Raw genomic sequence first — 57,671 nt, forward strand, 5'->3', positions numbered from 1 at the left:
ATGGAATTTGCCGCACTCATTGATGAATCATAATTTATCTCTTTCGTGAAATTTAAATCCCGAGCACTTGCTAAATTGGGCGCATAGGCAAAATTTTGCCATACATTGCCAACCTCGGAATTTGATACGGAATTTTCCGCGTCGCTAGCCGAGCCGCAAACGTTCGCGGCGTTCGTGGCTGCAAATCTTTCACCGCTATTAGAATTCGTCGCGCGGCTATCGCGATTTATCGAGCCGCTAAAATTTTCCGCTATTCGCACCGCGGCATCGATAGAATTTCCTCTGCAGACGCCGCTTTTATCCTCGCGTTCTGCACTGCGGATAGGATTTTTCGCCGCGCCAAATTTCTCGGGCATGCGCACCGCAGAGTCGATAGAGCTTTTTATCTCGTCAAAAATCCCCGCTTCGCTTGCCGCGCCCGCCTTTTTTAGCGCGAATTTATAGCTCTGCTCGCAGCCCTGGATGTATAGGTTTTCTAGCCGCATGCCCGCCTCGCCGTCGAAACTTACGGCTCGTAGGTCGCAAATGACCGCCGCAAATGCGTCGAATAGCCGCCCTAGCGAGCTTGAGCGGACGGCACGCGGTGCGATTTTTTCTAAATTTGTCGTCTCGCTCGCGCTAAATTTTGCCAAAAACTCGCGCGCAGCGTCCTTTGCATTAAATTTAAATATGAGCGCAAGCGCAAGCTTGTAGATGTTTTTGATCGCATTCTCGCCGCCGATAAGCGCGATCTCATCAAATTTTGCGATGCGACGGTAGCCGCGCGGATCAAAGATCATCACCTCGCCACCCCAGATCGTGCCGTCCGTGCCGTAGCCGGTGCCGTCGAAGCAAAAGCCTAGGTATTTTTTGCCGCTGCCTAACAGCTCATTTTGCGCCAGATTCGACACCAGATGCGCGAAATGGTGCTGGTAGCGGATCACGGGGTATCCGCGCTGTTCGAAAAATCGCGTGTGCGAAAACTGCGGGTGCAGATCTGCGATGACGGCGTCGAATTTCAGCTCGTAGGCGCGCACAAACATATCCAAAAGCGCGAAAAATCGCTCATTCGTGGCGACATTTTTAAGATCGCCGATGTAGGGCGAGATGAAAATTTGCCCGTCTTTGTAGATTGCAAACTGATTTTTAAGCTCCGCTCCGAGCGCCAGGAAAGTGCCTTTTAGCCGGAATTTGCTAGGGAAAATTTTTGGATTCATTCCGCGAGATGTTCGCAAAAATAGCGCGCGATTTAGAGCGTCCGCTTCGGCGGAAAAATTTGTGTAGCTCGCCAGATTTGCGGTACTGGTACTTGCCGGTTTTGCGGCATTTGCGAAATTTACGAGGCTTGTCGGATTTGCAACGTTTTTTAAATTTGCGAGACCTGCGGCGCGGGTGAATTTCGTTCCGCAAACAAGTTTCGCTTCGGCGGCGGAATTTGCATCGTTTTGGTTTTTTTGAGGCGCCGAATTTGTGCCGCCGCAGCCAGTTTTGGAAGTAAAATTTACGACGTCGCAACTTGTATCCGTATCGGAAGGTCTTTGCGAGTTCTCGAAATTTCGCCTATCTGCAAAATTTTCCTTAAAATTTTGCGGCGCGATAAGGGTTTGTATGGTTGCGGAATTCTGCGTTAGAATGGAATTTTGCGCAGAGTTTTCCGTCTGAGTGCAGATCGGAAGCGACTCGGAAATTGTGTTCGAATTGCAAGCCATTTTTGAATCAGGCGCCAAAGTTCGCGCTTCAAATAGCGGTAAAAAGGCGATACTATCGTCACTCGGCGTTAAAATTTCGCGGTCGTTATCCAGGTAAAACGAGATGACGCTGTCCAGCTTCGCGCGCAACTCCTCGCTGCTAACAATAATGGGCTCGCCGCTAATGTTGGCGCTTGTGGCGACGATCGGGCGATCAAAGTATTCAAAAAGCAGCAGATGCACGCCGGTGTTGGCTAGGAAAATGCCGATTTTATTAAGGTTCGGCGCCACGCTTGGAGCGATAAAAATCGCACCCGCCTTAAAAATCGCCGAAAAGCTCGCAGGTAAACGCACGAAATTGCCCCTGTTAGCGGAACATGCGCCATGCGCCTCCGCCACACACGCCTGCGCAGAGCATGAACCTTGCAAATTTATCGTCTGTTGCGGACTCGGCTCGCACGCCGCACGCTGCAAGTCCACTCTATACTCAGCATGTTGCAAACCCTGAATATTCGCCGAATTTTGCGAAATAGACTTGTCCGTCGCAAGCCGAGAATCAAGCCCATTCGCCGTGCATTGCAAGTCTTGGCTATCTGCCGCGGACTGTAAATTTAATTTGTTAATTGCTTGCTGCAGCTTTAGCTCGCCTTCTGCTTGCAGCGAGTTCAAATTTTTAGCCGCGTACTGCGAACCAGACCCATTCGATGCGCGTCCTAGCTCGTTTTCTGCGCTCCGCAAGTCGCCTGTAGCCGCGTCGCAGGCGAAACTGCGGCGCGCCGTTTTGCTAAAAATTTGCGCACTATGCAACCTGCCCTGCTCCATGCAAACTCCAACATTTTGCGTGCTAAAATTTTGCGCCGCCAAATTGCGTAAATTTTGTAGTGCAAAACCCTGCTCTTGCGCCGAATTCTCTAGCTCGCCAGCAAATTTCGGCGATATAGAATTTTGGTCTTGCACCTTTAAATTTTGCGCGCTGAAATCCGCCGCAAAGCCCGCCTCTGTGCGCCAAACAAATTCACGCTTTTTTAAAATCACGATCGGCTTGACGTTGCAATCTATCAGCGCCTCCTCTTCTGCGCTTAGGCTCGCTGTGCGCCCTGCCTGCGCTGCGTCGCGACACATGATCGCAAAAGGCTTGCTTGGGCGTTTTTTGAGCGTTCGCAGCATGCGTACTGCGCGCTCGTTCGTCGCATCGCAGACGATGTGAAAGCCGCCCATACCTTTGATCGCGCCGATCTGTCCGTGCCGCAAAAGCTCCGCCGTGCGCGCTATCGCATCCTCGCCGCTAGATAAAATTTCGCCGTCCGCGCCGCATAAAAACAGCTGCGGGCCGCAGTGCGGGCAGGAGATCGGCTCGGCGTGATAGCGGCGCGTGAGCGGGTCCGTGTATTCGCCACGGCAGAACTCGCACATCTCAAACGCCCTCATCGTGGTGTTTGCGCGGTCATACGGCAGTGCGGCGATGATGCTAAGGCGCGGGCCGCAATCCGTGCAGTTGATAAAAGGGTAGTGAAAGCGCGGATTTTGCGGGTCGTAAAACTCCTTTTTGCACTGATCGCAGATCGCAAAATCGGGCAGGATCGGGTTAAATTTACGCCCCTTCTTGGATTGCGTGATCTTAAAATCAGTAAAATTCTGCGTAAAATATTGCGTATTTAGATCGGTGCGGATGATCCTATCGATTCGGCAAAGCGGCGGCGCTTCGCTGCGAAGTCGCTGCTTGAAAATTTCTAAAATTTCTTCTTCGCGCGGATCTTGCTCGGCGCTTTGCGGATTGCGTTTAAAGCCCTGCAAATCCCACTTCGCATCTTGCAAGTCGCGCTTAGTATTTTGCAAGCCTTGCGACGATTCATTCTGCGACATACCGCGCTGCTGCGACGAATTTTGCACGACGAAATTTTGATCCGACGAAGCTGGCAAAATGGAGCCCTGCTCGTTTAGATCGGTCTCGAATAAGTTCGGTAAAAATTTCTCGCTCGCTGCGGTTTGCAAATCATCCGTCAAATCATGCGGCAAGCTCGGCGTACTCTGCGGCGAAAAGAAACTCTCGTTTAAATTTGAACTTGCAAAATTTAGTGATGAGTTCGCGGCCTCGTTAGAATTCGACTCGGCAGAATTTAAAGACCGAGCAGCTGATGACGATACTTTCTGCGCTTGAATTTCGTTAGAATTTGGCTCATCTAAATTTAAAGGGGCGGAATTTTTATCAATCGAGCCTTTTTGCGGCTCGGAAAGGTCTGCGCAAACGATGATTTTAACGCCCTCGCCGTCGTTATAAACCTCGCCTTTTAGCCCCAAATCCACGGCGAGTTTGTAGACGAAGGGGCGAAACCCGACCCCCTGCACTGCTCCGAAAACCTCAAATTTAGCCGCTTTCATGTATGTGCTTTCATAAATTACGCGCCGCCGCAGCTGTTTTGCAAGCAAGTTGCGCTCGCTGCAAGCGGACAAAACGTACCGAGCGCCTCAAAATATGCTCTAAATTTAATAAAATTTGTTCCTTCACGCCCGCGCCCTTTGCCGCTTTTTTTGAAATTTCGCAAGGTCTCGTTTGCGCTAAGCTTAGTCCGTATGACGCGGCTATCGGCGCCGCAATGTCCGCGCAACTCGCCGTTTTGCGGATAAGACTTAGTAGTTTTGCCGAAAATTCGCATATACACCCAATCTAGCGAGCTTGAAGCGCGAAGCTGTCGCTAAAGCTCGCGTCAAAATTTTTGCAAAGCCTAAGCATCAAATCCGCAAATTTGCGCCCGCTAAACATCGCTCCGCCGAAGATCAAAACGTCAAAGTCCTCTTTGCGCTCATCCGCCAGATCGCTTAAAAAATAGCCTAAACTATCGAAAAATCCGAACGCAAACAGCTTTTCATTGGCGCCTGCGAGCGCATAGCTCATCGCTGAGCGCAAAATTTTATCCGCTTGCACGCAGCCGCGCTCGTCCGTGCAAAAATCGAGTCGCACCCCTTTGCCGCCCGCAAAATCTTCCGCAGCCGCGATCAAAAACGCCGCATCGCGCCCCCAGATAAGCTGCGCGGCGACGCTAAAGATGCTGTGAAATCCCGCGTTTGCGCTTTTCAAAATTTCATCGATTTTTGCGGCGTTTACGCTAAATTTGGCGCTGAAATTTTCAAACAACTTCGCGCCCGTTTCGTCCGCGCAAATTTGCGCCTTAAGCTCGTCGAAGCTGCGCGGCAGATTAAATTTAAGCAGAATTTTTTTAGAGCTTTCGCCATAAATTGCGATCTCGTCGTCCGCGCCCACTCCCAAAAAGCAGCGCAAAACCCGTTTTTTAGGATCATCTAAAAGCCCCTTCTCGCGGCACGTAAGCGCAAAAAGAGCGGAGTTTTTGTCGTTTGAGTTTTTCAGATAAGAGCTCGCGCTGCCGCTTAAAAAATCCTCGTTTTGCACGATCAAAAAGCCGTTTTGCAGCGGCGCGACCTTAAAAATTTTATCTTTTTGCGCCGCGCTTTCGCATTTTGCGCTTAAAAAATAGATCCCGTCACTTGCCAAAGCGCGCCCCAGCGCAAACACGAATATGTCACCCGCAAGCTTTACGTCAAAAAATTTAGGCGCGTCCTCGTGGTTTTTTCTAAAAATCGCATTGGTTTTTAGGCTTATGAGCGGCTTTTCGAAGGCTGCGAGCGCGATTTTGCTCTTTTCGTCGCTCACAAAAATCCCATCCAGCGCGCCCACTCCTGCAGCTATCAGAAAATCGGCGCTAAAATCCACGTCCGCCTTGAGCGTGAAAGTTGCGCCACCGCGCTTAATCTGCACCTGCTGAGCATGAAATAAGTTTATGCGGCAAAACTCTAGTAAGCGGGCAAAATTCTCCCTGCTTACCGCTTCAAATTTGCCGTCATGAAGCACGCTAGCGCCGCTTATTATTGCGAATTCGTTTTGAGACGGCTCGGCGTGAGCGAGGTATTCCTTCATCACTCGCGGGGTAAAATTATTAAATTTAGCCGCGCTATGGGCATTTGAAATTTCATCCTCTAAAAATTTACTTATATCGCCCGAGGAGGTATCTTCAAACGTGCCGTTAAATTTCAGCGTTTTCGCTTCGGCGCCGCCCTCGTCCACCACGCGCACGGAGGATTTTGCCAAAAATATGGAGTTTGGAATCAGAGGCATCGCCTCGTCGCTAAATTTTAAAATTTCATCCTCGCCGCCGCGCACGAAAAGGCTTATTAAGCTCGCCTCTTTTTTTAGGCAAAACTCAAGTGCGCTTTTGCGAGCATAAAACAGCAAGAAGTGCGCTATTAGCGCGTTTTCATTAAGGTAGTTAAACTCATATGCTACTATCATCTCGCCCCCTTTTTGCAAATCGATCCGCGATATCTTGGGCGCTAAGATCGGCGATTTTTTCATGCGCGAAGCCAAGATCCGATAGGTACTGCAGCGCCGTTTTTTCCATAGTTTTTGAAGATTTTAATATCGCGGAGCTTAGCTTAAAGCTCGCTTCCTCGATGCGCCGCGGCACGACCGCTAGAATTTTAACGTGAGGCAGATCGCCGCAAAGATCCATCATCTGCAGGGTTTGAAGCATTTCGACCTCGTGTGCCGAGCCGCTCCAGCTGATCTGCTTAGGCATCGCGTCGTAGTCGAAAAAATACACCTCGCCGCCCTTTGCGCCGTCCGCGTCTATGCAATCTACGAGCAAAATTTCATCAAATTCCGCTATCGTAGGCATAAGAAAGCTAGCCAGAGTCCCGCCGTCGATAAATCGGATCTGATCCGCGCTACTGCTCGGCGCGGCTGAATTTACGGCGATGAAGTCCGAATTGATAGAGCTTTGCGCTGCGGAATTTATGACGGAATTCTGCGAAGTAAAATTTGAAGCGGAATTCTGCTTGGCGGAATTTTGAGCGGCGAAATTTCGATCTAAATTTACCGTCTTGGAATTTCGGAGAGAATTTACTACTGTGGCATTCTGCTCGGAGATAAAATTTTCATCCGCAGAATTTTGCGAGGGGTCGCGCTCTATGGAATTTTGCGAGGTAGAATTTTGTATCGCAGATACTTGGGCGGAATTTTGCATAAAATTCTGCGCCGTTAAATTCTCGCCCGCCTTAGAATTTCGTGCGGCGGTTTTAGGATAAAATTTATAGTTCTGCGCGAGCGCGCGGACGAAGTGCACGCCTATGCCCTCGTCCGCGTAGATGACATTGCCAATACCCAGTACCAGCACCCTCAAGCGTGCTCTTCCTTTTTAAATTTATAGCCGCTTACGATCGCATCCATCGCGCCGTCTCTGCCCTTGACGGCGTTAAAGACCGCCATATAGACGTGGATCGGTACGAAGATTATGATGATATTCATGCAAAGATGATGTATCATTCGCACTTCGCTTAGACCGCCCATCGCAGCTTCCAGCGGGCGTAAGAGCCCGTATAGCGCGCCGCCCAACCCCTCGTGATAGACGTGAACGTATAGAATCATTCCGGTTAGGCAGATTACGAATAGCACTAGATAAAAGCCCAGATAGGAGATGAACTGTAGCGGGTTATAAACGCCGCGAAGATGCGGGTGCTCGCCCAAAAAGATATAGTATTTGATCTGAGCGATCCAGACGCGCGGGCTAAAAAAATCTTTGATGCTTAAAAGCTCTTTTCTGCTCTTTTTATCGAAGAAGAAAAGGTAGGTTTTAAAGATCGCCGCACCGATCATCGCAAAGCCGAAGATCAGATGCACGAATCTAAATTTAGCCTGCATGAAAAGCACCGGCTCGGGATTTACCTCGGGCGCGGTGAAAACAAAGGCGATGTAATATCCGGTGATCACCAAAAGCGTAATGCAAAGCGCGCGCAGCCAGTGTGTGAGCCTAAGACCGATTGAGAACTCGTATTCCGCAAATCTTTTTTTCATGATTTATCCTTTGCTGGGATCTACCCTATAGCAGCCAAGCTCCGCTCCTTTGACGTCCATTACGTGCACGGCGCAGGCGATGCAAGGATCGTAAGAGTGGATGCGGCGGATGATCTCTAGCGGCTTGGAAAGATCGGCAAGTTTAAGCCCGATCAAGCAGGATTCGTAAGCGCCCATAGCGCCGTCTTTATCCTTCGGAGTGGCGTTCCAAGTAGAAGGTACGACCGCCTGCCAGTTTTTGATGACGCCCTTTTCGATCCTGCACCAGTGGCTAAGCGCGCCGCGCGGCACGTGGCCGATATAGCGACCTTTGTACTCTTTTGAGTTATCGATTACATATTTTGCGCAGGTTTCGGTATCGCCGCTTTTGATGTTTGCGATCAAATTTTCTAGCGCAATCAGTCCGTTGTCGGCTACGACTTTAGCCTCAATCATACGGCACGCCGTTCGTCCAAGCGTCGAAAATACCGCCTCAAGCGGCAAGCCGGCGTCTTTTAGGAATTGATCCACGACCTTTACTACGCGCTCGTTTTTCTTTGCGTAATTTACCACGATATTTGCAAGCGGTCCTACTTGAAGCGGCTTGCCGTCGTAGCGCGGAGCTTTGATCCAGGTGTATTTGCCCTGGGTATCGAGCACCTTTGTATGTGCTTCTTTGCCGTGCGCGTCGATACTCTGTCCGTCCTTAAGGCCCGTATAATTCGGCTCTTGCTCGCCGTCGTAAGGATGAAGCGCCGCATCGTTTTTATACCACGCATGCGTTGCCTCCTCGGTGATCTTGTTCTCATCGAGCTCCAAAACCTTGCTAATATCGCCGTCAAGGATCATGCCGCTTTGAAATAGCCATTCGTTCTTTGAAAGCTGAAATTCTTGGTGAGTCCATAAATTTGCCACGCCGATATCGTTTAGCACGCTAGGCTCGTTACCGTAAGCCTTCGCAGCCATTACGAGATCAGGATAGTAGGCGCGATTTACGAAGTCCGCGACCTCTTTAAATTTAGACATATATTCGCCCAGTCTTGCAGGGCTTAGGATATCCATTACGCAGGTTACGCCGCCTACGGTGAGGCTTTGCGGATGAGGCTGTTTCGCACCGAATATCGCCATCATCTGAGCCGCCGTGCGCTGAATGCGCAAACACTCAAGATAGTGCGAAAGAGCGATTAAATTTTGCTCCGGGCTAAGCTTATATGTTGGGTGGCCGAAGTAGGCGTTGGCAAAAGGCCCCAAAGCGCCTTTCTTAACAAAAGCACCCACGCGATCTTGCACCTCTTTTAGTTTATCCGCACCGCACGCATAAGGGGTATCGCAGTATTTAAACGCCTCCTCACTCGCCTTTTTAGGATCGGCGCTAAGAGCGCTTACTACATCTACGAAATCAAGCCCGTGGAGTTGATAAAAATGCACCGGATGATCGTGCAAAAATAGCGCGTTAGCCATCAGCGTGCGCGTCAGCAAGGCATTTAACGGCGGAGTGATACCGAGGGCGTTTTCTACCGCGACGATACCCGCTTTGTAATGCGAGAAGGTGCAGACGCCGCAAATTCTTTGCATAAAAAATCCCGCGTCGCGCGGATCTCTGTTTTTTACTATAGTCTCAAGCCCGCGCCATAGCGTCGAGCTACTATAAGCCTCGCGGACGACGTTTTCATCATCCACTACGACCTCTATTCTTAAATGTCCCTCTATTCTGGTTATCGGATCTATTACGATTCTTTGCGACATGATTATTCCCCTTTATCTTTCTTAAATGACGCAATCGCTGCGTGTGCCGCTACCGCAACACCCGTGATTGCTAAAATTCCGACACCTATCTTATCTGCGGTAGCATCAGCGCCGAGCCCGCCGAAAACACTTTCATAAAGGCGATCCGCCAAAGGCTCCTCAAAAGGTCCCATATGATCCCAGAAATCAGGCTCCGAGCAGCCTATGCAGCCGTGACCAGCCTGTACCGGCCAGCTAGTGTGGGAGTTGAAGCGCTCGCGCGAGCAGTTATTAAACGTATAAGGGCCCTTGCAGCCTACTTTATAAAGGCAATATCCGTCCTTTGCGCCCGCATCGCCGAAGCTTTCTACAAACTCGCCCGCGTCGAAATGCCCGCGACGCTCGCATAGATCGTGGATGCGCAGCCCGTAAGCCCATTTCGGTCGGTTGTAAACGTCAAGGCTTGGAAGCGTGCCGAAAAGGATGAAATTTAGCACATTGCCGACGATATTTTTTTCGCTAGGCGGACAGCCCGGGATGTTGATGACGGGTTTGTTTATGATTTTGTCCAAACCTACGGCGCCGGTCGGATTCGGAGCCGCGGCTTGGATACCGCCGAAGCTCGAACAGGTGCCGATCGCAAATATTGCCGCAGCGCCTTCGGCAGCGTGCTTGCAGTGCTGAGCTCCGCTCTTGCCCTCAGGACCCACGGTTAGGAAAAATTCATTCTCGCCGCTTGGAATTCCACCCTCTACCATCAAGATATAGCGCCCCTTGTATTTTTCGATCGCGCCCTCTAAATTTTCCTCGGCTTGCCAGCCTGCGGCAGCCATTATCGTTTCGTGGTATTCGAGGCTGATGTAATCAAATATAAGGCTGTCGATCGTAGGCGTATCGGTGCGAAGTAAGCTCTCGCTACAGCCCGTGCACTCCGCCATATGAAGCCAGATCACCGGCAAGCGATCCGCAAGCTCCGCAGCTCGCGCCACGCTCGGCGCAAATGCGGCTGGAAGCCCTAGCATCGCGGTCATCGCTCCGCTCCATTTCATAAAATCGCGGCGCGAAAAACCCTTGCTCTTAAGCCTTTCTTGTATGCTTTCCTTCGCTTTTATTCGCGGCAAACGCTCAACGGCATCAAGTCTAGCCGAAATTTGAGCCAAATCAACCATATCTTCCTCCTGAATTTTAGGATATTTTGGAAAGCATTCTATCAAAATTTAGAATTTATGCACCTTAAATTTCGTTAGATTTAATTAAAATTTTATATTTATTCATCGTCTAGTAGGTTTTAAATTTAAAAATAAAAGGCGGATTAAAATTTGCTCGGCGGGCGAAACGTTAAATTACAGCGGAGAAAGCATTAAATTTTTATGAAGCATTAAATTTTATGAAGCGTTAAAATTTACGAGACGCTGAAATTTTATCAAGAATTTTATAGTAGCGAAAAATATTTTAGGATAAAGCAGGCGTAGGTTGGATGATTTTGTGCGATACTAGCAGGCGCACTGTTTGTGTGCCGCAGCGAAGTATTTTTGCAAAATCACCCGTTAAATCTTTAGAAAATTTCCAAAGATCAGCTTACCAATCTCGTTGCATCTTGGATATTGATGTTTAGTCCAAGCTGCTCGTTGCTTAGCCCAAGTGCAAGCCCCACAAGCTGGGATAGGTGGATGATCGGCTTTCTTGCCTTGGAGTTCATCGCTTCTTGGTATCGCTCCTGATAGATATCAAGCTGCATCTGACATAGCGGACAAGGAGTAACTACGACGTCCGCTCCATGCTCGGCAGCGTCATTTACGATCTCGCTTGACATTTTAGATACTGATTTTACCGCAGGATAGCTAGCGTGAAAGCCGCAGCAATCAAGGCGTTTTTCAAAAGGCACTATCTGAGCGTCAAGTGCGCCAACTACCGCTTCAAAGCTTTTCGGATTGGTTGAGCTTTCTTTTTTAAGCTCGCGCTCCGGTCTTAATGAGTGGCAGCCGTAAAATAGCGCTACTTTTAAATTTGAAAGCGGTCTAACAACCTTGGCTTTTAGCGTGTCTAAATTCTGATATAGCACCCAAAGCAAGCTCGTTATCTCGGTGCTTCCCTGATACTGCATACCGCCCTCTTTTAAAAAGGTATTGATATAGCTTTTAGTACCCTTATCTAAAGTAAGTTTAGCCTTGGTTAGAGTTAGCATACAGGTAGAGCAGGTAGTTAGCAGAGGCATATTCATACCCTCGGCTAGCGCGATGTTTCTGGCATTGGCTACTAGGCTTGCCATGGGATCGACGCATTGAGCTTGACTAGCCCCACAGCAGCTCCAGCCTTTTATCTCGTGAAGTTTAATACCCAGCACCGGAGCGATCGCTTCAAGTGAAATTTTAGATTCCTTTGCGGCTTGACTTAAAACGCAACCCGGGAAAAATGCAAATTCGTTATTCATCCTCTCCTCCTTATTCTATCTCGCCGCTAGCTTGAGCTTTGCGTGCGGCCTCTATCATCTTAACGAGCCCTGCATGACCCTCGATCTCCTCGCCTCCGAATACGTGCAAAGGATTCATCTTACCCGCAGCCATTAAATTTGCCGCTACGTCCATCTTGCCCATATTGGCAAATACGCCTTCGCTTCTTAGAGCAAGCTTGATCTCGTTTAGCCTTCCGCTTCCCTCTACGATATCTAGCAGGAACGCCTCTGCGTGAGCTGGACCACTTCCTGCGGTAAGTCCTTTTTTCATCGCTAAGGCGCGAAGTGCGGTAATATCGCTTTGAGCGCTTATGCCTTTAGGGCAGCGATCGGCGCACTCTTGGCAGTGTACGCATAGCCATAATCCGTTTAGAACCGCAGGCTTTAGATGAGGCATAGCGTCCTTGCTTCTTGAATCAAACGCGGCGCGGTTAGCGTGCGTGAAAACAAAGGGCTGCATATAATCGCTCGCATCCGCTTCTAGCTTATTGCATTCGCTAGCGCAACATCCGCAAAGAATACAATCCCACTGCTTTTTAATTCGCTCCATCTGCTCAGGGCTTTGCTTACAGCCCTTCTCGGCGCTAAATTCTTTCTTAGGAGTAATAGTAGGTTTAATCTTTCTTAAATTTTCGATACTAGGCTCCCAATCCACTACTAGATCCGAGATTACTCGAAAATTATTTAAAGGAGAGATCGTAAAGCTATCGGGATTTTCATATTCCGCAAGCAAAGCCTCCATCTTGGTATCGCAGGCAAGATATGAGTGTCCGTTTACCCTTACGGCACAGGCTCCGCATATCGCCATACGACACGCTGCGGTAAAATTTAAAGTGATGTCTAAATTTTGCTTTATAAACTGCAAAACTCCAAGCAGGGTCTTTCCTTTGATCTGCTCCAAACTTAATTCGTAGGCTTGCTTATAATTTTTGCTTCCGTCGAAGCGGTCTATGATAAATTTCATTGAGGTTTCCTTCCGTCAAGAGAGAATTCCGTAACGACGACCTCTTTGTAGCCCAAGCTTAGCTCGCCCGCGTCGTTCATCGTCACGATACTGTGCTTTAAGAAATTTTTATCGTCGCGCTTCGGATAATCCTCTCTGGTATGCGCGCCGCGGCTTTCAAGCCTCTTTTGTGCAGCCAAACACGCACAACGCGCAAGCAGAATCAAATTTCCAAGCTCGATGTAGTCGGTAAATGCGGTATTCATAACAGGATTTACATCCGCGACGCGTAGCTCGTCGTAGCGCGCTCTGATACCCTCTAAATTTTGCGAAAGCAGATCGAGCTTTTCGCCGGTTCTAAAGATACCCATATTGTCCCAAAGCTGCGCGCCTAGCTCTTCGCGCAACTCATACATCTCGTTTGCCTTGCCCGAGCCGTTTGCGATCTGCTTAAATTTAGCCTGCCATTTTTGCGCTAGCTCGCTCGCTCTTTTACCCGAGCCGAATCCCTCCTGCTTCGCGGCATAATCCGCTGCGCCGAGCCCTGCGAGCTTGCCCGTTACGACTGCGTCGGTTAAAGAATTTCCGCCCAAGCGGTTTGCGCCGTGAATCGAGATACAAGACGCTTCGCCCGCGGTGTAAAGTCCCGAAATTTTAGTGCTCATATCGTCAAATTTAGACACTTCGATGCCGCCCATCGAGTAGTGTGCGGTAGGACGAATCGGAATCGGCTGTTCGATAAGATCGATACCCTCAAACAAAATGGCGGTGTGTCTGATCTTAGGAAGGGCTTTTAAAATTTTATCTTTTCCGAGGTGTCTTACGTCAAGTAGCACGTATGCGCCTAGCCCCTCACCGTATCCCCTACCCTCGCGAATCTCGGTTTCGATCGCGCGAGCTACGACATCGCGCGGCGCAAGCTCCATCTTTTCGTGGTAGTTTTTCATAAAGCGCTCGCCTTTGTTATTGAGCAGATATCCGCCCTCGCCGCGCGCAGCTTCGGTAATGAGCGCGCCGCCGCTTTTGATACCGGTCGGATGAAACTGCACCATCTCCGGATCGCTAAATCCAAGACCCGCGCGCAGTGCTGCTGCGATACCGTCGCCGGTAGCGATATAAGGCACCGAGGTGCGGTTGTAAAACATCCTCGTATATCCGCCCGTTGCGATTACCAAGGCTTTGCAAAGCACTGGATAAAAATCGCCGGTTTGGATATTTCTAAGCACGACGCCCTCGCATCTGCCGTCAGGTGCGCTGATCTCAAGAAGCTCGTGATCGATTAAAAATTTCACGCCGTTGCTGACCGCATCGTCAAAACAGGCGTGCATCAAGATATGGCCCGTCTTATCGGCGGAGTAGTTGCATCGTTTTTTAGACGCGCCGCCCATAAAGCGCTGCGCTACGCCGCCTGGGACGCCGCTTTCTTTGCCATCCACGCCGCCGCTAGCGTTTCTGGAAAACAGCGTGCCGATGTAATCCATCTCGGCAATCGTAGGGCCCGCAAGCTCGCAAAATTTAATCGCGGCGTCCTGATCTACGAGATATGCGCCGCCCTTTACGGTGTCGTAGGCGTGGAGTTTATACGAATCGCCGCCACTGAAGCTCGTAACGCCGTTGATACCGCCTTCCGCCATACAGGTGGCGTTGCGCGAAGGCATCATCTTCGTAGCTACTACGACGCTGAGATTTGGATTACTCTTTCTTACCGCTACGGCTGCACGCAAACCCGCGCCTCCAGAGCCTATAACGAGCACATCCACACTAGGAAGGCCGCCTTCGTTGCCGCCGTCTGCGCTTTTACTTTTGTCGGTATCCACGCAGCCACTAAGGCTAAGTGCGCCGACGCTGATACAGGCGGATTTTAAGAAATCGCGTCTGTTGAAATTTGATTCGCTCATTTTCCTCTCCATTTGAGAAATTCTTAGCTTAAGTTTAAAGTTCTAAACTAAAAGCGTAATTTTAGTTTCATTTTTAACATAAGTCAAATATTATTTAGTGTATCATTTCATAAGAATTAAATTATCAATTGGAGAGGCTAAATGAATTTGCATCGCATGGAGCTAGTATTAAAAGTAGCAGAATTCCGTAGCTTTACTAAGGCTGCCGAGGCACTTAAAATCCCGCAACCGTCGCTATCACAGAGCATTTTATCACTGGAACGTGAGCTTGGAGCGCAGCTTTTTAACCGCACGAGTAATCCTATTTCGCTTACGCGCGCGGGAAAAATTTATGCTAGTAAAGCCAAAGTCATTTTTGATGCCATAAACGACCTAAAAAACGATATCTCTGAAATAAGCGGCGTAAAAAATGATAAAATTCGCATCGGTTTTTCGCAAAACGGCTATAATCTACTGCCGTCGCTACTGCCGATGTTTTGCAAAAAATTTAAGGATTCGGATCTACAAATCACGCAGTTTTCTTCTGCGCTTAGCATTCGTGAAATGCTACTTCAAGGTGATCTTGATGTCGGTATGCTGATACTGCCCATCGATATGAGCGGGCTTGACGGGGTTAAAATTCTAACGCAAAAAACCTATGTCGCTCTAAGCTCCACCCATCTGCTCTCGCTTGAGTTTAAAAACGAATCTGTTCCCAAAATTGACATTTCGCGCTTAAAAGAGGAAAGATTCATCCTGCCTAATCAAAGCCTAAGAAGCGCCGAGCAGATAGATGCATTTTTTGCTGCTGCGGGATTTGCGCCGAAAGTGCTGTGCCGCACGGAGACCTTTGATATCGCCAATGCTATCGTCGCAAGCGGCGCAGGAGTGTGCTTTAGCATACCGCAGATGATAAAAGAGGATAAGGCGAGCAGGATAAAGCTCTTTGATGTAGGCGCGCGTGAGCTCGATAATACGCTGATAATTGCCTACAAAAAAGGCAAACGTCTAAACCATCTAGCGCAGGCATTTATCAAAACTGCACGTAAAATTTCTAATGAAATTTAAAATTCATAGCTCGCAACGATAAATGAGAGATTGAGCTTTTGCAGCACTTTGCCTCTTTGTTGGCTTTTGCATAAAAATTTTTAGAGTAGATTTCGCCCGAGCTTAGGTAAAATTTTAAACTAAGCTTAAATTAGAATTTTGCCAATAAAATTTTTTATTGCTAAAATTTCACTCACAATTTACGACGGAATTTAGTGCGAAATTCTAATTTTTCACTCCATTTAAAATATCCAAATCCTTGTTATACACCTTGGTATCTACTTCAAAAATTCCAAGCAGCGTGTGAAAAAGATTATCGTGCGAAAAAGCATTATCCTTATGTGATTTAAGCGCGCTTAGATCATATCTTTCGCGCATTTTTCCCTCACCTAGCCAAACGATCGCACCGATATGCTTTTGCGCCTCGGGAGCGAAAAGATAGGGCATGCCGTGCAGATAAACGCCGCCCTCGCCGAGACTCTCGCCGTGATCGCTCATATAGATTATCGCCGTTTCGCGCGTCTTAGAATACGGTTTTAAAAAATCTATAACCTTGCTTAAAAAATAATCCGTGTATAAAATCGCGTTATCGTAGGCATTTGAAATTTCTTGCTGCGAGCAGTTCTCAAGCTCGTTATCGCGGCAAACGGGGCTAAATTTTTCAAATTCTTTCTTATAGCGCTTGAAATACGCAGGCCCGTGATTGCCCATCTGATGCAGCACGATTAATACGTCTTTGCCCGCGTTTTCGGCGACAAATTTATCAAGCCCCGCAAGCATCCCCTCGTCCCTGCACTCTACGTCGCAGATCGGATTATTTTGCGGAATTTTAAAATCCTGATATTTTACGCGCAGCGCCACACCTTTGGAATCGGAATTGTTATCGCGCCACAAAATTGCCATATCATCAGCGCAGTTTAGTATGTCTAATACGTTTTGCTCCTCCGCAGCCTTTTCGACGCTAAATTCCTCGCGATTTAGCAGCGAAAACATGCACGGCACGCTTTGCGCCGTCGAAGTGCCGCAAGAATGGGTATTGCTTAGGCTTACGACGCCCTGCTCTTTGGCTAGTAGCGGATTAGTATCTCGCTCGTAGCCGTTTAGCGAAAATCTATCCGCTCTCGCCGCTTCGCCCACGACTACGACGACGAGCTTTTTTGAGCTTGTGGAATTTTCATCGATATGCGCGTCCGTAGCGATTTGCATCAGAGGCTGCGAGCCTTGCTTTTTGGATTTTGCGACAAATTTAACGCCGCTGTAGATCCAATATCCGGGATTTGCGTAGCTGCGTAAAATTTTATGCTCTCTGAAAAATGACGCGTAGTATTTGCTAAATCCAAAAAGCAGCGCCGCGATGATTATTATGCAAATGCCCGCTGTTTTGAGCTTAGCTAAAATTTCAAATTTAAGCGGACGATAGCTAACGCGCGCGCGAGCAATCAGCACGCAGGGTAAGACGCCCAGCACCAGCACGTAAATCGCTAGTCTTGGGCTAAAAAGATCCGCTGACTCGGCAAAGTTCGTCTGGGCTGCGTTACGGATCATCTCCGAATCGATTACGACGTTATAGCTATCCATGAAATACGCCGTAAACGACGAAATAAAAAAGCAGATCATCAAAATCGGCTTGGTCGTATAACGCGAGCTAAAAATTGTAAAAAATAGCGTCAAAAAAGCAATCAAAGCCACCGCGTCGCAGACAAGATAGATAAAATTTAGTCCCGAGATTCCGTAGGCGTTTATGATATTTTTAAAAAACGAGAAGTTAAAAAATGCCACAAAAGCAAGCGAGCTTAGAAAAATAAGCTTCTGCTGCGACGGATTTTTAAAAAAGCTAGGCACGAAGCGTTCCTTGAGATAAAATTTCAAGTTGAAATTTTACGGCGTTTTGGTAAATGCTCGGAAATTCCGCGCTTCGTATCTCACAAATCGCAGCAAAATTTTTGTGAAATTTTAAAATTCTGCGCGTATTCATCTTAGCTTCATCTTGGAATTTTAAAATTGCGCCATCCAAAATAAAATTTGGAAATAAAATTAAAAGGATTAAAGATGAAAAATCTTAAAGCTTTAGGCGCGCTCGCCGCTACATTCGCCCTTGTAGGCGCATTAAACGCAGGAAACTTTAGCGAAAAAGATGCTAAAGTTTCATTCGATCAAGCGATAGGGATCGCACAGCAAAACTTTGGTGACGCGACTATAAAAAGTGTAGAAATCGACGATGAGCACGGAAGGCTCGTCTATGAGATAGAGTCGTATAAAGAAGGTAGCGAAAACGAGATCAAAATCGACGCTCAAAGCGGCGAAATTTTAAAGACTCAAACGCAAAAGAAGCTAAAGCCTAGTAAAATTGATTATTCGCAGGTCAAAATCAGTGCCGCAGACGCTCGCGCCAAAGCACTTAGCGCAAACGTCGGCTGGGATTTTCGCGAGGTTGATTTAGAAAGTAACGGCGGTAAGCCTGCATACGAAGTCAAACTGCGCCAAGGCATGAGCAAAAAAGAGGTGCTAATCGACGCCGCTACGGGCGAGCAGATCTTGCAGCGTCAAAAATAAGCAAAGGCGTGAGATGAAAAATCAAAGCTTAAAGGGTGGAGCAGATAACTTCGCCCAAACTAGTGAGGCTTTGGACGCTAGGGATTTTAGCATAAACGAAAACGCTGACTATGGCGCCCAAAATGCAGACGCAGCTAAAAATTTAGATGAAAATGCGCAGGATTTTTCGGCAAATTTAGCAAGCGAAACAAGCGAGCGGAATCTCGCGCCCTGCGAGCAAAATTCTAAAGATTTTTCTAGCATGGAATGTTGCGAAAATCAAAAAATTTCTGCGGATGCGAAAGATTATAAGGACGAGCGGAATTCTTTGCAGACGCAAGACTTATCAAGTGTACGAAATTTCACTAGCGAGCAAAATTTCGCCGATACACAAAATTTTTCTGATACAAGTAATTTCGCAAGCGCGCGAGATTCTGCCAGCGCAGCAAGCTGCGCGGAGGTTTGTAATTCTTGCAAGCCAGTGCTTTGCAGCCACTGCAAACGCGAAATCGCTAAGCAAAATTTCAAGCTTGGCTGCGTAGGATTTGGGCTTTTTGCGCTAAATATCGCAGCAGGCGCACTAAATTTTTTAGGGCGGTTAGGAAGCGTAGCGGATAAAAAGGCAAGCGAGATTAGAGCTAGGCAAAAGGCGCCTGCGAATTAGCGCAGCTCCCAACGCTACTGAAATTTAGTGGTGCATAAAGCGAGCAGGTTTACACATCCAAGGCGCCTCAAAATTTATACGTTTTTGGCTAAAATGGCGGATTAGAATTAGCAAAATTTTAAAGGAGCACTTTGAAAATTTTACTTGTCGAGGATGAAAAAGATCTAAATCAAATCATCGCAAAATGTCTGAAAAAGGACGGCTACAGCGTAGATTGCGCCTTTTGCGGCAAGGAAGCGCTAGAGTTTTTGGATGTCGCGAAATATGACGCTATCGTGCTTGATGCGATGATGCCCGTGATGGACGGCTTTGAATTTTTGAAGGCGGCGCGGGCGCGCGGACTGGGAACGCCGGTTTTATTTTTAACTGCGCGGGACGCCAAAGGAGATATCATCGCAGGGCTTGATCTGGGCGCAGACGATTATATGGTTAAGCCCTTTGATTTTCGTGAGCTTTTGGCGCGACTTCGCGCAATTATCAGGCGTAAAAACGCTACTGCGGATAACGAAATTATCATAGGGCAAGTGCGCCTAAATCTAAGCAAAAAATCGGTCGTCTGCGCGGGCGAGGTAGTGGAGCTAACGGGTAAGGAATATAGAATTTTAGAGCTTTTGATGCTAAATCGCGGTGCGATTTTGAGTCGAGAACAAATCGGCGAGAGCATTTGGGATTTTAGCGACGAAACAAGCTCAAATGTTATCGATGTTTTAATCAAAAATATCCGCAAAAAGCTAGGCGAGCATGGCGATATAATAGAAACGAAGCGAGGGCTTGGCTATGTCGTGGCAAAATAGCAAGATTTGGATTAAAATTTCGGCGATTGCGAAGCAGATTTTTGCCGCTACGGCGCTTTTCATATTAAAATTCGTGCGAAATTTTAAACAGAATTTTACGCATAATTTTGCGTGTTTAAAGAAAAGCTGCAAGAAAAATCCCACGCAAAATATCGAGTTAAACCGGGTTCTAAATTCTACTCAAAGCCAGGCGTCAAATTTTAAACGGAATTCCACGCAAAATCCGGCATCAAATTCCGCGCCGAATTTTGCTGCTACAAGCGCAACGCCTGATCTAGCGCAAAATTCTAATAGCGTTCTCGCGCAAAGTCAAGAACAAAATTTCGCGTCTAAAATCTCGATAAGAAATTTTACTCAAGCCTTAGTCCTTGCATTCTCAACTGCTAAAGAGAATTTTATCTCGCGCGCGCTACCTATCAGCCTACGCGTGACGCTTTATTACAGCGTATTTATTTTGGCGCTTGCAGGCGCTATTATCGGCATTTGCGGCTATATTTTAGACGAAGTATCAGGAAGCTCCGTCAGCCAAAAAAAGCTTGCCCACCTAGTGCAAAAAGCCGCGCGCGAGGGAAAATTTAAAAGCTTTGATGACGGTGTATTTTTCTACGAGCATGACGGACAAGGCGGCGTGATCGCAGGGTTTGTGCCTAAAGGCTTCGATCCTGCGCTGCCGCTCTCGCCTCAAGGCGCGCGCGAGGTGGAGCTTGACGACGATGAGTTTTTCTATTACGACGCGCAGATCAAAGGGCGCAGCGCATGGATACGCGGCGTCATCGCAGTTAGCGAGTTTGAGCTTGCGATGAAGCGCGTGATGCTGATCGCTCTTATCCTATCGCCGCTATTTGTGGCGCTCATCATCTACGGCGGCTACGCAATAATAAAAAGAGCGTTTAAGCCCGTGCGCACTATGTCGCGTACAGCTAGCGAGATCGGAGCTAGCGGCGATTTTACGCGACGAATAGAACTACCGCGAGGCAAGGATGAGCTAAGCGCGCTCGCAGCTACGTTAAATGAAATGCTAGCATCACTGCAAAGCGCGTTTGAGCGCGAGCGGCAGCTAAGCGCCGACCTTTCGCATGAGCTGCGTACGCCCGCTGCCGTCATACTGGCTCAAAGCGACTACGCCCTAGTCTACGAGCAAGACGCGAGCGAGGTGAAGGAGAGTTTCGCGGTCATCAACAATCAAGCGCGTAAAATTTCGGCGCTAATAGAGCAGATTTTAGAGCTTGCCCGCTTACAGCGCGGCGTGTGTTTGGTACCCATAAGCTTAAGTAAAATCGCAAGCGAGTGCGCGCAAGACTTTCAACTTTTGTGCGCACAAAAGGGGCTAAGCTTTAGCTCGCAGATAGCCGAGGGCGTGCGCGTAAACGGCGATGAGCTGCTTTTGACCAGGCTGATTAACAATCTTTTAAGCAATGCTTTAAAATTTACGCGCAGCAGCGTCGTTTTAGAGCTTTGCGTCAGTGCAGACGCGTGCGAACTTAGCATAAGCGACGATGGAGAGGGCATCGAGCCTGCTTTGCAAACTAAAATTTGGGACAAGCTCTATCAAATCGAGCGTTCCAGAAATCGCGAGCAAAATAGTGGCGCGGGGCTCGGACTAGCCATCGCCTCACAAATCGCAAAGATCCATGGTGCGCAGATTTCACTACGTAGCGAGGTAGGACGCGGAAGCAAATTTAGCGTGGAGTTTAAGAAGGTTTAGGCGGTTTTGTGGGCTTGGTGGCGTAAAGAAATGCTGGGCGGCGAAATTCTTAAAATTTTATCGCCTATCGTTGCTTAAAATTTAACAGCCATAGCCGTATATAGGGGCGATGGTGTAATTTTTAAAATTAGGCCGGCGTCGCCAATAATATCGGATGATTTTTGCGATAGTCGTGCGCTTTTTAAATTTAAATGGGTCAAATTTTAAAATTTAGTTTTACCGCGAAATTCCGCGGCGAATTAATAAGACAAGGCGCGGCATTTTGCCCTTGGGCGAAGTGATAAGGCAAGCGCTTTATAGCTTAAGTGGGCCGGCGCGGGTAATTTAAGAATTTTGAGATATGCGGTAAAATAAGCCTTCGCTGAAATTTTACGGCGCAGTATTACAGAATAAACCTTTGCTAAAATTCTAAGACGCCACATTCGGCTCTAGAGAATTTAAATTTAGGAGTATCTAGCGACCGAGTAAAAATTTAAATACGGAGTAAAAAAGACGGACTTGAGATTTAAGGCCGCCTACATAAGCGAAATTTTGTCTTTTTGCCCGCCTCTCTCTTGCAGCTTACGGCGATATAATCAAAGCCGTTTGCCTTACCTCGCCCCATGAGGCAGCCCCGTCGTTTATCAGTATGACTCTACCACGCTCGTCTGTCTCGTATTCTTTTGTCGTAGTGATTGCTGTAGCCAAATTTTACGCGGGTCTTGCACGGCGGCAGGTTAAATTTCACTAGCTCGCGGCGAGTTACTTTTTCCGCATCGAGCTTGTCGCGAAACATCGCGCTTTAGCCGTGCGAAGCGCTGTTAAAAAGTAAAATTTCCTCGCCCGTTGTTACGCATTTTATTGCGAACTTGTGAGGCATGAGCTCGTCCTCATAAGTCTGCGGCGATGGACTTTTCTAAATTTTTCGCCCTGCCTAGGATCGTAATCGCTTTGCGCTTACATATATTTACGCACCTGTAGCAAAGAGTGCAATCATCGCCGAATTGCGCCTTTTTGCAAGCGAGCTTTATGTTTCGCATCGGGCAGGGTTTGACGCAAGCCCCGCATCCGCTGCATCGCGATGGATCGAGGCTCGGCTTGCGCTTAGCAAAGGGGCCTTTATCCCAAATTTTCATCCAAAGCCGCTGTCCTAAAAACCCTGCGATACGACAAAGCGCGCTCAGCCCCTCTTGCGGCGGACGGCCTGCGATAAGCGCCTTCGCAACGCGTCTGACTTTAGCGTCCGCCTCTTTGATTATGCGCTCGTTTTTCGCTTGCGAGTAGCTAAAAATCGCCACATCGAGGATGAACGCGGGCATTTTGATATGAGCGCCGCCCGTTATGTTTGCGCCGAATTGTTTTAAAACTCTAGCCGCGCACCCTGCCCCGTCGCCGCTGAAAATCTCCATCGTAGCGAGGATGAATACGTTTTTGCCGCTAAAGCTCGCGCCGTTTTGGTAGAGGAAGTCGCGCACGATACGCGGTAGGTCGCTAAAATAGACGGGATATGCCAAAATGACGTCATTGTGGTGCTTTAAAAGCTCATTGCAAGCCTTGCTCTCGATCGAGACGCAAACGCCGCCAAGATGAGCGATGAGCCTACCCGCGCAATGCTTCGTGTTGCCCGTGGCGCTAAAATAGATCGCTATCATGCCCGCCCCCCAAACTATGCGAATTTCGGTGAAATTTAACCCTTACCGAACGAATAGAATTTTACGTTTCTTTTGCATAAAATTTTAAAATTTAGACGCGACAGCGAAATTTAAATATGCCGTCGCACCCTAAATTCAGATATTTTCTGCCGCCACCATGCCAAAAACCATACAATCAGCCATGCTCATAGTACCGAGCCTACTTGCGCCGTGAACGCCACCGGTGATTTCGCCCGCTGCATATAGCCCTGCGATCGGCTCGCCGCTAGCCGCGTCAATAACCTGGGCTTTGGTATTGATCTGCACGCCGCCCATGCAGTAAAGAATTTTCGGGCTTGTTTGGCACGCATAAAATGGAGCTTTTGATACGTCGATACCGCCTACATCGGCTTTTGTCAAAGGCTTGCCAAACTCCGGGTCGCTTCCTGCTTTGACATAGCCGTTAAAATCCGCGACGGTTTTTAAAAACGGCTCCAGCGGAATTTTATAAAATTTTGCAAGCTCTTCCAAGGTATTAAATTTTTTAATTGAGCCTGCTTCTACGCCTTTTGACGTATAGACCGGATTATTTGCATCAACTGCTGCTTGATCGCAGATATTTACGGGGTAGTTGTCGTTATTTTCGCTCTCCGCCATGCATTTAAAGATCGCTTCGGTTTTGATCTTGCGCCCGGCGTGCTCGTTCATAAAGCGTTTGCCCGTCTTTGGATCGACGGTTAGACCATAGTCGTTAGCGCAGTGATTTGAAAATAGCGCAGAAGTACCAAATCCCTTCTCGCTAGGATTAGTATAAGGATTTAGTTGAATCCAGCTGAGTTGCAAAGGATTCGCACCTAGCTTCATCGCCGCGATAAGCGCACCTGCGGTAGCGCCTGGTTGGCTTACGGTTTCGATATTGTCTTTTAGATACGGCACCTGCTGCGCGCGAAACCATTTATCCGAACTGTATCCGCCCGCAGCCAAAATGACACCATCTTTGGCTTTAAAAAATTTTACTTCGCCGCTTTTGTTTTCCCTATCGTCGCTAGCAAGCTGCGGATCGAACTTATATTCTTCGCGACACTTCACGCCTACGACACGGCCGCTGTCATCTACGACAAAATCATCAAATTTAGTACGCTTCTTGATTACAGCATTTGCATTTTCCTCGATCGCCTTATGCATCGGCTGGATGTAGCCCGAGCCGCTAGCATTTTTGGCCTGTACGGCGCGCTTTAGCGAGTGTCCACTGGCAGATATCACCTTGCCCGAAAACTCCACTCCGATGCTTTTTAGGTATTCAAAAGCATCGCCTGCGCGGTCGTAAATGACGCCTAGCAAATCTACGTGATTTAAATTTAGCCCGTCTTTTAGGCAATCTGCGATGAAAGCCTCCTTACTATCCGTGATACCCGCGGCTTTTTGGAATTCATTATTTGGCACCGCCATATTACCGGCGTTAATGACGGAATTGCCGCCCGCACGGCCCATCTTTTCGATCATAAGCACTTTTTTACCGCGCTTAAGAGCCTGAAGTGTCGCCATCGAGCCCGCAAAACCGCTACCGATAACAACAACATCGTATTCTTCGTCAAATTTTACGTCTTTTGCGTTTTGTGCTGCACTCGCACTGCTTGCAGCTAAAGCCAGAGCTCCCGCCGCGCCGATTTTCATAAAATTTCGTCTTGAAATTTCTTGCATTTTTTGCTCCTTGCGTTGAAATTTTATAGATTATACACCCACGTAGCGAAATTTAAAATTTAACGTAAAGACTTAGTGATAGAATTTTAAAAATTTAGAAAAGAAAATTTTAAAAGCGCAAATTTAAAGCTAATAAATTCTGCTCCGCTAGCCGAAGTTTAGGCGTAAATTTTAAAATTTACGGCGCACGGATTTGCTCGCCGCCTGTGCGAAATTTTGCCGCCGCTATAAAATTTTAAAGTGCGCGGTATTCAAATTTAAAACTCGCGCTGCAGAATTTTAAGCGCTTTAAATTTTAAAATGCTTTGAAATTCTGCGGCACGCTTTGTGGCTTTGCTTCTAAATTTTAAAGACCGCACATAGTATTTCGGCGCAAAGCGCATACCGCTACTTCGCGCCAAAATTTAACAAAGCACGCGTTGCTGCCCGCTTAGTGCCGAAATTTCGCAGGCGCTAAATTTAAGCCCCGATTGTTTCGCCCGCGATCATTCCGAAAACCATACAATCAAGGATCGCGTAGGTTCCCAGCCTGCTCGCGCCGTGAACGCCGCCGGTTACTTCGCCCGCAGCCCAAAGCCCCGGGATCGGCTCGTGAGTAAGGCTCGAGATTACCTGAGCTTTGGTGTTGATCTCAAGTCCGCCCATCGTATGGTGCACCTTCGGCATCGTGCGGCTTGCGTAAAACGGCGGCTTGGAAACGTCGATGCCGTCTAGCTTATCTACCACTTTGCCGAATTCTGGGTCTTTGCCCGCTTTGACGTATGAATTATAATCCGCTACGGTCTTTAAAAACGGCCCCAGCGGCAAGTTGTAAGCCTTCGCAAGCTCCTCTAGCGTGTCAAATTTCTTCACAACGCCCGCTTCCAAAGGCCTTGAAGTATAGACCGGGTTACGCGCGGCGACGGCTTGAGAGTCGCAGACGTTTACCGGATAGTTGTCGTTTTTCTCGCTCTCGGCGATGACCTTAAAGCAAGCATCCGCCTTAATCTTGCGCCCTGCGTGCTCGTCCATAAAGCGTTTACCCGTCTTTGGATCGACGGTAAGACCGTAGGTGTTGCAGCAGTGATTGGTGAAATTTACTGCGGCGCCGAAGCCCTTTTCGTCGGGCGAGCAATACGGAAGGAACTGAATCCACGACGTAAGAAGCGTAAATGCGCCGATTCTGTTTGCCGCTAGCATCGCTCCTGCCGAGCTTCCCGGATGGTTGGTGCTGTCTATGCTAGGCACTACGCGCGGATCTTGGATCTGGCGGTACCATAGATCGCGTCCGTATCCGCTCGAGGCTAGCAAAACGCCGTCTTTGGCTTTGTAACTCTTTTTCTCGCCGCTTTTATTTTCCAGATCGTCGCTAAAGAGTTTCGGATCAAATTTATACTCCTCGCGAGCTTCTACACCCACGACGCGGCCGCTGTCGTCCACAATAAAATCGTCAAATTTCGTGCGGGTTTTAATGGTGACGTTAGGATCGTTTTGAAGTTTACCCATCATCGGTTGGATATAACCCGAACCCGAGCCGTTGGTCGATTGCAAGCTTCTTGCGACGCTGTGGCCGCTTTCAAAGATCAACTTATCGCTAAACTCCGCTCCGCAGCCTACCAAAAGATCCACCGCATCGTTGCTGCGATCAAACATCACGCCTAAAAGATCGGTATGATTGAGCCCAAGCCCGTCTTTTACGGCATCGGCGATAAAAAGCTCCTTGCTATCCTTGATGCCTTGTGCGACTTGAAATTTATTCATCGGAGCGGCCATATTTCCGCCGTTGATGACGGAATTTCCGCCCGCGCGGCCCATCTTTTCTAAGATAAGCACCTTTTTACCGCGTCCGCTGGCTTTAATCGCCGCGGCAAGCCCTGCAAAACCGGTGCCGATGATGACGATATCGTATTCCTCGTCGAATTTGACGTCCTTGGCATTTTGTGCCGCGCACGCGCTACTAGATCCCAGCGCAAGTGCCCCCGCACCCACTGCGCTAATCTTTAAAAAACTACGTCTTGATACGTCTTGCATTTGCAACTCCTTTAATTGAAAGTGTATATTTAAAAGAAATGATAACTCGAATTTAAAGGTAAGTCAAATAGAATAACGTTATAATAGATAGTAAAAAGCTATAAAATATGGGCGTTGATATAAAATTTTGAAATTCGGCAGGCGGAGATTTAAAATTTTAAAATTTATAGAGAGCGCTCGTTTATAAAATATCGCTCAAAATAAAAATCTCGGCGCAAAAATCGCAATAATGCAAAATTTGCGCCGAGCTTTAAAATCGCTATGCCTTAGCGAGCGACTTTAAATTTAAGCGTTTGCAGATCGTAATTATTTACTCGCTCGTATTGCATATCCTCGATAGAGATCGCAGGAAGCGCGCACGAGCCCGACATAATCACGTTTATCGGCGTGTAGATGACGCCGGTACTATTATATCCCTCTTGCGGATCGTAGTAAAAATAACCGCTTTTCGGGAAGTGAAGCACTCGATCATACAGATACTCCGTATGCTCGATCGCTACGCTATCTACAAAGCCTTCCGGGCGAGCCTGTGCGGCCGAGCCCAGGCGCTCATTTACCGCCTCAAAGCAGCTAGGCATCGCCTCGTCGATCGCAAAATTATACAGGTAATGATTCGCTCGCCAGCTGATCTTAGAGTAAATTTTCTGCCCTACTTTGAGTTTGTTTAGATCGACGATGTTGCCGCGAGCATCGAGAAACTCGCGATAAATTTCAACCTTCTTATCTCGGTCGTTATCAAACGGTCTATTTATGCTAAGCGGGCTATGTTTGACCGCAGCGCTTTCATATCCAAATCCCAGCACCGTAAAAAACAGCTCGCCATTGCCGCTCATCGGCGTAAATTCTATCGCGCCGTCTTTAACTGCGAGCTTGGTATCCAGCGGCGAATTGAAATTTTTCGTCTCGCCGTCGTATTTCAAAGCAAAGCTAATATCTTTTTTCGCGTCCTTAAAATACGCATCAAATCCGCGTATGACGCTCGCTCGCTCCTGCGTATTGTCCGCATCTTTTAGGTTGCGCACGAGCGCGATAGCTGCCTTGCTTGTGCTATCGTCCTTGATGCCCGCCTTGCCGAATGCGTAGAGCTTAAAGGCGGCGTCTCTTATGTCGCTAGCAAACGTCAAGCCCGCTCCGTCTTCGGCGTAGTCATAATCCATTTGGTTTATTTTTTCACGCATGAAGTTAAACTCGGTCGTCATATTGTGCTTTTTAAGTATCGCAGCCATAGCGATGCGAGCCATCGGCGAGTTGTCATAAAGGCCGTTGTCGTAAATGAAATTTATCTCATCGTCATCCAGCTTGCCGTATTGATCTAGCACGAAATCCGCGTATATTCGAAGCGTCGCTTGATCTTCGTAGTCTGATTTTAAGGCGCTAAATATCAGCGATCTTTGCTTGTTGCTAAGGAATTTATAGCGCGCATCAAGCTCTAATAAAATGTCGCTTGCATAGATCGAAGCGTAGTAATTAGTCACGCCGCTAGCGCTCCAGTAGCCGAAACTGCCGCTAGGTTTGAGGCGAGAGAGGATGCGATTTGCGTGAGCGTTTACGTAGTTTACTACGGTCTGGTTGGAGTCTTTGCGCGCTATATAATCAAGCGCCACCATCTTTGAAGTAAGCTGCTCGGTGCAACCGTAAGGATAGGAGTAAAGCTCCTCCGCTAGGCTAAAAGCATTAGGCGTAGAGCTTACGTGAGCGTAAATTTCTTTATAGCTCGGATCGATTTTGAGCGTTACGGGTTTATCGCCGTAGCTTGCATGAAATATTTTCGAGCGCGGAAACTGGCTAATGATGTCAAATTCCACGTCATTGCTAAATTTCTGCCCGTTTGCGTCAAGATCAAATTTAATATTCGCATCCGCAATATCAAGCGCGCTCGCGGTGAAGTTCGTGTGCTTGACCTCCAGCGGTTTGAGCGTGAAATTTGCCTCGCCGCCGCTTATAGCAACCGAAGGAGATGAGCTGATTTTCAAGACCGCCTTTTGCTCCTTATCGGTGGTGTTGATGAGCGTTAGCGGCACGGAAATTTCATCGCCGCGTACCATGTAGGTTAGATCTGCCGGTTTTATGATCACGTCGTCTCGAACCTTAGCTTCGACGTTTGCCGAGCCGATCGTAGCCGCCTCTCCGATAGCCATGGCACTTAGTCGGATCGTGGAGTTGAAATTTTTCGGCATCGCAAGCTCAAATTTCGCCTCGCCGTTTGCGTTCGCTTTTGCGATCAGCATTTTGATAAATTTTTTCTGCTTTTTGTTTTCGACCGGGCTTAAATTCCGTTTAGCTTTCGCCATCACGCCGTCGCCGCCGAAGCTTAGCTCTTTTGCAGTAGTTTGATACATGCTAAGATCATCGTAAATGTCAAAGTACCGCAGCGCAAAATACGCGCTAACGTCAAACGCCTTAAATGCATCAAGCTCCTCTTGTGAGACGATATCTAAAATTCCAAGATCGACTGCGTAGAGTATGACTTTGGAATTTGGCTCGCTTTTTACGCTGATCTGCGCGTTTTGCCCGTTTTTGTAGTTTTTCTCGGCTAGGATTTGCACGTTAGCCTTGTGTGAGCTCGCATCTAGCGCCACCGGCACGTTTGCATAGGCTCTAAGCGGCATCGCAGCGGGTGTCGCAGCGCGCGCGATTACAGCGTTGATGTGTCCGCCGACGAAATTCTCCGGCACGCTAAGCTCAAATTCCGCGCTACCGCCTTTTATGGATAGAATTTTATAGTCGTAAACCTGCTCTCCTACGAGCGAGATATTTAGCACGCCGCTTTCTACCGGCGAATTGATGACGCCTTTAATTTTATCTCCGGCTTTAACCTTGTCGCTTGCGAGTTTGATTTTAGCGCTTTGAACGTCTTTAGCATTTACCCGTCCATAATATCCCCAGCCGCTTACGTCCACGCGCACGCCAGCACTTGCGCCGCTTGAGTAATCGTTTGCGACGATTAGATAATTGCCGCCGTTTTGGAATTTGTACTCAAACTCGCGCGCATCGGTCCTAACGGCGCTTACGAGATTAAAGCTTTCTTGCTCGACGTATCTGTTGCCGTCATAAACGTAAGTAAAATCGTCTCGGTAAATTTCAACGTCGATCTTGCCTTTGACGTCGGTTTTGGTTTTGGAATCTAGCAGTGCAAAGCCGAATTTTACGCTATCGCCGCTTGAGATAAAGTCCTTGCTAGCGCGAATTCCTACGATACGATCATAAGGCAGATAGCTCAGGTTGCGATATGCACTTACGTTTTTACCCTCCTCGGTTACGCTGAAATTTAGTAGAATATTTATGGCGTTAGAGACATTTAGATCAGCTGCTGCCGGCGAGAGTGCAAGCTCCTTTTTACCGGCGGGGCTTAGCGTAAATTCTGCCCTACGAAGCTGCGTAGCGCCCTTTTTCTTTAAGCGATCGTTTAGAAACGAAAAGCCTTCGTAGCCTTTAATTTTCAGCTCTTTTTCGTAGGCGTTTGCTTCCAGCGAACCTTTCAAATCTCCAGCTGGCGCGCCTGCAAGATAGTTTGAGCTTAGCTTTAAAGTTATGATCTCATCCGCGCCGTATTCATCTTTGGCAGTGAGAATTTCATTTTTAATGCGGTTTGGGACGAAATTTTCTACGCTGAAGCTTTTAGAAGCGATGATTTTATCCTCATAGATGAGATCTAGGCGGTAAGTGCCGCTTTTCTCGCCCATCAGCTCGTCTATTTTAACGCTGCCGAACTCATCGGTGTTTTGCGCGCGCGTGATCACCACAGTGCCGCTAGGATCGTAAATTTTAAATTTAATCGGCGTATTTTTTAAAGAGCTAAAATCGCGATTTTTCATCACGATCGTGCCTAAAAGCCGCTCATTCGGGCTTATCAGCTCGCTTGCGAGATAAACGAACGGACGCTTTGCAGTAATCGTTTTCTCTACGCTTGCTACGGCGTTATTAAACAGCACGAACGCATGCTCATCGCCTTTGCTAATCTCGATAGAGCGCGGATTTTTGGCTAGAATTTCCATATTTTCTAATCGCAAAATTCCATCTCCGTCCGTTTTATCCTCTACGATTAGCTCGTTTTTATCGCTGTAAATTTTAACCTTCGCTCTACTTAGCTCCTCGCCATTACTAAGCCTAGAAGTATAAACGAGCGCACCGCGCTCAAGCAGCACCACTTGAGCCGTAATGTCGCTAAGATAGGCTACGCGCGAAACCTCTTGCATCTTTTCGCCCACTTTGTAAAACGCCGTGATTTTATAAATTCCATCCTCGTAGCCTTTAAAATCCATCGCGATTTTATGCTCCGCGACGGCGTTTTTAGCGCCCCCTATATCAAAGCTCTTAACCGCGATCTCGCTAGCTAACCCACCTACACTATCTTCGTTGCTTTCAAAGTTTAAAAAATACCTAAAATTTTGCTCAGGGACTTTGGCAATCGAAATTTTAACCTCATTTACGTTTGAGCTTTTAAAAGCTAACGAAGCGGATTTTGGGATAAAATTTTTCTCGTCGCTAAAGGCTACGAAAGGCAGCCTGTCGCCCATTTTTACGCTTTGTTTTATCTCGTCACGCAAAATATATGAGCTATCTCCGAAGCCCTTTAGCAGCCTAATCTCGTAGCTTTTATTCGGCATAAACTCGTCGCTTACTATATCTGCATAGTAGTAGCATGAAGGATCGTCGCTTTCGCCGCCCTCTTCATCTTCGTCGTAATAATAATATCGCGGCTGAGTGAGGCTAAATTTACTCACGCCTGCAATTCTTACGTATTTGGCGGACAGCTCGTCCATATAGTTAGGGAAACACACTCTAGCTGCGAGTGAGCCGTCTTTTAGGGCCGCAGGGCGGATCTGCACGCCGCTTAAATTTGAAGCGTTAATGCTATCATTAAAAGGCTCCTCATCCGTGCGCAGCTCCACTGGATTTTGCAGCTTTGCGCCCGCTTTTGAGGTGAGAGATTCTATTTGCAATACGACGTTTTGTGCCTTAGGATCGAAGCTGAATAAAAAATTCCTATCATCGTGCGAGCTAAGCTCGTAGGATATATCGTTTTGGGCTAAATTCTGCGCGCGGTAAATTCTAGTCGCTTGCTGTAGCGCGTCCTTGCTAACCGCATCGTTAAATTTAATTGCCACTAACCCCGGACGCAGAAGCGCGATATGCTCGGTGCTAAAAGGCTCTGTTTCGAACTCAAAGCGCACCCCGCGCGCCTCGCACGAATAATTAACCCCGGCGCTAAGCATCGGCTTAGGATAGAGCCTGATTGAGCTCTCGCTCACGCTTTCGTAGGTGCCCGTGATTTTGGGAGTGCATTTTAAGATCTGCTTTTGCGTGACGCTAAATCCACTGCCGTCCACCCCGCTAATCTCGTAAGCCCCGCTAGCGTATTTGATCTCTACGCCCGCGGCAAAGCTAGCCAAAGCGCAAAATAGCGCTGCGCTTAGTAGTTTTGTCTTCATAAAATTCCTTTGCAAAAATTTTACGAAATTATATACAAATTAACCTTTTATTTTCTTTCATTTACTCTAAAATTTGCTTTAGCGAAATTTGCATTTTCGTCCAAGCAGCCAAGCTCGAAATCCCCTGCGCCGAGGTTAAGCGTAAAAGCCTCGCCGTTAGTGCGTGCAAAATATTCTCCCGTTTTAACTTTAGAATTTGCAGGCGCTAGGCTTTGCGTGGTGAAATCTAGTGCCGTGAAATTTTGCTGCGAGGAATTTTGATCTGTGAAATTTTTCGCTGTAAAATTTTGAGCCTCCGAATTCTGCTCTGTAGAATTTTGCAAGATAGAATTTTGCGACGCCAAATTCCGTGTGACTGGATTTTTAGTTATAAAATTCCATTCTACAGAATTTTGCTTCGTAAGATTTTGTGATTTTAAATTCTGTAACGCTAAATTTTGTCGCATAGAATTTTGTACCGCAGAATTCTGTTCTGCAAAATTTTGCTGTGTTAAATTCTGCTTTAAATTATCTTGCTGCGCCGCGCTAGAATGCTTGGAATCCAAATCCGTGGAATTCTCCCTCGTAAACGCGGTGGAATTTAGCGCTATAAACTCCCGCGAACCGCCGCTTAGCCTGATATATACCCGCTCGCCAAAAACCGCTGTGCACTGTATCTTTAACCGCAGCGTGCCGTCCGCGCCGGTCTCGTAGGTTTTGGCGTTGATGTCGTTTAACACGGGCTTTACGGCGGCAAATTTAGCCGCGCACCTTCCTGCGCGTACCTTTTGCGGATCGACTAGACCGTGTTTTAGCAGGTAAAAAAGCTCGCTCGTGCCGTAAATTTCGCACTCCTCGTTGGGCTCAACTCCATCGATCGTAAGATCCTCGGCGCTTTGAGCGCACTCCTTTTCGCGGTACGCATCGGTGCATACTCGCCGAAAGCTCACGCCCGCGGGACGCGCAAACTCCGCCTCGCCCAGCATGCTCGATTTATCGAGGAAGGCAAACATATTAAACGCCACCTTCGCCGCACTCACGCCGCCGCTAAGATCCCTAGTCTTGGAGCCGTCGAAATTTCCCAGCCAGACGCCGAGTGTAAATTTAGGCGTAAGCGCGACGGTGTAGAGATCGCGCGCATCGGCGCTCGTGCCCGTTTTAAACATCAGCGGCGGCGCGTTTAGGGTGTTTTGCCACACCGAGCCGAGGTAGGAGCGCGGCGCGTTTCTTAACATCTGCGTTACGATGTAGGCGCTCTGCGGGGTTAAAATTTTAGCATCATCGCCGATCTTTGCACCCGCTATTTCGAGCTTCCGTAGCTTGCCGCCGTTTGCAAACGCGCTGTATAGGCGAGCAAGATCCATTAGGCTCATCGAAATACTGCCAAGCGCGATACCTGCGCCGTAATAATCCTTGCTAAACTCCGCCAGATGTACGTTTGATAGCATCTCATACAACCCGTCATCACCAAGCATTAAATTTAGCTTTACCGCGGGGATATTTAGGCTAAGACTTAGCGCGTCCGTAGCACTAACCGCGCCCAAAAACCCCTGATTGTAGTTGCGCGGCACGTAGCCTGCGAAGATTATCGGCGCGTCGATCAGCTTCTTTGAAGGGGTGATGAGCCCGTGCTCAAGGGCTTTAGCGTAGATGAAGGGCTTGAGCGTCGAGCCTACGTTTTTTTGCGAGCGCACGCCGTCGTTTTGCCCCTCATTAGCGCTAAAATCGTGGCTGCCGACGTAGGCGATCACACTCATACTTTCGTTGTCGACCAGCACCGCAGCGCCGTTTCTAACGCCCTTATCGCGTAGAGAGAGGATCTCGCTTTTCAAAAAGCCCTCAAGCGCGATCTGGGTTTTTAGATCCAAGCTCGAATAAATTTTACCCTCGCTAAGGCGCGCAAACTCCTGCGCTCGCACGGTTTGCTCCTTGGGCTGCACGCCCCCTTTAGAGTTTGCGGAATTTCCCTGCGTCTTGGCGTTGGGATCGGAATTTATCTGCGCCTGGGCGGCTAAAGCTAAATTTTGCGGCACCTTGACATTGGGAGCGGGATTTGCCCGCGATTCGGCGCTTGCAGCAGAAGCTGTTTGCATTTTAGCGTCCAAAGCAAAATCCGCCTGCGTACTAGCGTCTGAAACGGAGTTTGTCTGCGCACTAAAATTTGCGCTCGACCGCTCGCTAGAGTTTGCATCTGCCTGCGGATTTTGCGGCGGATGCGCGGTATCTTGCCGATCGTTTAAATTTAGATTTTGCGAATTTTGCGGCTCTTGGTACGGATGTGCAGCACCAGAAGCATTCTGCCGCTTGTTTAAATTCATATCCGCATTCGGATTTTGCGGCGAATACTCTGTTTGCGATTTATTTGAATTTGTATCTGCGCTAAAATTCTGCGGCGAACGCGCAGCATCTTGCCGCTCGTTTAAATTTAGACTTTGCGAGTTTTGCGACGGATGTGCGGCATCAATAAAATCTCGCCGTTCATCTAAATTTGCACTCTTTCCTCCATTTGGTTTTACTGCGCTTTCCGATTCATTCGGTTTTACGCCCGCCTGCGATTCTACGCCTTCGCGCTCGTTTAAATTTAAGCTCGTTCCGCCTAAATTTAAACTCTTCGGAGCATCCGTTTTAAAATCCGCCTCTTTGGGATTCATTTCTTTCAAATCCACTCCCGCCTGCGTGTTTGCGACGCTTGATAAATTCGTCCCAACCTTCGCCGCAGTCGTAAAATTTGTTTCGGCACTAGCCGCGTCCGAAAAATTTGACTCTGCTACCGCCGCGGCTCGGTACGCAGATGGGCTTACTTGCCCCGCCGTCGCGCCGGGCGCGCCTCCCTGCTTTAAATTTTGAGTGAAATTTACGTCATCTTTGGCGGTAAAATTCTGCATTTTATAATTGTTAAACGCTAGCAGTGCATAATGCGGCGCGTAATTGGGCGCTGCGTAGCGTCTGGGCGAAAACGGCTCCGCGAGGGCGCGCTCATACTCGCTTTGCGAGATCACGCCGCCCTCTCGCAGCTGCGAAATTAGGCGGTTTTTAAGCGCGTTGATGTTTGATCTGCGGTCTAGGCGGTTTTTATTCGGGTTTTTTGGGATCACACTAAGAAGCGCGATTTGAGCGTTGCTAAGCTCGCGCAGATCCTTTTTGAAATAAAAATACGCCGCGGTTTTGACCCCCTCGATGTTGCCGCCGTATGGGGCGAGGTTAAAATACATTCCTAAAATTTCATCCTTGCTGAAGTGCCACTCCAGCTGAAAGGCGTTGAAAATTTCGATGATTTTGTTTTTGTAACTGCGCTGTTTGGGGCGCATCATACGCGCAACCTGCATCGTGATCGTCGAGGCTCCGACGCGCTCGACGTTGCTCTCGCTTTTTTTAGTAAAATTTTGCGTAAAATTATACGTAGCTGCGCGCAGGATCGAGGCTGGATTGACGCCGAAATGGTAGTAAAAATAGCGATCCTCGAAGTAGATCGCACTTTGTTTCAGCCGCGGCGGTATCTCGTCCGCGCTCGCGTAAAAGCGCCAAATTTGATCGTCGCTGATCTGCATATTTAAAATTTCGCCGTTTCGGTCGTATAAAATTCTACTCTTCTGCTTGTTTAGCATATCCAAATTTAGCGGATAAAGCGCGTCTAGGATCAAAAACAGAGCGAATGCAAATGCGCAAAATAGCGCGATTTTTAACGTAAATTTTAGAAATTTCATCGCGCAATTATATCAAAGAATTTTAATGATTTTAGGCTATAATGGCGCCTTTTTGCAAAGGAATAATCTTGGACGCTCTAGCTAAGCTAAACACCGAACAATACGCCGCCGCAACCGCCCCTTCAGGGCACAATCTAATAATCGCAAGCGCGGGCACGGGCAAAACCAGCACCATCGTCGCGCGCATCGCTCATCTGCTAAATCTCGGCACGAGCCCTAGAAAAATTTTGCTTCTTACCTTTACGAATAAGGCCGCGAGCGAGATGATAGCGAGGTTGCAGCGGCATTTTGATAAAAAAATCACCTCCGCAATCGTCGCGGGCACCTTCCACGCCGTATCCTACGCCCTACTTCGCGAGCTCGGTAAAGGCGTGATCCTAAAGCAGCCCGCCGAGCTAAAAACCCTGCTAAAAAGCCTCGTAGAAAAGCGCAAATTTTATCACGTAAGCGACGCGCGCCCCTACGGCGGGACCTATCTGTACGACGTGTATTCGCTGTATCAAAACAAGGAGATGAGCGCGGATTTTGAGACGTGGTTTAGCAAAAACTACGAGGATCAGGCGGAATTCGCCGAAATTTACGCGGATATTTTGCGCGAGTTTGAGGAGGAAAAGGCGAAATTTAACTACGCCGATTTCAACGACGTTTTGCTAAAAATGCGCCATGAGCTGAAAAAGGGCGCGCCGCTACGGTTTGATGAAATTTTAGTGGACGAGTATCAGGACACGAACTCGCTGCAAGGAAGTCTCATCGATGCCTTTGCGACGAAAAGCCTTTTTTGCGTCGGCGATTTTGATCAGAGTATCTATGCCTTCAACGGCGCAAACATCGATATCATCGGCAGCTTCGGCAAGCGCTTTGCGGACGCTAAAATTTACGCGCTGAATATCAACTACCGCTCAAGCTCGGCGATTTTGGCGCTTGCAAATCGCGTCATCGCGAATAATCCGCGCCTTTACGAAAAAAAGCTGATCGTGGGACGCGAGGGTAAATTTAGCGCGCCTAAGCTGCATGTTTACGACGATACAGCGGCGCAATACGCCCACGTAGCCGCACAGATCGCGCAAAGCGGCACCCCGCGCGAAAAGATCGCCGTCATCTTTCGCAACAACTCCAGCGCCGACGGCGTCGAGGTTGCACTTAAGGAGCTCGGCATCGGCGCGAAGCGAAAAGGCGGCGTGAGCTTTTTTGAAAGCCGCGAGATCAAGGCCTTTACGGACATCTTCGCGATGATAATAAACCCCAAAGATATGATGGCTTTTATGAGCACGTGCGAATACGCAAGAGGCGTCGGCAGCGCGCTAAGCAAGGAGCTTTTCGACGCGCTAATCGCACTTGGGCACGGAAGCATTCACGCAGGTCTTTTGCGTCCCGACGAGAGCGTTAAAATTTTTGAAAAAAAGAGGAAAAACTACCAGCTAGGACTTTTTGACGATATCGATATAATCGGCTCGGTATCGCGCTTTGAAGCTTTGGAATTTGACGAGTTTTTTCGCTCGCATCCGGTTTTAAAACACAATAAAATTACCGAAGGCGGCGCCGTATTTTTGCACGAAATTTATAAAATTTTTAAAAAAAGCGGCTCCGCTGCGAGGTCCGCTACGCTCATCTCGCATATCAAAGACTCGCGCCTTTTCGCGCTTGTGGCAGATTTCATCGCGACGAAACGCGCGACGCTGAAAAACGGCAAGATAGACGATGAGCGCAAAAAGGACGAGACCGCGCGCATCTATGATAAATGCGGAATTTTAGAGCAGATCGCCGGCAAATACGCGGATCCGCAGAGCTTTTATAACTTCATAACTCTGGGTGCAAAGGAGATGAGCGAGGGCGAGGGGGTAAATCTGCTCAGCGTGCACGCAAGCAAGGGGCTCGAGTTTTGCAGCGTCTATCTCATCGATCTGGCGCAAAACCGCTTCCCGAACCTCAAGCTAATGGCGATGGGCGGCAGCCTGGAGGAGGAGCGGCGGCTCTTTTACGTAGCGGTTACCAGAGCGCGAGACGAGCTGGTGCTAAGCTACGCAAAATTTGATAAGATCAGAAAAGTTAGCTACGAGCCGAGTTGCTTTTTAAGGGAAGCGGGGCTGGTGAAGTAAGGCAAAATTTTGCTCGCTAAATTTTAAATTTCATTTAAGCGCATTTGACGGATCGTTTGGGTAAGAATTTTACTCCTCGCGTACGTCTGGTGCGCCGCCTCTCCGACTTCTTTATCGGATTGCTTAGTAAGAATTTTGCCGTGCGATTTGTAAATTTTTGTGGTGCGGACGCTACGGCGCCAATATGAGCGTGATTTTGCGTATTTAGAATTGCTAAGCGGTAGGACTCTTTTGCGAGCCAAAATTTATCGACATTTTGCCTAAATTCAAGCCCACCATACGGCCTAGCGATAAAATTTTACCTCCATCCGCTATTTTAGAATTTCTCCCGAGCCTAAGGACGATTTTAATTTATAGCGGCGAAATTTTGCCCTTACTTGAAATTTTACCGATAACTCAACTGCGGGTTGTAAGATTTCGCGCTCGTCGCGCTCGCACTGGGCGGCGGTAGGGCGGAATCGCGTTTAAAACGGTATAGCGGCGCAAAATTTCCACGGCTCAGCGTAAAATCGCTCTTAATCGCAAAATACGGCGGCTTTAAACTTGCTATTTTTGCGGCTCGCTAAATTTCATGGGCGGTAACGAGGTTTAACACTACGTCTAAAAGACGCGATTACTCGGACTTTTTTCAAACCGCGCGCGGTGCGATAGCAAGGTTTGAAAATAGCGATATTGCGATTTGTTTGCAGTGCGGATAGCTACAAATTTCACGCCGCAAATGCGGCAAAATTTTAAAATTTCGCTACCGCTCTGTCGCAGAGTTTTAACGCGGTAAATTTCCCGTAAAATCTTACGCGGGTAGAATTTTACGGGAAAATTCGTCGATAATGAAATTTCACCGCCCTATTTCATATTTCTCTTACTTTGAAATTTATGTGTTTTACACATCGCGGAGCTCAAATTTTATTTAACAAATTTCAAAATGCCACAAATTCCACGACGAGTTAAAATTTTACTACGTATTGCGTGCGCCGTAAAAAGTACGTACCCTGCCAAATTTATTGCCGCGACGGAATTCCGAGCGGCGACAACTCGCATATTTATAAATAGATTTCGCGTCGCGTAAAATTCCATTGCCGGTAAAGTTTGCTGCCGATCAATTTATCGCCGCATAAATACTGTCGCGCAAATTTAACGCAGTCAAAAGTCCTTCGCCGCGCAATTTCACATCGTATTAAACACCCTATCTCCCGCGTCTCCGAGGCCCGGCACGATATATTTTTGCTCGTTTAATCTCTCGTCGATCGCCGCGGTAAAAACCTCGACCTGCGGGTAGATCTCGCTAAATCTATGAAGCCCTTCGGGCGCTGCGATGATGGAGATAAATTTGATCTTTTTGACGCCGTTTTTCAGCAAAAATTTAACCGCATCGATCGCCGTGCCGCCGGTCGCAAACATCGGATCGATGATGATCGCGGTGCGCTCCGCAGCGTCTGAGGGTAGCTTGGCGTAAAAAAACTCCGCCTGCGCGGTCTTTTCGTCGCGCTGAAAGCCCAAAAATCCAACGCTAGCATCGGGCATAAGCTTAAATACGCTACCCAGCATCCCCAGCGCGGCGCGCAAAATCGGGCAGATCATGATCTTTGTGGCGAGCTTATACGCGCCGGTTTGCGCCACGGGCGTGTGCACGCTCACCTCGCGTAGTGCCAGATCGCGCGTGGCCTCGAACATCATCAGGTAACTGATCTCATCGACGAGCATGCGGAACTGAAACGGATCGGTCCCCCGATCGCGCAAGATCGTGAGCTTATGCTCGATCAGCGGGTGCTTGATCAGCCTCACATTAGGCAGCTCGCACGCGGTTTGGTACGTACATTTTTGGCTTTGGCTCATTTTCTCTCCTTAAATTTACTAAATTTTGCGCCCTCTTGGGCATTTTAATTATCTGTTTTGGTGCGAACTCCCGCGCCGTGGCGCTAAAATTTTGCCGATAGCGGCGGCACGACTTTAAATTTAGCTCATTTTCACTCGCAATGCACGCGTTGCGACGTTTAAATTTAACTCGGCGGCTCGCTTAAATTTAACGCTTTTAAATTTGCCCGCTCGCGTCGCCTCTAATTTAGCCGCTCTTTAATACGGCGCGCTTTTTAAGGCACCTAGCGTTTTAATACGGCGGGCGCTTGCGGCGTAAATTTCATCTGCGAAATTATCGTCTGAGGCGGCTTTAAATTTACTTAATGCTCGCACTCGTGAGCCAAATTTTAAAATTCCCCGCTATCTTGCGCGCCGATAAAATTTTAATTTCATAGATGCGGGCGCTGTGCAAGCAAGCTCAAATAAACCGAACGTATCTTTTAATTTAACTCGCCGCAAGCCGTTAAATTTTAACGTGCCGCGGGGCGATCAAATTTAACAGCCCTACTCCTTCACCACGCGTAGGAACGAATACACGTCCTGCACCCCAGGCGCGTGCGTCGCATACCAGATCGCGTGCTTTTCGTGCTCGATGTCGCTTACCACGCCGCTAAATACCACGTCGCAGCCTACGATCGCTATGCGCACCGCAGTGCCCGAAACGTCGGTGTCGGAAAATAGATTTTTCTTTAAATTTGCAAAAATTTCAAACGAATTGCACGGATATTCGGGCTTTTTGACGCGCAGATAGGTATGCACACGCCGCACGCCTTCGGTTTGTCTAGCTAAAGCAAGCAGCGGCTCGCGCATCGCTTCGCTATCTAGCAACCCGATGAGATAGACCTCGCCGTAGAAGCATTCGACCTCCAGATCCCAGCTGCTAAGGCCTTTGGTAAATAGAATTTTGCTTTGGATTTTAGTCTGGATGAGCTTGTCGCTAGCGACCTCGCTCACGCTGCGGCGGTCGCGCGCTACGGAATAGATGTCGTATACGCTAAGCGCGTTGCCTGCGGGCGCCAGCGGAGCTGCGCACGAGCTAAAAAGCACCGCACTCGCGCTCAAAAATACCGCTAAAATCGCTAGAAACAAAACCCTCAAACCCTCTCCAATCTCGTTTAATTTCTAATTATCTAAAGCCGCTCGCTAGCTTCGCTTTTTTAAATTTAGCCCCGCAGGCGCCATTTTGCCGCAGCTTGAAATTTTGCGTCGTAAAATTCCGCCCAAACTGTACGCTGCAAAATTTTACAATATAAATTTTAAAATTTGCGTTGTAATTCGCACGACTTGCAAAATTTTGCGCTTTCGCCACGGCGGAATTTCACAAGCAGTATTTGTAGCCGTAAAATTCTACGCGGCTAAATTTTTCATCGTAAAATTTGCCGCTGCGAATTCTACGGAGTAAATTTCTCGCGGCGGAATTTGCTGCCGTAAAATTTTATATTTCAAAATCCGCGCCCAAAATTCCGCCCAATCGCGGCTAATTCGTCGTAAGCCCGCCGTCTATCGCAAATATCGCGCCGCTGACCCATTTCGCCGCATCCGACGCCAAAAACACTGCCGCCTCGCCGATGTCCTGCGCGCTGCCGATTTTGCCAAGCGGATAGATATTTTGCACCATCTGCTCGAACGCCTCGCGCCCCTGCGGGCTAAGCGCGCTTAAATTTCGCTCAAACTGCGGCGTTAGCACGCTTCCGGGCGCTATGGCGTTGACGCGTACGCCGAGTTTGCCAACCTCGAAGGCAAGCGATTTAGTGAAAGAATTTAGCGCGCCTTTGGTGATCGAGTATGCCGTCGTGGTGCGCCCCACGAGCATTCTGTTTGCGAAATACGACGAGATATTGATCACGCAGCCCTTGCTAGCCGCAAGCGCGCCCAAAAGACCCTGAGTAAGCAGATAGGGCGCTTTGACGTTTAGATTTAGATGAGCGTCCAGCAGCGCTTCGTCGGTCGCCTCAAACGGTACGAATTTTCCCAGTCCGGCGTTATTTACGAGAATATCTATCTTAAGGGGTAGTGCTAAAATGCGCTCGCAAAGGCCTTTTATCGTTTTGCTTTGCGCCAAATCCGCCTCTACCGTGTAAGCTTTCACGCCGTAACCGCCCAATGCCTCCTGAGCGATTTTTAATTTCTCTTCGCTTCTGCCGAGCAGGATCAAATTTGCGCCCTCTTCGGCGAAACACTTTGCGATACCAAGCCCTATTCCGTCGCTTCCGCCCGTAATTACGGCTGTTTTGCCCTCTAATCGTTTCATACTTTTCCTTTCAATACGTAAATTTAGGTTCTAAAAATTTGAGCGAGATTTACGGATCTCGCAGACTTCGAAATTTTGCAGGCTTTGAAATTTTATTAACTTTAAAATTTCGCCCGCTTTAAAATTTCGCGGCGAAGCGAAATTTCATCTATAAAATTTTACTAACTTTAAAATTCCATCGACAAAATTTCGCGGCAAAATTCCATCGTAAAGCTCGCGGCGGAATTTCATCCGTAAAATTCCGCCCAAACCGTGCGCCGCTCAAATTACAGCACCTGTTTTACGCTGCTAGCCGTGATTTCAAGTAGCCTTGTAGCAAAAGGGAATTTCGCCTTCGTTTCTTCAAACTCCGCACCACTATCAATAAAGCGCGCCGTGCCCTTCACTACAAAGCCGCGCCCTGCGCCGAACCTGCCTGCTAGCTCCTTCGTTGCGACGCTAAGCTCGACGTTTGGATTTGCCTCCACGTTGCTTTGCGTCTTTTTCATACCCGCGGCTGGGATGAGGATGCGATCACCCTTAATGACTAGATATCTGTTCCACGTATTGCTGATGTGGGCCTCGCCGTGCGCGCAGGTAGCGATACCCACGGCGCATTCATAATTTAAAATTTCTAAAAATTCCTTGCTAAACATTTTCTCTCCTTAAATTTATATTTTAAAGCTCGCAGTTTTGGCTGACAAGCCCCGCGCGCAACTGAAATTTTAACTACCTCGCCACTTTCCGCCGCGGTTAAATTTTATATTTCAAAAGCGCATCTTTTTCGGCTTTGCTTACGCGGAAGCTATCGCGGATCTTGGAAATCGCCTTGTTTTGGATAAATTTAGCCGCCCGCTTGCTCGCCAAAAACGCAAGCGTAGGTTCGCGCTGTTTGATAAACATCTCCGCTATCGCCCACGCCGCGCCCATCTGCACATAGTACCGCTCGTCGCTTTCGGCGGCGCAAATTTCAAAAAATTCCTCGGGCGTGAGCGCGCTCATATTTTGCATAAAATAAACGTAGAAAAATCGCCGCTCAAACTCGTCCGCGCCGCTTTTAGCCTGCTTTAGCAGCGCGTCCGCACAAGAGGCGTCTTTAAATTTCGGAACGAACATATCGCAAACCGCCCAATTAGGCATCGTTTTGATAAAATCGCTCGCGAGCGCAAATTTCGTCTCATCTTGCTTAAAAAGCATTATAAAAAAGCCTTTTAGCACGAACTCCTCGTGAAAAACGGGCTTATAATTTTGCAGCTTGCGCCGCGCTTCATCTGCCGTGCTCAAAGCGGCGAAGCTTTTGCGGGCAAGCGCACGCAGTGCGGGAGTGCGCACGCCCAAAATCTGTGGCGCGGGTATTAGGCGCTGCGAAAATTGCGCGAATTTCTCCTCGCTTAGCGCTCGCAGCTGCCCTAGCATCTTTTCTCGTAGATCCATAGCTTTCCTTTAAATTTTGATTTAAAATTTTAACTCGCCAAAACGCGAGCCGATCTCGGCGCGCCGAAATTTAGCCGCACAGGCTATCTTATCTAAACAGATCGCACCGTACGCTTCAACTAATCGTCTATCGGGTCGCGCCACTTTATAAATTGCTCGCCGCACTCGCTCAAAGTCTTTTGTCTAAAAATACGCCCTGTCGAATCGCGCAGTATGCCTCAGCGCAGAGCAAGCCGTGCCGTCAAAGCCGCTTAAATAAAGCTCGGCGCGTCGTTTGAAAATAAAATCAGATCGCCGCTGTGCGTATTTTCGCTCAAAACCCGCTGCAAATCGCGCTTATCTTTCAAAACGATAGTCTTTGCGGGGTCGATTTTGCTTTGCAGCACCTCGGAATTTAGCTCGCCCGTAATGATCGCGAGATCAAAAATTTCATCGATCTTGGCAGCCAGCGTCTCGTTGTCCTCGCGCGTGCTCTCGATGATGCCCGGCGTGATGATGACCTTGCGCCCGCCGTAGCTTCGCATCAGCTCGTAGCTTTGCAGCATGCCGCTTAGATTGCCGTTGAAGCTATCGTCGATGATGATCTTGCCGCCCGCATCGAGCCGCGCGAGCCTGTGCTCGACGGCGCCGACGTGCGCGACGCGACTTTTGATCTTATCGGCGCTAAGCCCTAAAAATCGCGCGATCTTTATGCACGCGGCGAGATTTGCGGCGTTAAATTTACCCAAAATCGGCGCGAAAAACTCATGCCTCTTTCCTTGTTCGCTACGCCCGTTTAAAGTTTTATGCTCGTTTGGAGCTTCTTGCACGCCCTGCTCTTTGATGCCGCAAATTTTATCGTCGCTAGCGGCGCGGACGGCTTGTTCGCAAAATTCTTGCTCGCTCCGTTCGGCGCGGGACATGGAATTTGCATCGTCAAAATCGGCGCCGTAATTTTTAGAATTTTTGTATTTTTCCGCGCATGCCGCACCGCTTGCGTCTAAGCTCAAATCGCCCTGCCCTTCGCTATCCGCAGCGGATGTGTCTGCATGCAGCGTGGAATTCTCGCTGCTAGCACCGCTTTCATCATCGCTCAAGCTAAGGCTAAATTTTATGCCGTCCAGATCCGCGCCGCAAATTTCCAGCCCCTCATCGTAGATCGTGATGCACTCGCTCGGGCTTTTTTGCGTGCAGCTGTGCAAAAACGCATGCTTTAGCCGCGCGCTCGTGAGCGCTTCGAGCTTGGTTTTGCGGATGTTTTCGATGCTTTTGAAATACTCGATGTGTTGCGCGCCGATCTCGCCCACGACGACGATCTGCGGTGCCAAAAACTCGGTGATCTCGGCGATATCGCCGCTTAGCCTGGCGCCTGCTTCGGCGATGTAGATCTGCGTATCTGCAGGTAGTGCCTCGTTTACGTCGCGCACGAGCCCTGCTAGCGTGTTTACCGAGCGCGGCGTCTTATAGCAGCGAAAGTCGCTTTTTAAAATTTGATACAAGAAGTTTTTAATGCTCGTCTTGCCATAGCTCGCAGTGATCTGAATGATCGTAAGCGAGGGCATCTGGGCTAGTTTTTTGCGTGCAGCGGCCTTAAATTTCGAAGCCTGTGCCCGCTCGTAAGCAAAGCTCGCCGCAAGAGCGGCGCCAAGCGGTAAAAATATCGGCAAAATCGGGCCCCCCGCGGCATAAAACGCGACGTTAAAGCTAAACACACAAACCGCCAAAATCGCAAAAAATCGCTTCACGCGCGGCGTAAAGACGAGCTTTTTATCAAGCCCTCTTTGCCAAAAATAAAGCGCGAGCGCGTAGGCTGCGACGATTAGAATTTTAGCGATGTGCAGGGCATGGAAGGGCGCGGCGCCGAATTTAGCCGCACAGAGGCTCGCCGCGATCTCGCAGCCAAAATACGCCGCTAGCGGCAAAATCAAAAAATAAAGGTGCCACGCGGGCTTGGTGAAGTGAAAGATGATGCGCGCGGGCTTATACGAAAACCACTGCAGGCAGGTGATCAGATAAAAGCCCATCAGCAGGACGAATGCCGCGTGCGCGATCAAAAATATTATATTCATCTTTTAAAATTCCTTTTTATAAATTTGCGCGCCCGCCTTGCAAGCCTGTGCGGGCAAAACGCGGCGAGCTCGGGCTAACCGACATTCGACTTCATTTGTAAATTTTATGAATTCTCGCTTTGCAAATTCTATTTTTGCAAACTTGCGCACTCATAAATTCACGCGCTCTTGTGAGCTGCACGAGCCGCGCTAGATAAATTTACGCTGCAGCGCGGCTCTTTCGTTATTGATACTGTGCCGCGCCTCGCAGGTTAGGCTTTGCGACGCTTTTATAATGCTGCGCGATATTTATGCCGTCTGAGCACTTCGGCTTCGTATCGCGACGAAGCGATGGCGCGGTTATGCGACTAAATTTAATCGTTCGCTTTGCGGCATACATACACGGTTTTGCCGCGTCTTTTACAGCCACCATAACCGCAAACACAGAGCAGAAACGATCCGTTGCCGCATTAAAATTTTAAAATTTAACGCGGCACGCCGCAATTTGAGTTTTGCGTTTTATACTGCGCGCCCAAAGAGCGGATTTTACGCCGCTAAATTTTAAATATGTGCTGCGTGCCCGCGACTTTGTAATCTAAATTTACGCTTCGGTTCGCGATCTTTGACGCAAACAGATTTCAAAATTTTAAAACGCGGGCGAACTGCACTAAAGCGCCGCATTGAAACGCTTTTTAAAATGCGTCCACTCTTGCCTTTCGCATGATCTGTTTTTACATCTAAAGCCCGATTTTTAGCGGCGCTAAAATTTCGCGGCTAAATTTTAAAATTTACACAAAATCGCGTTTCGCTTTAAATTTAGCGCGGCGCCGAATCGTTAAATTTAGCTGCCGCCAAGCTCCTTTTCAATCTGCTCGCCAATAAATTCCGCGCTCTGCAAAAAGAAAAAGTGATCCCCTGCCAGCGGATAAAATTTGCTATTTTTAATGAGCGAGTGGATCAGCTCGCCGCTTTTTAGGCTAGTGGCGCGATCGTCCTTGCCCCAAAAGATGAGCGCATTTTGCGGGTTTAGCGCGGAAAAAATATCACTGAAGTCCTCATTTACGACGTTTTTTAGCGTCTCATACATCGTCTTGCTCATACCTGCGGCATCCTTGCTCGCAAACGCGCGCCAAAGCCCCGCCAGTCCAAGTCTTTTTAAAATTTTAAAAATCGCGATTTTGGCGCGCACGGCAAAGGGCTTGGGTTCGATGATACCGGCGCTGCTTAGCAGTATGAGATTGCGCGGAGCTAGCAATGCAGCGATCTTGCCGCCGAAGCTGTGCCCCATGATCGCTGCCGGCTGCTTGCCGAAAGCTGCGATAAAGGCGCGCATAATCTCTGCGTAATCCTTGCTGCCAAGGGCGCGCGCAGGCTGCGAGCTGGCGCCAAATCCCGGCAGATCGACGCACACTAACGCGTAACGGCGGAATTTGTCCGCAAAAACCCGAGACATAAGCGCTTTGTTTGCACCCCAGCCGTGCAACACCAAAATATATTCGGCACGCTGCAAATTTGAAATTTCGTAGCTGATTTTGTAGCTTTCGCCACCGCAGACGAGCTCCTTACTCGCCACCGCCGCTCCTTTTGGCGTAAACGGCCTTGAGTAGCTCGACTGCCTTTTCGAGCCGCTCAAACTCGCTCATACTGATCATCACGGCTTCGAATTTGTTGTTTTTAACGATCAGGGCTTTTTTGATCTCTTGGTTTTTGATCTTGTTTAAAACGGTGCTGAAGTTACGCACGATCTCGGTAGCGGTGTAAATTTCGTCTTGATTTATCATAACTCGACCTTTTGGAGTAAAATTTTACGCAAAATTTAGCGTAAAATTTTAAACGATTGGCTACTTATTAGCGGTGATTTTGGTGATCAGCTCGTAGCTTACGGGGATCTGCCTCATCGGCGGCAGCGACGAAGCAAGAGCTGCTAAAACCTCGGAGAAATCATCAAATAGGTAGTTTGCGAGGCTGCCTGGGTTTGGATTTATCTCGTTTAGATAAATTTCGCCCTCTTTTTCAAAAAAATCGCAGCGGATCAGCGCGCCATCGAATGATCCTGCGTTATAAAGCCGCGTAAAGGCATCTTTCATCTTACCCTCTAATAAAGCGCCAGGACGAGCGGGCTCGATCGCGCCACTACGCGAAAAATCCAAATATTTACGATCGAAATTTAAATAGCCCTCTTTTTTTGGCTCTTCGATGTTCGAAAATACGATTTTGCCGTCTATTTTAGCGCCTGCGAGATTAAATTCCTTTACGTTTTCCCAGTATGGCTCTACGATCGCGCTGTCGTCCAGCTCAAAAGCCTGATCCAGCGCGTAGCTAAACTCGCTTTCGTTCTTGGCTATCGAAATTCCGATGCTAGAGCCCAAATGAGCGGGCTTGACGATGATCGGAAAATTAAAATTAGGCAGGCTGGTACGATTTACGATCTCATATGGCAAGGTTTTTACATTTGCGATTGCGGCTAAGTGCTTGGTTAAAATTTTATTATAGCTTAGCACGCTAGCTTCGATACGAGGTCCGATGTAAGGGATGCCAAAAAACTCAAATAGCGCTGCCATTTTGCCATCCTCGCCATCGCAGCCGTGGATTAGATTGATATATGTGCCGACTTCTAGCATGCTTTTGCTAAACATTCCGCTCTCAAAAAATCCGCCCGCACCGATGCTAAGCTCTTTTGCTTTAGCATAGCCGCCTTGCTTAAAGTATGCCGCGCGCATATTTTTATCCTCAATGCGGTAAAATTTACGATTTTTATCGCAAAATACAAACTCCAAGTCCCAGCCTTTTAGGGCATTTTTAACGGCAATTGCCGAGATGATACTTACTTCGTGCTCGTAGCTTTGAGCTCCAAAAACTATGCCAAATTTCATTGCTTTCCTTCAAATTTTATTTTCTACGCTAATTTTTTTAACGCCTCTTTGACAAGATCTGACGTATTCGTGCTGCTGCAGCCCGCTAAAATTTGATTGATCTTATCGCGCTTAAATCCAAGGCTTTGTAGCGCGGATGCCGCTTCGTTTTTATAAGTCTCGCTAGGACCGAATTCCATTAGCTTTGCATCGCCTAGTTCGGCAATGATCCGTCTAGCGGTCTTTGGGCCGATGCCCGGAACTGAAGTTAGCGTCGCAGCATCCCCCGTAGCTACGCAACGCGCGAAATCCTGCGGAGCGAGCGTCGAACAAACCGCCATCGCCGTGCTTGCACCTACACCGCTAAGCTTGATTAGAGTTTCAAACATCCTTTTTTCACTCTCGTCTAAAAACCCATACAGCAAATCGGCATCCTCGCGCAGAATTTGCACGCACGCAAGCTCGGTCAGCCTGCCCTGCGTGAGCTTCGCGGAGGTATTTAATGACAACGAAAGAGCGTAGCTTACGCCGCTAGCGCATTTAATAACGCAAGCAGTGGGCTCCTTGCGCGTGATAATTCCTTCGATCGCCGCTATCATCTAAGAGCCTTTAAAATTTCATTTATACTCTCATTAAGCGCTAAATTTAGAGCATTATAAATGCTTTGCGAGCTGGGATCTGGCACGAAAACGCGCTTAGTGACGATGCCGGATTTTATGCTTTCTAAAGAATTCAAAATTTCATACCCCATCGTGACGGTTGCTTGATCGTTATTGACCTGAAGCGCTACGATACTGGTTTTTAGGCGCAAATCCCGCTCTTTTGGCACAAATATCGGATTTAGCGAGCAGGTGGAAAATGCCGCATCAAGCAGCGCCTTATATACCATTTCGCTAGGCATCGTGATAAATTTGGCGTCGCTTGCGAACCGTGTTCGGTTTCTAAAATCCACTATTAAAATATCCCGCCTATCGACGAGATCTGTCGCCGTAATGGTGTCGATAAAGATATTTTTGCGCGCGCCGCTAGGATTTACGCAGCGCTTTTGATCATAACGCAGCTCGTAGTAGGTGTATGGCTTAGCCTGCTTAGCTAAGCAGCCGCCTAAAAATATCGCCGCCAGCGTCGCAGCAAGCGTAAACTTTATAAAATTTTTCATCTTTATTCCTTTTTATCGTCGCGATCCGCGCCTTTAGAAGTGTCTTTGAAAAAGAAATCATAAGGATTGTCCTCTAGCCTAAACATCGCGCCTTGGAATTCTCTAAGCGATTTTTTTAGCTCGCCAAGAGTGTTTTTTGCCTCCTCAAGTGTAGGATCCAAGATCGCTTTTAGATTGTACTCGCCGCGATCGATACGCTTAGTGATGATGCCTGTGGTTTTATCCAGTGAATTCGATAGATTGGCAGCACTCACGGCAAAAGCATTTAGATTATCTAACAGCGCGTCTAGCTCCTTCTCGCGCTCGTTTAAATTTGCTATGAGAGTATTTACGTTAGCAAGCAGTGCGTCTAGGTTTTGGAATTTTTTCTCATCACTTAGCTCAGCGCTAAATTTATCCATCGAAGATAGGATTCTATCCACTTTATCGGTATTTTGCTTAGATAACAGCCCATTAATCTTAAAGATCATCTCACTCACGCTATCGGTGATGACTTCAGCTTTAGAGCCGATTTTATCAAGAAGCGTTTTATCCAGCACAATTATCGGCTTTTTATCATTCGGCGGAAAAAGCTTGCCGCTTCCTTTCGTGATATTTATAAACGCGATTCCGCTGATGCCTTGAGATTCTACCTTGGCGACGCTATCTTGCGAGATCGGTAGCTTGCTTTTTACCGAAATTTCAATCTCGATGATCGCATTTTCGATATCGGCAAAGTCGATGCTTTTGATGATGCCCGCATTTACGCCGATAAATTTAACCTCGGAATTCTCCTTAATGCCTACAGGAAGCTCTTTTGTGTGGATATAGTAGGAGCGGTAGCTCTCGCTGCGATCAGTCTTTGTAAGCATCCACCACATAAATGCCGTAAGAGCCGCGACGCAGATCATAACAAATGCGCCTACTATCGTGTATGAAGTTCTATTTTCCAATCTTTTCTCCTAATTTCAGAGCGTAAAATTTAAGCCCTGCGATATGCCTTAAAATAGCCATTTGAGCTTAAATTTTAAAACTTAGCACTTTCTCAAATAGTCGCAAAATTCGCAGAATCATCTGAGTTTAAATTTTAAAGCTTAGCGTGCATTTTGAAATTTCAAAATATCGCCGCGCCGTATTTTAGCGTAAAATTTTACCGCCCCGGTTTAAATTTAACGCCGCTTGCTCGCCGAAATTTTAAAATTTATGCACTATCCAATAAATGCGCCCTTAAATACGACCCGCCTAAATTTTAAAATTTCGATTGAGCCGCTAAGGTCTAAATTTTAAAAATTTAAGCCCTGCGGATCCCGGAATTCCTCGCTAGGTTTAAAATTTAAAATTCTTCCGCTGCTATTTTAAAATTTCAGCTCCTACCTATCTAAATTTTACCCGCCGCAAGCTGTATTTCGGCTCGGTAAATTTCAAAGCCTAATCTCTTTGCCGCATCTTAAATAGCTCTTCAAGCGGGTTATTCTCTAGGTTTGAAATTTCCTCGATGTTTCCTTCAAAGGCAATTTTTTGATTATCTACGATCAAAAACCGATCCAAAATGTCAAAGATACTATCCACATCGTGCGTCACCATCACGACCGTGACACCGAGGCTGTCTCTAAGCTCGCAAACGAGCCTATCAAGGGCTCTGGCGCTGAGCGGATCAAGCCCCGAGTTTGGCTCGTCCAAAAATAAAATTTCAGGGCTCAGAGCTAGCGCGCGAGCCAGCGCCACGCGCTTTTTCATACCGCCGCTAAGCTCGTTTGGGCTAAGCGCGGCAGCCTCTTTTTTAAGTCCCACCTTTTGGATCCAAAACATCGATAGCTCATCTATCTCGCGCTCGCTAAATTTAGAGTATTCGCGCAATAACACGCCTACGTTTTCAAGCACGCTCATCGAGCTGTAAAGCGCGCCGAACTGAAACATTACGCCGCATTTTAGGCGGATCTCGTTTTGCTCCGCCTCACTCGCGCGCCAAATATCGCGTCCGAAAATTTTAATCTCGCCGCTTTGTGGGCGCTTTAAAAATATGAGCGTTTTCATTAACGTCGTTTTGCCGCTTCCGCTGCCGCCTAGGAAGCCGTAAATTTCGCCCTTTTTGACGCTAAAGCTCACGCAATCGTGCATAACGCGCGATCCGTATGCAGTAGTAACGTCGCGCGCGACTATGATTTTGGAGGTTTCGCTAGATTGCACTTGCTCGCTCATAGCCCGATTTCCGAAAACAGAACCGCAAATACCGCGTCGATCGCGATAACCCAAAATATCGCGTTTACGACGCTAATGGTGGTGTATTCGCCGATGCTTTGGGTATTTCCTTTAACCTCAAAACCCCGCATGCAGCCGATGATAGCAATGAATGCCCCGAAAAATGGCGCTTTAATTATACCTACTAAAAAATGCCTAAGCTCTACAGAAGCCTTAAATCTATCCAAATAATCGCTAAAGGCTATATCTAAATACGCATCACATACGATCATCTGAGCAAAAATACTTACCGAATCTGCGATAAAAATGACTAGCGGCATGATTAGTACCATCGCGATAATGCGCGGCATCGCAAGAAAATAAAACGGATCAAAGCCCATCGTCCTCATCGCATCGATCTCTTCGGTGATCTTCATCACGCCGATCTGTGCCGTAAAGCTCGAAGCCGAGCGACCCGCGATAACGATAGCGGCGATAAGAGGCGCTACCTCACGAAGCGTCAAAGCGCCCATTATATCGATGATATAGATGCTGGCGCCAAATTTAGAGAGCATATCCGAGCCTATGTAAGCAAGCACGATACCGATCAAAAATGCCGTCAATGAAACTATGAAAAGCGCGTCTATGCCGCTATCTTTGATGAAATTTACGGTTTCTTTGAAGCGGAATTTCATCGGATGAATTACAAAAGCCGCGAGTTTGGAAAAAAACTCGCCTAAAAAGCTTGCAAGGCTTAGCAAGCCTAGAATTCCAAGATGGCAATAAAGTCCGATCTGCGCTAAAAAATTTAGCCTGCGAGATTCGGGTACGTAGCTAAAATCGATCGTTTTATCATCCATAAAGCTTAGAATTTTGGCGGCTTTGCAGCTATCCTCCACAAGGCTAACCCGCTTGCCGGCAAGGGCGTTTTTGATCATCAGCGCCATGAAATAGTCTAAATTTGAAATTTCGCTTAAGCTTAGCTCCAGTTCGTTTAAATTTTTTACCGCTTTTTTTAGTGCAAGTAGCTGGGAGCGCGAGCTTTTGTAGTTCCACTGCCCGCGTAGCGATAGGATGTTTTTCCCGCCCGAGTTTTCGAGCGAAAAGGCTAAATTCCGCAAAAATTTCTCTCCAAAATCAAAAAATAGGGGAAATTATAATATAATCAACCTTGGCATTTTATAAAATTTAATGGAGATTTATGCTCAGAGGCTTTTTTACAAATAGCGCAGGCACGCTGGTTTCGCGAGTTTTGGGTTTCGTGCGCGACCTGCTTACCGCATCGGTTTTGGGCGCGGGAATTTATAGCGATCTGTTTTTCGTAGCGTTTAAACTACCCAATCTTTTCCGCAGACTATTCGGTGAGGGTGCTTTTACGCAGGCGTTTTTGCCTAGCTTTACCGCCGCGCGTAAAAAAGGAATTTTTGCAGCCTCGGTACTTATTAAATTTAGCATTTTCATCGCGCTTCTAACGGCGCTCGTGCTGCTCGCCGCACCCGTTTTTACCAAAGTTTTGGCATACGGATTTAGCGCCGAGCAGATCGGTCTTGCCGTGCCATACGTGCGGATAAATTTTTTCTACCTCACGTTTATCTTCGTCGTTACGCTCTTTGCTTCGCTGCTTCAGTATCGCGACCACTTCGCTACGACGGCGTTTTCGACCGCACTTTTAAATTTAGCGATGATAGCGGCGCTTCTGCTGGCTCGCGGCAAGGACGGCGCCACGGCGGTGCTCTATCTTAGCTTCGGCGTCGTAGCGGGCGGGCTTTTGCAGCTTGCGGTGCACGTTTATGCGCTAAAATTTACCGGCATGCTGCGCGTCTTAGCGGGTGGCTTTGCGCGGCTTGCACGGGGCGATAAGCCGCAGACGCAGGGCTTTTATAAAAATTTTTTCGCAGGCGTGCTCGGCGCGTCGGCGCTTCAGCTAAGCTCGTTTATAGATACCTTTTTTGCAAGCTTCCTTGCTAGCGGCAGTATCAGCTATCTCTACTACGCCAACCGCATATTTCAGCTGCCGCTCGCGCTTTTTGCGATCGCGCTTAGCACGGCGATCTTTCCGCGTATGAGCAAATTCGTAAAAGCTCACGACGACGCGCAGGCTCTGGCGCTCGTGGAGCGCGGATTTTACTTCCTTTTGGCGCTGCTCGGGCTCTCTGCGATAGGCGGCGTGATGCTGCGAAACGAGATCACGCAGCTGCTATTTGAGCGCGGAGAATTTACCCGCCAAAATTCTATCGAATGCGCCGCGGTTCTTGGCGCATATATGGTAGGGCTCGTGCCGTTTGGGCTGTCTAGGATTTTTTCGCACTGGCTGTATGCGAATATGAAGCAGAAGCTAAGCGCGAAAATTTCGATCTGGTGCGTTTTTATAAACGTCGCTTTGTGTGCGCTGTTTTTTAAACCCTTCGGAGCCGTAGGGCTTGCGTTTGCAAGCACGATAACGGGGGCGTTTCTGCTCGGCTTCAACCTCTATTTTTTTGGATTTAATAACTTTTTGGCTATAATCCGCGCAAAAAAAATTATTGCGATCGCGGCGCTTTGTGCGGGCGAAGCGGCGATTTTATACATTTTAAAAGGCTTGTATTATGGTAATTTATGATAGTTTAAGCAAAAAGAAGCTCCCGTTTGAGCCCATTAGCAAGGGGTTGGCGCGCATTTACGCCTGCGGCCCGACCGTTTATGACGACGCGCATTTAGGGCATGCAAAAAGCGCCGTGAGCTTCGATCTGCTGCGCCGCGTACTACAAGCGGAGGGCTATGAGGTAAAATTTGCGCGAAATTTCACCGACATCGACGATAAAATTTTAAAAAAGATGGCGCAGACGGGCAAGAGCCTCGAGGAGATCACAGAATTTTACACCCGCAGATATTTGCAGGATATGAGCGCGCTAAACGTCGCGGACGCGAGCATTTCGCCCAAGGCGACCGAAAATATCGCCGCGATCTGCGAGCTCATATCCTCGCTTCTTCAAAAAGGCTTTGCCTACGAGATCGCGGGTGACGGCATCTACTTCGACACGCGCAAGGACGGGGATTATCTAAGTCTTAGCGGCAAAAAAGAGGGTGCCGGCAAAAACATCGCCCGCGTCGCCTCAAACGATGCCAAGCACGACGAGAAGGACTTCGTGCTGTGGAAATTTGACGAGAACTGGTTTGATAGCCCGTTTGGCAAAGGGCGCCCCGGCTGGCACAGTGAGTGCGTCGCGATGATTTTGGCGCACCTTGATAGCGGCGATCCGCATTTTTGCATCGACATTCACGCAGGCGGCGCCGATCTGCTCTTCCCGCATCACGAAAATGAAGCCGCGCAGTGCCGCTGCGCCCGCCATAGAGCGCTAAGCAAATACTGGCTTCACAACGGCTTCGTGCAAGTAAATAACGAAAAGATGAGCAAGAGCCTCGGCAATTCCTTTTTTGTAGGAGACGCCCTAAAAATCGCACCCGGCGAGGCGCTGAGATTTTATCTTTTAAGCTCGCATTACAGGGCAAATTTTAATTATTCGATAGCCGATCTGCTTGCGAGTAAAAAGAGGCTCGATAAAATTTACCGCCTTAAAAAGCGCGTCCGTGAGGTTTTGACTTCTGCTGCGGGACAGAATTCTACGTCCGAGCTGCCTGCTGCAGAGGCTAAATTTAGATCGGAGATGATGGAGTTTTTAAGCGACGATCTCAACACCTCAGGCGCGCTTGCGGTGCTTGATAGCTTTGTAGCAAGCGCGAACGAAGCGCTCGATCGCGCGCCGAAAGATAAGGCGCTAAAAGCCCGTATCGCCGCAAATTTAGAATTTGCAAAGCAGACGCTCGGAATTTTATATGAGGATGAGACCGAATACTTTCGCTTCGGCGTGAGCGAGCAGCAAAGAGCGCAGATCGAGGAGCTGATAAAACAGCGCGCGCAGGCGAAGGCGGAAAAGGACTTTGCAAGCGCGGATGCCATCAGGGCGCGCCTTACGGATATGAAAATCGAAGTGATGGACACGGCTAGCGGCACAGTTTGGGAGGTCGCAGCGGAGTAAAACGTAAAATTTAACGCAAAATTTTACGTTAAATTTTATGATTTTTACGATGCGAAGCGTAAATCTGAACGCTAATCCGCGCGAAAATTTTAGCGCGATTTTTATTCGGCGATATTCGTGGGTGCGCGCATCAATGAAAGTCACGATTTTATTTGGCGATACGGCTGATGCAGCGGCAAAACCACAAGGCAGGCTGCGATTTTCATTCGGTAGCGTGGTGAGTAAAAGTGCAATGCGGTGGCAGAGATGCGAAGTTGCGATACACGCGGTGTATATTACGATACGGCATTTGTGAGCGCTTTATGGGCACCTTAAAGAGCTCAATGTTTTAAAAATGGCTTTCGAAAGCGAAAGATCGTGATAAATAAAAACTAGCTCGCTTTAAGCGCTTAACGCTTTAAAAGCGGCAAATAAAAAAAGCTAAATCTCGGCGTCGCCCGCACGGTCGCCGCATGCGAGCGAGTTGATTTAGTGAGCTTGCGTAGCGCAAATTAGTCCCGTGTCGTAGCACAAATTTGTGCTGCCTCGCGGCCGAAATTCTAAAATTTAAGGAATTTTAGAATTATAAATTTTAGAATTTTAGGAATTTTTAGAATTATAAATTTTGGAATTTCAAGAATTTTGAAATTTCATGAATTTTTGGATTTTAAATTTTAAAAATTTTATAAAAAAGGATAGCATTTGAACGGCTTTAAAACTTTACTATCGCGCTTTAAGCCCTATTTTAGGGATTATAAGCCGCAGTTTGCATTGGCGATTTTGGGTATGGTGATGACGAGCGTGGCGACTGCTGCGAGCGCGAAGCTGGTCGAGCCCGTTTTAAATAAAATTTTCGTCGAAAAAAACGAGCCGTATCTCTATACGCTTCCGATTGCGATCATCGTGGTTTTCGCGATGAAAAGCGGCGGTGCGTTTATGCAAAACTACTTCACCGCCTTCATCGGTCAAGACACGGTGCGCCGCTTTCGCGACAGGCTCGTCGCAAGCCTCGTGCGGTTGGACGTGGATTTTTTCAACCGCTTCCGCACGGGCGAGCTAATCAGCCGCACGATCAACGACATAGAGCGTATCCGCGTCGTGGTTTCAAACATGATCCCCGATTTTTTCACGCAGATTATTACGATTTTGGGGCTTTTGGGTGTCGTGATCTATCAGAGTCCAAAGCTCTCGTTTTTCGCGCTAGTGGTCTTTCCGTGCGCGATATATCCGCTCTCGCGCCTTGCAAAGCGGATGAAAAAAATTTCGCGCGAGTCTCAAGAAAAAACATCCGATATCTCCTCGGCGCTCAGTCAAATTTACTCCAACATCGAAATCGTCAAGGCAAGCAACGCCGAGAGCTTTGAGGTGGAGAAATTTAACGCCGAAAACAGGAAATTTTTCGGTCTAAATTTAAAGGCGGTCGTAACGGCGTGCCTGGTAAGCCCGATCATGGAGATGCTAGGCGCCGTGGGCATCGCGGTGGTGATCATCGTCGGAGGGCAGGAGGTCATCGCGGGTCAGATGAGCATCGGCAGCTTTTTCAGCTTCCTTACGGCGCTTTTTATGGTTTACACCCCGATAAAAAAGGTCTCCTCGCTCTATAACAACATGCAAGACGCCATCGCAGCGAGCGAGCGGACGTTTGAGCTCATAGATTTGGAGCCTACGATCGTCGGAGGCGGCAAGCAGATGGGCGAGATAGGCTCGGTGAGCTTTTGCGACGTGTCGCTAAACTACGGCGACAAGGCGGCGCTAAAAGACATAAGCTTCAGCGTCAAAAAGGGCGAAATTTTAGCGCTCGTCGGAAACAGCGGCGGCGGCAAAAGCTCGGTCGTGAACCTTTTGATGCGCTTTTACGACGCAAGCAGCGGTAAAATTTTATTCAACGGCAACGACGAGATAGGCGAGTTTAGCATCCCTAGCCTGCGCGAAAACATCGGCCTCGTAAGCCAGCGCGTCTATATTTTCAACGATACGATCGCGCAAAACGTAAGCTACGGCGCGGAATTTAACGAGCAGCGCGTTATAGAAGCGCTCAAGCTCGCCAACGCCTATGAGTTCGTAAGCTCGATGAAGGATGGAATTTACACCGTGCTTAGCGAGTTCGGCGCAAATCTTAGCGGCGGACAGCGCCAGCGTATCGCCATCGCGCGCGCACTGTATAAAGACCCGCAAATTTTAAT

40 protein-coding genes and 2 pseudogenes (1 of these 42 running past the window's edge) are annotated in these 57,671 nt (G+C 48.1%); 9 read left to right on the top strand and 33 right to left on the bottom strand.

Features of this window, described 5'->3' with window-relative positions:
- The 11 genes and pseudogenes from Q0393_RS10785 to sdhA all read right to left on the bottom strand — a co-directional run.
- A partial coding sequence (locus tag Q0393_RS10785; RefSeq protein ID WP_367179183.1) for a Sua5/YciO/YrdC/YwlC family protein occupies nt 1–4,046 on the bottom strand: 4,046 nt, incomplete at its 3' end.
- A gap of 17 nt (nt 4,047–4,063) precedes the next feature.
- Complete coding sequence (locus Q0393_RS09070) at nt 4,064–4,321, bottom strand: hypothetical protein (RefSeq protein ID WP_298979641.1); 258 nt, start codon at nt 4,319–4,321, stop codon at nt 4,064–4,066.
- 11 nt (nt 4,322–4,332) lie between these two features.
- On the bottom strand, nt 4,333–5,970 hold the full coding sequence (locus Q0393_RS09075; RefSeq protein WP_298979643.1) for a hypothetical protein: 1,638 nt from the start codon (nt 5,968–5,970) through the stop codon (nt 4,333–4,335).
- Nucleotides 5,954–6,394 (bottom strand): annotated as a pseudogene (locus Q0393_RS10790) (hydrogenase maturation protease); the annotation flags it as partial. The pseudogene Q0393_RS10790 and the gene Q0393_RS09075, both read right to left, overlap by 17 nt.
- Nucleotides 6,395–6,763: 369 nt before the next feature.
- Nucleotides 6,764–6,859 (bottom strand): annotated as a pseudogene (locus Q0393_RS09085) (hydrogenase expression/formation protein); the annotation flags it as partial.
- Entirely contained in the window at nt 6,856–7,530 is a 675-nt protein-coding gene (gene cybH, locus Q0393_RS09090; RefSeq protein WP_291937195.1) for a Ni/Fe-hydrogenase, b-type cytochrome subunit, read from the bottom strand. The pseudogene Q0393_RS09085 and the gene cybH, both read right to left, overlap by 4 nt.
- 3 nt (nt 7,531–7,533) lie before the next feature.
- Entirely contained in the window at nt 7,534–9,255 is a 1,722-nt protein-coding gene (locus tag Q0393_RS09095; protein WP_298979646.1) for a nickel-dependent hydrogenase large subunit, read from the bottom strand.
- Nucleotides 9,256–9,257: 2 nt separating this feature from the next.
- The gene (locus Q0393_RS09100) at nt 9,258–10,403 is read right to left on the bottom strand and encodes a hydrogenase small subunit (protein WP_298979648.1); all 1,146 of its coding nucleotides are present in this window, start codon (nt 10,401–10,403) and stop codon (nt 9,258–9,260) included.
- A gap of 404 nt (nt 10,404–10,807) precedes the next feature.
- Entirely contained in the window at nt 10,808–11,665 is an 858-nt protein-coding gene (sdhE, locus tag Q0393_RS09105; protein WP_298979649.1) for an 8-methylmenaquinol:fumarate reductase membrane anchor subunit, read from the bottom strand.
- A gap of 10 nt (nt 11,666–11,675) precedes the next feature.
- A complete protein-coding gene (sdhB, locus tag Q0393_RS09110; protein WP_298979651.1) occupies nt 11,676–12,650 on the bottom strand; it encodes an 8-methylmenaquinol:fumarate reductase iron-sulfur subunit in 975 nt (324 codons plus the stop codon).
- A complete protein-coding gene (sdhA, locus tag Q0393_RS09115) occupies nt 12,647–14,527 on the bottom strand; it encodes an 8-methylmenaquinol:fumarate reductase flavoprotein subunit (RefSeq protein ID WP_298979653.1) in 1,881 nt (626 codons plus the stop codon). The genes sdhB and sdhA overlap by 4 nt, the downstream gene beginning before the upstream one ends.
- A gap of 156 nt (nt 14,528–14,683) precedes the next feature.
- Between sdhA and Q0393_RS09120 the strand changes: the two genes are divergently transcribed.
- On the top strand, nt 14,684–15,574 hold the full coding sequence (locus tag Q0393_RS09120) for a LysR family transcriptional regulator (protein ID WP_298979654.1): 891 nt from the start codon (nt 14,684–14,686) through the stop codon (nt 15,572–15,574).
- Between the two features lie 204 nt (nt 15,575–15,778).
- On the opposite strand, the gene Q0393_RS09125 is transcribed toward Q0393_RS09120, so the two are convergent.
- Complete coding sequence (locus Q0393_RS09125) at nt 15,779–17,395, bottom strand: phosphoethanolamine transferase (protein ID WP_298979656.1); 1,617 nt, start codon at nt 17,393–17,395, stop codon at nt 15,779–15,781.
- A gap of 207 nt (nt 17,396–17,602) precedes the next feature.
- Between Q0393_RS09125 and Q0393_RS09130 the strand changes: the two genes are divergently transcribed.
- From Q0393_RS09130 to Q0393_RS09145, 4 genes are all read left to right on the top strand, one after another.
- Nucleotides 17,603–18,106 carry a PepSY domain-containing protein gene (locus Q0393_RS09130; protein ID WP_298979658.1) on the top strand — a complete coding sequence of 168 codons (504 nt, stop codon included), beginning with the start codon at nt 17,603–17,605 and terminating at the stop codon, nt 18,104–18,106.
- A 13-nt stretch (nt 18,107–18,119) separates the two neighbouring features.
- Entirely contained in the window at nt 18,120–18,749 is a 630-nt protein-coding gene (locus tag Q0393_RS09135) for a hypothetical protein (protein ID WP_298979660.1), read from the top strand.
- Nucleotides 18,750–18,880: 131 nt separating this feature from the next.
- A complete protein-coding gene (locus tag Q0393_RS09140) occupies nt 18,881–19,543 on the top strand; it encodes a response regulator transcription factor (RefSeq protein WP_298979662.1) in 663 nt (220 codons plus the stop codon).
- Entirely contained in the window at nt 19,527–21,248 is a 1,722-nt protein-coding gene (locus tag Q0393_RS09145) for a HAMP domain-containing sensor histidine kinase (RefSeq protein WP_298979664.1), read from the top strand. Before Q0393_RS09140 ends, Q0393_RS09145 begins: the two co-directional genes overlap by 17 nt.
- A 634-nt stretch (nt 21,249–21,882) precedes the next feature.
- Here Q0393_RS09145 and Q0393_RS09150 read toward each other — a convergent pair.
- The 6 genes from Q0393_RS09150 to Q0393_RS09175 all read right to left on the bottom strand — a co-directional run bounded on the left by Q0393_RS09150 (nt 21,883) and on the right by Q0393_RS09175 (nt 35,684).
- Complete coding sequence (locus tag Q0393_RS09150) at nt 21,883–22,023, bottom strand: hypothetical protein (RefSeq protein WP_297988314.1); 141 nt, start codon at nt 22,021–22,023, stop codon at nt 21,883–21,885.
- Between the two features lie 94 nt (nt 22,024–22,117).
- Complete coding sequence (locus Q0393_RS09155) at nt 22,118–22,879, bottom strand: EFR1 family ferrodoxin (protein WP_298979665.1); 762 nt, start codon at nt 22,877–22,879, stop codon at nt 22,118–22,120.
- 135 nt (nt 22,880–23,014) lie between these two features.
- Nucleotides 23,015–24,559 (bottom strand): flavocytochrome c, encoded by a 1,545-nt coding sequence (locus tag Q0393_RS09160; protein ID WP_298979667.1) that lies wholly within the window; start codon nt 24,557–24,559, stop codon nt 23,015–23,017.
- A gap of 459 nt (nt 24,560–25,018) precedes the next feature.
- Nucleotides 25,019–26,569, bottom strand: a complete 1,551-nt coding sequence (locus Q0393_RS09165; protein WP_298979668.1) for a flavocytochrome c — start codon at nt 26,567–26,569, stop codon at nt 25,019–25,021.
- 266 nt (nt 26,570–26,835) lie between these two features.
- Nucleotides 26,836–32,001 (bottom strand): alpha-2-macroglobulin family protein, encoded by a 5,166-nt coding sequence (locus tag Q0393_RS09170; RefSeq protein ID WP_298979669.1) that lies wholly within the window; start codon nt 31,999–32,001, stop codon nt 26,836–26,838.
- A gap of 47 nt (nt 32,002–32,048) precedes the next feature.
- On the bottom strand, nt 32,049–35,684 hold the full coding sequence (locus Q0393_RS09175) for a transglycosylase domain-containing protein (RefSeq protein WP_298979670.1): 3,636 nt from the start codon (nt 35,682–35,684) through the stop codon (nt 32,049–32,051).
- Between the two features lie 41 nt (nt 35,685–35,725).
- On the opposite strand from Q0393_RS09175, the gene Q0393_RS09180 reads away from it, so the two are divergent.
- Nucleotides 35,726–37,780: an ATP-dependent helicase gene (locus Q0393_RS09180; RefSeq protein WP_298979671.1), complete on the top strand. Its 2,055-nt coding sequence runs from the start codon at nt 35,726–35,728 to the stop codon at nt 37,778–37,780.
- Between the two features lie 1,164 nt (nt 37,781–38,944).
- Here the strand turns inward: Q0393_RS09180 and upp are convergent.
- The 15 genes from upp to Q0393_RS09255 all read right to left on the bottom strand — a co-directional run bounded on the left by upp (nt 38,945) and on the right by Q0393_RS09255 (nt 52,614).
- Complete coding sequence (gene upp / locus Q0393_RS09185; protein WP_298979795.1) at nt 38,945–39,571, bottom strand: uracil phosphoribosyltransferase; 627 nt, start codon at nt 39,569–39,571, stop codon at nt 38,945–38,947.
- 567 nt (nt 39,572–40,138) lie between these two features.
- On the bottom strand, nt 40,139–40,732 hold the full coding sequence (locus tag Q0393_RS09190) for a BON domain-containing protein (RefSeq protein ID WP_298979674.1): 594 nt from the start codon (nt 40,730–40,732) through the stop codon (nt 40,139–40,141).
- A 379-nt stretch (nt 40,733–41,111) separates the two neighbouring features.
- Complete coding sequence (locus tag Q0393_RS09195; RefSeq protein ID WP_298979676.1) at nt 41,112–41,885, bottom strand: SDR family NAD(P)-dependent oxidoreductase; 774 nt, start codon at nt 41,883–41,885, stop codon at nt 41,112–41,114.
- A gap of 266 nt (nt 41,886–42,151) precedes the next feature.
- Complete coding sequence (locus Q0393_RS09200; RefSeq protein ID WP_005870391.1) at nt 42,152–42,520, bottom strand: pyridoxamine 5'-phosphate oxidase family protein; 369 nt, start codon at nt 42,518–42,520, stop codon at nt 42,152–42,154.
- 97 nt (nt 42,521–42,617) lie between these two features.
- Nucleotides 42,618–43,298, bottom strand: a complete 681-nt coding sequence (locus Q0393_RS09205) for a DNA alkylation repair protein (RefSeq protein WP_298979677.1) — start codon at nt 43,296–43,298, stop codon at nt 42,618–42,620.
- 251 nt (nt 43,299–43,549) lie between these two features.
- Nucleotides 43,550–45,346 (bottom strand): Mur ligase family protein, encoded by a 1,797-nt coding sequence (locus tag Q0393_RS09210; RefSeq protein ID WP_298979679.1) that lies wholly within the window; start codon nt 45,344–45,346, stop codon nt 43,550–43,552.
- Nucleotides 45,347–45,569: 223 nt separating this feature from the next.
- On the bottom strand, nt 45,570–45,770 hold the full coding sequence (locus Q0393_RS09215; protein WP_298979680.1) for a hypothetical protein: 201 nt from the start codon (nt 45,768–45,770) through the stop codon (nt 45,570–45,572).
- Between the two features lie 396 nt (nt 45,771–46,166).
- Nucleotides 46,167–46,898 (bottom strand): alpha/beta fold hydrolase, encoded by a 732-nt coding sequence (locus tag Q0393_RS09220; protein ID WP_298979682.1) that lies wholly within the window; start codon nt 46,896–46,898, stop codon nt 46,167–46,169.
- A complete protein-coding gene (locus tag Q0393_RS09225) occupies nt 46,888–47,106 on the bottom strand; it encodes a type II toxin-antitoxin system Phd/YefM family antitoxin (RefSeq protein ID WP_177389042.1) in 219 nt (72 codons plus the stop codon). Before Q0393_RS09225 ends, Q0393_RS09220 begins: the two co-directional genes overlap by 11 nt.
- 60 nt (nt 47,107–47,166) lie before the next feature.
- Entirely contained in the window at nt 47,167–48,198 is a 1,032-nt protein-coding gene (locus Q0393_RS09230) for a D-alanine--D-alanine ligase (protein ID WP_297881318.1), read from the bottom strand.
- A 23-nt stretch (nt 48,199–48,221) separates the two neighbouring features.
- A complete protein-coding gene (gene ruvA, locus Q0393_RS09235) occupies nt 48,222–48,776 on the bottom strand; it encodes a Holliday junction branch migration protein RuvA (protein WP_297880004.1) in 555 nt (184 codons plus the stop codon).
- Nucleotides 48,773–49,336, bottom strand: coding sequence for a hypothetical protein (locus Q0393_RS09240; RefSeq protein ID WP_297917038.1), 564 nt, complete (start codon nt 49,334–49,336; stop codon nt 48,773–48,775). The genes ruvA and Q0393_RS09240 overlap by 4 nt, the downstream gene beginning before the upstream one ends.
- 2 nt (nt 49,337–49,338) lie before the next feature.
- The gene (locus tag Q0393_RS09245; RefSeq protein ID WP_298979684.1) at nt 49,339–50,268 is read right to left on the bottom strand and encodes an MlaD family protein; all 930 of its coding nucleotides are present in this window, start codon (nt 50,266–50,268) and stop codon (nt 49,339–49,341) included.
- Between the two features lie 475 nt (nt 50,269–50,743).
- A complete protein-coding gene (locus Q0393_RS09250; protein WP_298979685.1) occupies nt 50,744–51,514 on the bottom strand; it encodes an ABC transporter ATP-binding protein in 771 nt (256 codons plus the stop codon).
- Nucleotides 51,511–52,614, bottom strand: a complete 1,104-nt coding sequence (locus Q0393_RS09255) for an ABC transporter permease (RefSeq protein WP_298979687.1) — start codon at nt 52,612–52,614, stop codon at nt 51,511–51,513. The genes Q0393_RS09250 and Q0393_RS09255 overlap by 4 nt, the downstream gene beginning before the upstream one ends.
- Before the next feature lie 80 nt (nt 52,615–52,694).
- Here Q0393_RS09255 and murJ point away from each other — a divergent pair, with 80 nt between their 5' ends.
- From murJ to Q0393_RS09270, 3 genes are all read left to right on the top strand, one after another.
- The gene (gene murJ / locus Q0393_RS09260; RefSeq protein ID WP_298979689.1) at nt 52,695–54,092 is read left to right on the top strand and encodes a murein biosynthesis integral membrane protein MurJ; all 1,398 of its coding nucleotides are present in this window, start codon (nt 52,695–52,697) and stop codon (nt 54,090–54,092) included.
- The gene (cysS, locus tag Q0393_RS09265; protein WP_298979691.1) at nt 54,079–55,509 is read left to right on the top strand and encodes a cysteine--tRNA ligase; all 1,431 of its coding nucleotides are present in this window, start codon (nt 54,079–54,081) and stop codon (nt 55,507–55,509) included. Before murJ ends, cysS begins: the two co-directional genes overlap by 14 nt.
- A 681-nt stretch (nt 55,510–56,190) precedes the next feature.
- Nucleotides 56,191–57,671, top strand: partial view of an ABC transporter ATP-binding protein gene (locus Q0393_RS09270; RefSeq protein ID WP_298979692.1) — the 5' portion only. The gene runs 241 nt beyond the window's last position; the window shows 1,481 of its 1,722 coding nt (coding positions 1–1,481); the start codon lies at nt 56,191–56,193; the stop codon falls past the right edge of the window.

This window comes from uncultured Campylobacter sp. (assembly GCF_938015785.1).
GTDB lineage: Bacteria > Campylobacterota > Campylobacteria > Campylobacterales > Campylobacteraceae > Campylobacter_B.

Excerpts from the sequence above, each read along its gene's own strand:
- Q0393_RS09135 (WP_298979660.1), top strand. The coding sequence starts at position 18,120 with ATGAAAAATCAAAGCTTAAAGGGTGGAGCAGATAACTTCGCCCAAACT.
- Q0393_RS09170 (WP_298979669.1), bottom strand. The coding sequence starts at position 32,001 with ATGAAGACAAAACTACTAAGCGCAGCGCTATTTTGCGCTTTGGCTAGC.
- Q0393_RS09205 (WP_298979677.1), bottom strand. The coding sequence starts at position 43,298 with ATGGATCTACGAGAAAAGATGCTAGGGCAGCTGCGAGCGCTAAGCGAG.
- Q0393_RS09120 (WP_298979654.1), top strand. The coding sequence starts at position 14,684 with ATGGAGCTAGTATTAAAAGTAGCAGAATTCCGTAGCTTTACTAAGGCT.
- Q0393_RS09225 (WP_177389042.1), bottom strand. The coding sequence starts at position 47,106 with ATGATAAATCAAGACGAAATTTACACCGCTACCGAGATCGTGCGTAAC.
- Q0393_RS09095 (WP_298979646.1), bottom strand. The coding sequence starts at position 9,255 with ATGTCGCAAAGAATCGTAATAGATCCGATAACCAGAATAGAGGGACAT.
- murJ (WP_298979689.1), top strand. The coding sequence starts at position 52,695 with ATGCTCAGAGGCTTTTTTACAAATAGCGCAGGCACGCTGGTTTCGCGA.
- sdhB (WP_298979651.1), bottom strand. The coding sequence starts at position 12,650 with ATGAAATTTATCATAGACCGCTTCGACGGAAGCAAAAATTATAAGCAA.
- Q0393_RS09155 (WP_298979665.1), bottom strand. The coding sequence starts at position 22,879 with ATGATAGCGATCTATTTTAGCGCCACGGGCAACACGAAGCATTGCGCG.
- Q0393_RS09100 (WP_298979648.1), bottom strand. The coding sequence starts at position 10,403 with ATGGTTGATTTGGCTCAAATTTCGGCTAGACTTGATGCCGTTGAGCGT.
- cybH (WP_291937195.1), bottom strand. The coding sequence starts at position 7,530 with ATGAAAAAAAGATTTGCGGAATACGAGTTCTCAATCGGTCTTAGGCTC.
- Q0393_RS09180 (WP_298979671.1), top strand. The coding sequence starts at position 35,726 with ATGGCGCCTTTTTGCAAAGGAATAATCTTGGACGCTCTAGCTAAGCTA.
- Q0393_RS09130 (WP_298979658.1), top strand. The coding sequence starts at position 17,603 with ATGAAAAATCTTAAAGCTTTAGGCGCGCTCGCCGCTACATTCGCCCTT.
- Q0393_RS09175 (WP_298979670.1), bottom strand. The coding sequence starts at position 35,684 with ATGAAATTTCTAAAATTTACGTTAAAAATCGCGCTATTTTGCGCATTT.
- Q0393_RS09210 (WP_298979679.1), bottom strand. The coding sequence starts at position 45,346 with ATGAATATAATATTTTTGATCGCGCACGCGGCATTCGTCCTGCTGATG.
- Q0393_RS09150 (WP_297988314.1), bottom strand. The coding sequence starts at position 22,023 with ATGTTTCGCGACAAGCTCGATGCGGAAAAAGTAACTCGCCGCGAGCTA.
- ruvA (WP_297880004.1), bottom strand. The coding sequence starts at position 48,776 with ATGATAGCGGCGATCGAAGGAATTATCACGCGCAAGGAGCCCACTGCT.
- sdhE (WP_298979649.1), bottom strand. The coding sequence starts at position 11,665 with ATGAATAACGAATTTGCATTTTTCCCGGGTTGCGTTTTAAGTCAAGCC.
- Q0393_RS09160 (WP_298979667.1), bottom strand. The coding sequence starts at position 24,559 with ATGCAAGAAATTTCAAGACGAAATTTTATGAAAATCGGCGCGGCGGGA.
- Q0393_RS09165 (WP_298979668.1), bottom strand. The coding sequence starts at position 26,569 with ATGCAAGACGTATCAAGACGTAGTTTTTTAAAGATTAGCGCAGTGGGT.
- Q0393_RS09230 (WP_297881318.1), bottom strand. The coding sequence starts at position 48,198 with ATGAAATTTGGCATAGTTTTTGGAGCTCAAAGCTACGAGCACGAAGTA.
- Q0393_RS09070 (WP_298979641.1), bottom strand. The coding sequence starts at position 4,321 with ATGCGAATTTTCGGCAAAACTACTAAGTCTTATCCGCAAAACGGCGAG.
- Q0393_RS09075 (WP_298979643.1), bottom strand. The coding sequence starts at position 5,970 with ATGATAGTAGCATATGAGTTTAACTACCTTAATGAAAACGCGCTAATA.
- Q0393_RS09195 (WP_298979676.1), bottom strand. The coding sequence starts at position 41,885 with ATGAAACGATTAGAGGGCAAAACAGCCGTAATTACGGGCGGAAGCGAC.
- Q0393_RS09250 (WP_298979685.1), bottom strand. The coding sequence starts at position 51,514 with ATGAGCGAGCAAGTGCAATCTAGCGAAACCTCCAAAATCATAGTCGCG.
- sdhA (WP_298979653.1), bottom strand. The coding sequence starts at position 14,527 with ATGAGCGAATCAAATTTCAACAGACGCGATTTCTTAAAATCCGCCTGT.
- Q0393_RS09240 (WP_297917038.1), bottom strand. The coding sequence starts at position 49,336 with ATGAAAAATTTTATAAAGTTTACGCTTGCTGCGACGCTGGCGGCGATA.
- Q0393_RS09200 (WP_005870391.1), bottom strand. The coding sequence starts at position 42,520 with ATGTTTAGCAAGGAATTTTTAGAAATTTTAAATTATGAATGCGCCGTG.
- cysS (WP_298979691.1), top strand. The coding sequence starts at position 54,079 with ATGGTAATTTATGATAGTTTAAGCAAAAAGAAGCTCCCGTTTGAGCCC.
- Q0393_RS09145 (WP_298979664.1), top strand. The coding sequence starts at position 19,527 with ATGTCGTGGCAAAATAGCAAGATTTGGATTAAAATTTCGGCGATTGCG.